Annotated in this window: 65 protein-coding genes and 4 pseudogenes (1 of these 69 cut by a window edge); 31 read left to right on the forward strand and 38 right to left on the reverse strand. The window is 39.0% G+C overall.

Going from position 1 to position 54976, the window contains the following annotated elements:
* Positions 1–114 precede the first annotated feature (114 nt).
* Together ACO1DI_RS00755 and cspD are read right to left on the reverse strand one after the other, a co-directional pair.
* Positions 115–1365, reverse strand: a pseudogene (locus ACO1DI_RS00755) (peptide chain release factor 3); the annotation flags it as partial.
* 242 nt (positions 1366–1607) lie between these two features.
* Positions 1608–1805 carry a cold-shock protein CspD gene (gene cspD / locus ACO1DI_RS00760; RefSeq protein WP_013057877.1) on the reverse strand — a complete coding sequence of 66 codons (198 nt, stop codon included), beginning with the start codon at positions 1803–1805 and terminating at the stop codon, positions 1608–1610.
* A gap of 315 nt (positions 1806–2120) precedes the next feature.
* Between cspD and ACO1DI_RS00765 the strand changes: the two genes are divergently transcribed.
* Positions 2121–2855, forward strand: a complete 735-nt coding sequence (locus tag ACO1DI_RS00765) for a DUF421 domain-containing protein (RefSeq protein ID WP_258873836.1) — start codon at positions 2121–2123, stop codon at positions 2853–2855.
* A 66-nt stretch (positions 2856–2921) separates the two neighbouring features.
* Here the strand turns inward: ACO1DI_RS00765 and ACO1DI_RS00770 are convergent, their stop codons facing one another.
* On the reverse strand, positions 2922–4409 hold the full coding sequence (locus tag ACO1DI_RS00770) for a hypothetical protein (RefSeq protein ID WP_115654338.1): 1488 nt from the start codon (positions 4407–4409) through the stop codon (positions 2922–2924).
* 535 nt (positions 4410–4944) lie between these two features.
* On the opposite strand from ACO1DI_RS00770, the gene ACO1DI_RS00775 reads away from it, so the two are divergent.
* The 3 genes from ACO1DI_RS00775 (at position 4945) to ACO1DI_RS00785 (ending at position 7188) form a co-directional block, all read left to right on the forward strand.
* The gene (locus ACO1DI_RS00775; RefSeq protein ID WP_028414459.1) at positions 4945–5559 is read left to right on the forward strand and encodes an NAD(P)-dependent oxidoreductase; all 615 of its coding nucleotides are present in this window, start codon (positions 4945–4947) and stop codon (positions 5557–5559) included.
* Between the two features lie 22 nt (positions 5560–5581).
* Positions 5582–5830, forward strand: coding sequence for a hypothetical protein (locus tag ACO1DI_RS00780; RefSeq protein WP_014459293.1), 249 nt, complete (start codon positions 5582–5584; stop codon positions 5828–5830).
* 278 nt (positions 5831–6108) lie between these two features.
* The gene (locus ACO1DI_RS00785; protein ID WP_115654341.1) at positions 6109–7188 is read left to right on the forward strand and encodes a PrsW family intramembrane metalloprotease; all 1080 of its coding nucleotides are present in this window, start codon (positions 6109–6111) and stop codon (positions 7186–7188) included.
* A gap of 468 nt (positions 7189–7656) precedes the next feature.
* Here the strand turns inward: ACO1DI_RS00785 and ACO1DI_RS00790 are convergent, their stop codons facing one another.
* The 7 genes and pseudogenes from ACO1DI_RS00790 to ACO1DI_RS00820 all read right to left on the reverse strand — a co-directional run bounded on the left by ACO1DI_RS00790 (position 7657) and on the right by ACO1DI_RS00820 (position 13358).
* Positions 7657–7797, reverse strand: a complete 141-nt coding sequence (locus ACO1DI_RS00790) for a hypothetical protein (protein ID WP_014459290.1) — start codon at positions 7795–7797, stop codon at positions 7657–7659.
* 255 nt (positions 7798–8052) lie between these two features.
* Positions 8053–8325, reverse strand: a pseudogene (locus ACO1DI_RS00795) (manganese catalase family protein); the annotation flags it as partial.
* 36 nt (positions 8326–8361) lie between these two features.
* Complete coding sequence (locus tag ACO1DI_RS00800; protein ID WP_115654342.1) at positions 8362–9318, reverse strand: siderophore ABC transporter substrate-binding protein; 957 nt, start codon at positions 9316–9318, stop codon at positions 8362–8364.
* A gap of 23 nt (positions 9319–9341) precedes the next feature.
* Positions 9342–10100 (reverse strand): ABC transporter ATP-binding protein, encoded by a 759-nt coding sequence (locus ACO1DI_RS00805; RefSeq protein ID WP_115654343.1) that lies wholly within the window; start codon positions 10098–10100, stop codon positions 9342–9344.
* The gene (locus tag ACO1DI_RS00810; protein WP_209367010.1) at positions 10094–11041 is read right to left on the reverse strand and encodes an iron chelate uptake ABC transporter family permease subunit; all 948 of its coding nucleotides are present in this window, start codon (positions 11039–11041) and stop codon (positions 10094–10096) included. The genes ACO1DI_RS00805 and ACO1DI_RS00810 overlap by 7 nt, the downstream gene beginning before the upstream one ends.
* Complete coding sequence (locus tag ACO1DI_RS00815; protein ID WP_423144965.1) at positions 11034–11984, reverse strand: ABC transporter permease; 951 nt, start codon at positions 11982–11984, stop codon at positions 11034–11036. The genes ACO1DI_RS00810 and ACO1DI_RS00815 overlap by 8 nt, the downstream gene beginning before the upstream one ends.
* Positions 11985–12551: 567 nt before the next feature.
* Positions 12552–13358, reverse strand: a complete 807-nt coding sequence (locus tag ACO1DI_RS00820; protein WP_013057892.1) for a cell wall hydrolase — start codon at positions 13356–13358, stop codon at positions 12552–12554.
* Positions 13359–13720: 362 nt separating this feature from the next.
* On the opposite strand from ACO1DI_RS00820, the gene ACO1DI_RS00825 reads away from it, so the two are divergent.
* The gene (locus ACO1DI_RS00825) at positions 13721–13975 is read left to right on the forward strand and encodes a hypothetical protein (RefSeq protein ID WP_013057893.1); all 255 of its coding nucleotides are present in this window, start codon (positions 13721–13723) and stop codon (positions 13973–13975) included.
* 81 nt (positions 13976–14056) lie between these two features.
* On the opposite strand, the gene ACO1DI_RS00830 is transcribed toward ACO1DI_RS00825, so the two are convergent.
* The 6 genes from ACO1DI_RS00830 to ACO1DI_RS00855 all read right to left on the reverse strand — a co-directional run bounded on the left by ACO1DI_RS00830 (position 14057) and on the right by ACO1DI_RS00855 (position 17919).
* On the reverse strand, positions 14057–14221 hold the full coding sequence (locus ACO1DI_RS00830; protein ID WP_013057894.1) for a hypothetical protein: 165 nt from the start codon (positions 14219–14221) through the stop codon (positions 14057–14059).
* Positions 14222–14711: 490 nt separating this feature from the next.
* Positions 14712–14897: a hypothetical protein gene (locus tag ACO1DI_RS00835; protein WP_115654346.1), complete on the reverse strand. Its 186-nt coding sequence runs from the start codon at positions 14895–14897 to the stop codon at positions 14712–14714.
* Between the two features lie 563 nt (positions 14898–15460).
* Positions 15461–16024 (reverse strand): NAD(P)H-dependent oxidoreductase, encoded by a 564-nt coding sequence (locus ACO1DI_RS00840; protein ID WP_423144966.1) that lies wholly within the window; start codon positions 16022–16024, stop codon positions 15461–15463.
* A 235-nt stretch (positions 16025–16259) separates the two neighbouring features.
* Positions 16260–16820 carry a signal peptidase I gene (gene lepB / locus ACO1DI_RS00845; RefSeq protein WP_028414470.1) on the reverse strand — a complete coding sequence of 187 codons (561 nt, stop codon included), beginning with the start codon at positions 16818–16820 and terminating at the stop codon, positions 16260–16262.
* An 86-nt stretch (positions 16821–16906) separates the two neighbouring features.
* Positions 16907–17266, reverse strand: a complete 360-nt coding sequence (locus ACO1DI_RS00850) for a DUF4440 domain-containing protein (RefSeq protein ID WP_115654348.1) — start codon at positions 17264–17266, stop codon at positions 16907–16909.
* 107 nt (positions 17267–17373) lie between these two features.
* Positions 17374–17919 (reverse strand): CBO0543 family protein, encoded by a 546-nt coding sequence (locus tag ACO1DI_RS00855; RefSeq protein WP_115654349.1) that lies wholly within the window; start codon positions 17917–17919, stop codon positions 17374–17376.
* A gap of 265 nt (positions 17920–18184) precedes the next feature.
* Between ACO1DI_RS00855 and ACO1DI_RS00860 the strand changes: the two genes are divergently transcribed.
* Together ACO1DI_RS00860 and ACO1DI_RS00865 are read left to right on the forward strand one after the other, a co-directional pair.
* Positions 18185–18841: a DUF975 family protein gene (locus ACO1DI_RS00860; RefSeq protein ID WP_423144967.1), complete on the forward strand. Its 657-nt coding sequence runs from the start codon at positions 18185–18187 to the stop codon at positions 18839–18841.
* Positions 18842–18954: 113 nt separating this feature from the next.
* Positions 18955–19367: pseudogene (locus tag ACO1DI_RS00865) on the forward strand (DUF1259 domain-containing protein).
* Between the two features lie 107 nt (positions 19368–19474).
* On the opposite strand, the gene ACO1DI_RS00870 reads toward ACO1DI_RS00865, so the two are convergent.
* The 3 genes from ACO1DI_RS00870 to ACO1DI_RS00880 all read right to left on the reverse strand — a co-directional run bounded on the left by ACO1DI_RS00870 (position 19475) and on the right by ACO1DI_RS00880 (position 22877).
* Positions 19475–21373, reverse strand: a complete 1899-nt coding sequence (locus ACO1DI_RS00870) for an endonuclease MutS2 (protein WP_423144968.1) — start codon at positions 21371–21373, stop codon at positions 19475–19477.
* Between the two features lie 452 nt (positions 21374–21825).
* Positions 21826–22155: an AzlD domain-containing protein gene (locus ACO1DI_RS00875; protein ID WP_014459275.1), complete on the reverse strand. Its 330-nt coding sequence runs from the start codon at positions 22153–22155 to the stop codon at positions 21826–21828.
* The gene (locus ACO1DI_RS00880; protein ID WP_014459274.1) at positions 22152–22877 is read right to left on the reverse strand and encodes an AzlC family ABC transporter permease; all 726 of its coding nucleotides are present in this window, start codon (positions 22875–22877) and stop codon (positions 22152–22154) included. Before ACO1DI_RS00880 ends, ACO1DI_RS00875 begins: the two co-directional genes overlap by 4 nt.
* A 95-nt stretch (positions 22878–22972) precedes the next feature.
* Here ACO1DI_RS00880 and ACO1DI_RS00885 point away from each other — a divergent pair.
* Positions 22973–23523, forward strand: a pseudogene (locus ACO1DI_RS00885) (helix-turn-helix domain-containing protein).
* Between the two features lie 35 nt (positions 23524–23558).
* On the opposite strand, the gene ACO1DI_RS00890 reads toward ACO1DI_RS00885, so the two are convergent.
* Entirely contained in the window at positions 23559–24242 is a 684-nt protein-coding gene (locus tag ACO1DI_RS00890; RefSeq protein WP_014459272.1) for a TerC family protein, read from the reverse strand.
* Positions 24243–24514: 272 nt separating this feature from the next.
* The gene (locus tag ACO1DI_RS00895; protein ID WP_042992035.1) at positions 24515–25588 is read right to left on the reverse strand and encodes a LacI family DNA-binding transcriptional regulator; all 1074 of its coding nucleotides are present in this window, start codon (positions 25586–25588) and stop codon (positions 24515–24517) included.
* 70 nt (positions 25589–25658) lie between these two features.
* Here ACO1DI_RS00895 and ACO1DI_RS00900 point away from each other — a divergent pair, with 70 nt between their 5' ends.
* On the forward strand, positions 25659–26138 hold the full coding sequence (locus tag ACO1DI_RS00900; protein ID WP_013057917.1) for an RrF2 family transcriptional regulator: 480 nt from the start codon (positions 25659–25661) through the stop codon (positions 26136–26138).
* Positions 26139–26156: 18 nt separating this feature from the next.
* Positions 26157–26540 (forward strand): nuclear transport factor 2 family protein, encoded by a 384-nt coding sequence (locus tag ACO1DI_RS00905; RefSeq protein ID WP_014459270.1) that lies wholly within the window; start codon positions 26157–26159, stop codon positions 26538–26540.
* Positions 26541–26576: 36 nt separating this feature from the next.
* Here ACO1DI_RS00905 and ACO1DI_RS00910 read toward each other — a convergent pair whose 3' ends face one another.
* Positions 26577–27401 carry an SPL family radical SAM protein gene (locus ACO1DI_RS00910; RefSeq protein ID WP_423144969.1) on the reverse strand — a complete coding sequence of 275 codons (825 nt, stop codon included), beginning with the start codon at positions 27399–27401 and terminating at the stop codon, positions 26577–26579.
* Between the two features lie 436 nt (positions 27402–27837).
* On the opposite strand from ACO1DI_RS00910, the gene gvpJ reads away from it, so the two are divergent.
* The 10 genes from gvpJ (at position 27838) to ACO1DI_RS00960 (ending at position 31971) form a co-directional block, all read left to right on the forward strand.
* A complete protein-coding gene (gene gvpJ, locus ACO1DI_RS00915) occupies positions 27838–28116 on the forward strand; it encodes a gas vesicle protein GvpJ (RefSeq protein WP_014459267.1) in 279 nt (92 codons plus the stop codon).
* 23 nt (positions 28117–28139) lie between these two features.
* Entirely contained in the window at positions 28140–28403 is a 264-nt protein-coding gene (locus ACO1DI_RS00920; protein ID WP_013057922.1) for a gas vesicle protein GvpO, read from the forward strand.
* 23 nt (positions 28404–28426) lie between these two features.
* Positions 28427–29197, forward strand: coding sequence for a GvpL/GvpF family gas vesicle protein (locus ACO1DI_RS00925; RefSeq protein WP_423144970.1), 771 nt, complete (start codon positions 28427–28429; stop codon positions 29195–29197).
* A complete protein-coding gene (locus ACO1DI_RS00930) occupies positions 29194–29451 on the forward strand; it encodes a gas vesicle protein GvpG (protein ID WP_014459264.1) in 258 nt (85 codons plus the stop codon). The genes ACO1DI_RS00925 and ACO1DI_RS00930 overlap by 4 nt, the downstream gene beginning before the upstream one ends.
* A gap of 11 nt (positions 29452–29462) precedes the next feature.
* A complete protein-coding gene (locus ACO1DI_RS00935) occupies positions 29463–30287 on the forward strand; it encodes a GvpL/GvpF family gas vesicle protein (protein WP_423144971.1) in 825 nt (274 codons plus the stop codon).
* Positions 30284–30535 carry a gas vesicle protein gene (locus tag ACO1DI_RS00940; protein WP_116738816.1) on the forward strand — a complete coding sequence of 84 codons (252 nt, stop codon included), beginning with the start codon at positions 30284–30286 and terminating at the stop codon, positions 30533–30535. The genes ACO1DI_RS00935 and ACO1DI_RS00940 overlap by 4 nt, the downstream gene beginning before the upstream one ends.
* Positions 30525–30809, forward strand: a complete 285-nt coding sequence (locus ACO1DI_RS00945) for a gas vesicle protein K (protein WP_013057927.1) — start codon at positions 30525–30527, stop codon at positions 30807–30809. The genes ACO1DI_RS00940 and ACO1DI_RS00945 overlap by 11 nt, the downstream gene beginning before the upstream one ends.
* Before the next feature lie 14 nt (positions 30810–30823).
* Positions 30824–31141: a gas vesicle protein gene (locus tag ACO1DI_RS00950; RefSeq protein ID WP_013057928.1), complete on the forward strand. Its 318-nt coding sequence runs from the start codon at positions 30824–30826 to the stop codon at positions 31139–31141.
* A 32-nt stretch (positions 31142–31173) separates the two neighbouring features.
* Complete coding sequence (locus ACO1DI_RS00955) at positions 31174–31302, forward strand: hypothetical protein (RefSeq protein WP_014459261.1); 129 nt, start codon at positions 31174–31176, stop codon at positions 31300–31302.
* Between the two features lie 144 nt (positions 31303–31446).
* On the forward strand, positions 31447–31971 hold the full coding sequence (locus ACO1DI_RS00960; RefSeq protein WP_423144972.1) for a hypothetical protein: 525 nt from the start codon (positions 31447–31449) through the stop codon (positions 31969–31971).
* Between the two features lie 137 nt (positions 31972–32108).
* Here ACO1DI_RS00960 and ACO1DI_RS00965 read toward each other — a convergent pair whose 3' ends face one another.
* Both ACO1DI_RS00965 and ACO1DI_RS00970 read right to left on the reverse strand, forming a co-directional pair.
* Positions 32109–32510, reverse strand: a complete 402-nt coding sequence (locus ACO1DI_RS00965) for a cell wall hydrolase (RefSeq protein ID WP_423144973.1) — start codon at positions 32508–32510, stop codon at positions 32109–32111.
* A 116-nt stretch (positions 32511–32626) separates the two neighbouring features.
* Positions 32627–33145 carry a dihydrofolate reductase family protein gene (locus ACO1DI_RS00970; protein ID WP_042992034.1) on the reverse strand — a complete coding sequence of 173 codons (519 nt, stop codon included), beginning with the start codon at positions 33143–33145 and terminating at the stop codon, positions 32627–32629.
* Between the two features lie 90 nt (positions 33146–33235).
* On the opposite strand from ACO1DI_RS00970, the gene ACO1DI_RS00975 reads away from it, so the two are divergent.
* Together ACO1DI_RS00975 and ACO1DI_RS00980 are read left to right on the forward strand one after the other, a co-directional pair.
* The gene (locus tag ACO1DI_RS00975; protein ID WP_423144974.1) at positions 33236–34174 is read left to right on the forward strand and encodes a helix-turn-helix transcriptional regulator; all 939 of its coding nucleotides are present in this window, start codon (positions 33236–33238) and stop codon (positions 34172–34174) included.
* A 122-nt stretch (positions 34175–34296) separates the two neighbouring features.
* The gene (locus ACO1DI_RS00980) at positions 34297–34422 is read left to right on the forward strand and encodes a hypothetical protein (protein ID WP_423144975.1); all 126 of its coding nucleotides are present in this window, start codon (positions 34297–34299) and stop codon (positions 34420–34422) included.
* Between the two features lie 81 nt (positions 34423–34503).
* On the opposite strand, the gene ACO1DI_RS00985 is transcribed toward ACO1DI_RS00980, so the two are convergent.
* Together ACO1DI_RS00985 and ACO1DI_RS00990 are read right to left on the reverse strand one after the other, a co-directional pair.
* Positions 34504–37653: a bifunctional cytochrome P450/NADPH--P450 reductase gene (locus tag ACO1DI_RS00985; protein WP_423144976.1), complete on the reverse strand. Its 3150-nt coding sequence runs from the start codon at positions 37651–37653 to the stop codon at positions 34504–34506.
* Between the two features lie 26 nt (positions 37654–37679).
* The gene (locus tag ACO1DI_RS00990; protein ID WP_209367030.1) at positions 37680–38258 is read right to left on the reverse strand and encodes a TetR/AcrR family transcriptional regulator; all 579 of its coding nucleotides are present in this window, start codon (positions 38256–38258) and stop codon (positions 37680–37682) included.
* A gap of 302 nt (positions 38259–38560) precedes the next feature.
* On the opposite strand from ACO1DI_RS00990, the gene ACO1DI_RS00995 reads away from it, so the two are divergent.
* Complete coding sequence (locus tag ACO1DI_RS00995; RefSeq protein ID WP_423144977.1) at positions 38561–38929, forward strand: nuclear transport factor 2 family protein; 369 nt, start codon at positions 38561–38563, stop codon at positions 38927–38929.
* A gap of 63 nt (positions 38930–38992) precedes the next feature.
* Here the strand turns inward: ACO1DI_RS00995 and cotJC are convergent, their stop codons facing one another.
* From cotJC to ACO1DI_RS01010, 3 genes are read right to left on the reverse strand one after another with little or no spacing between them, the layout of a single operon-like run.
* Positions 38993–39562, reverse strand: a complete 570-nt coding sequence (gene cotJC, locus ACO1DI_RS01000) for a spore coat protein CotJC (protein WP_014459252.1) — start codon at positions 39560–39562, stop codon at positions 38993–38995.
* Between the two features lie 36 nt (positions 39563–39598).
* Positions 39599–39844 carry a spore coat protein CotJB gene (locus tag ACO1DI_RS01005; protein WP_014459251.1) on the reverse strand — a complete coding sequence of 82 codons (246 nt, stop codon included), beginning with the start codon at positions 39842–39844 and terminating at the stop codon, positions 39599–39601.
* Entirely contained in the window at positions 39841–40089 is a 249-nt protein-coding gene (locus ACO1DI_RS01010) for a spore coat associated protein CotJA (protein ID WP_423144978.1), read from the reverse strand. Before ACO1DI_RS01010 ends, ACO1DI_RS01005 begins: the two co-directional genes overlap by 4 nt.
* A gap of 198 nt (positions 40090–40287) precedes the next feature.
* Here ACO1DI_RS01010 and ACO1DI_RS01015 point away from each other — a divergent pair, with 198 nt between their 5' ends.
* The gene (locus ACO1DI_RS01015) at positions 40288–40650 is read left to right on the forward strand and encodes a hypothetical protein (RefSeq protein ID WP_014459249.1); all 363 of its coding nucleotides are present in this window, start codon (positions 40288–40290) and stop codon (positions 40648–40650) included.
* A 177-nt stretch (positions 40651–40827) separates the two neighbouring features.
* Here ACO1DI_RS01015 and ACO1DI_RS01020 read toward each other — a convergent pair whose 3' ends face one another.
* Positions 40828–41457, reverse strand: coding sequence for a LysE family translocator (locus ACO1DI_RS01020; protein ID WP_042992032.1), 630 nt, complete (start codon positions 41455–41457; stop codon positions 40828–40830).
* Between the two features lie 27 nt (positions 41458–41484).
* Positions 41485–42318: an AraC family ligand binding domain-containing protein gene (locus ACO1DI_RS01025; protein WP_014459247.1), complete on the reverse strand. Its 834-nt coding sequence runs from the start codon at positions 42316–42318 to the stop codon at positions 41485–41487.
* Between the two features lie 220 nt (positions 42319–42538).
* Here ACO1DI_RS01025 and ACO1DI_RS01030 point away from each other — a divergent pair, with 220 nt between their 5' ends.
* The 6 genes from ACO1DI_RS01030 (at position 42539) to ACO1DI_RS01055 (ending at position 47073) form a co-directional block, all read left to right on the forward strand.
* Positions 42539–43360: a sensor histidine kinase gene (locus ACO1DI_RS01030; RefSeq protein WP_140451350.1), complete on the forward strand. Its 822-nt coding sequence runs from the start codon at positions 42539–42541 to the stop codon at positions 43358–43360.
* Positions 43361–44002, forward strand: coding sequence for a response regulator (locus ACO1DI_RS01035; RefSeq protein WP_140451349.1), 642 nt, complete (start codon positions 43361–43363; stop codon positions 44000–44002).
* A gap of 137 nt (positions 44003–44139) precedes the next feature.
* On the forward strand, positions 44140–45522 hold the full coding sequence (locus ACO1DI_RS01040; protein ID WP_371906005.1) for a PepSY-associated TM helix domain-containing protein: 1383 nt from the start codon (positions 44140–44142) through the stop codon (positions 45520–45522).
* A 29-nt stretch (positions 45523–45551) separates the two neighbouring features.
* On the forward strand, positions 45552–46016 hold the full coding sequence (locus ACO1DI_RS01045) for a FixH family protein (protein WP_371906006.1): 465 nt from the start codon (positions 45552–45554) through the stop codon (positions 46014–46016).
* 140 nt (positions 46017–46156) lie between these two features.
* Positions 46157–46579 carry a NucA/NucB deoxyribonuclease domain-containing protein gene (locus ACO1DI_RS01050; RefSeq protein WP_013057949.1) on the forward strand — a complete coding sequence of 141 codons (423 nt, stop codon included), beginning with the start codon at positions 46157–46159 and terminating at the stop codon, positions 46577–46579.
* 140 nt (positions 46580–46719) lie between these two features.
* On the forward strand, positions 46720–47073 hold the full coding sequence (locus ACO1DI_RS01055) for a DUF1516 family protein (RefSeq protein ID WP_225049451.1): 354 nt from the start codon (positions 46720–46722) through the stop codon (positions 47071–47073).
* 40 nt (positions 47074–47113) lie between these two features.
* On the opposite strand, the gene ACO1DI_RS01060 is transcribed toward ACO1DI_RS01055, so the two are convergent.
* The 3 genes from ACO1DI_RS01060 to ACO1DI_RS01070 all read right to left on the reverse strand — a co-directional run bounded on the left by ACO1DI_RS01060 (position 47114) and on the right by ACO1DI_RS01070 (position 49818).
* Positions 47114–47707, reverse strand: a complete 594-nt coding sequence (locus ACO1DI_RS01060; RefSeq protein WP_115654367.1) for a hypothetical protein — start codon at positions 47705–47707, stop codon at positions 47114–47116.
* Between the two features lie 153 nt (positions 47708–47860).
* Positions 47861–48517, reverse strand: a complete 657-nt coding sequence (locus tag ACO1DI_RS01065) for a TetR/AcrR family transcriptional regulator (RefSeq protein ID WP_014459240.1) — start codon at positions 48515–48517, stop codon at positions 47861–47863.
* Positions 48518–48540: 23 nt separating this feature from the next.
* Positions 48541–49818 carry a glycosyltransferase gene (locus ACO1DI_RS01070; protein ID WP_182420968.1) on the reverse strand — a complete coding sequence of 426 codons (1278 nt, stop codon included), beginning with the start codon at positions 49816–49818 and terminating at the stop codon, positions 48541–48543.
* A 299-nt stretch (positions 49819–50117) separates the two neighbouring features.
* On the opposite strand from ACO1DI_RS01070, the gene ACO1DI_RS01075 reads away from it, so the two are divergent.
* Positions 50118–50663 (forward strand): GNAT family N-acetyltransferase, encoded by a 546-nt coding sequence (locus ACO1DI_RS01075; protein WP_014459238.1) that lies wholly within the window; start codon positions 50118–50120, stop codon positions 50661–50663.
* Positions 50664–50794: 131 nt separating this feature from the next.
* Here the strand turns inward: ACO1DI_RS01075 and ACO1DI_RS01080 are convergent, their stop codons facing one another.
* From ACO1DI_RS01080 to tkt, 4 genes are all read right to left on the reverse strand, one after another.
* Positions 50795–51280 (reverse strand): hypothetical protein, encoded by a 486-nt coding sequence (locus ACO1DI_RS01080; RefSeq protein WP_209367044.1) that lies wholly within the window; start codon positions 51278–51280, stop codon positions 50795–50797.
* A gap of 78 nt (positions 51281–51358) precedes the next feature.
* Positions 51359–52027 (reverse strand): fructose-6-phosphate aldolase, encoded by a 669-nt coding sequence (gene fsa / locus ACO1DI_RS01085; RefSeq protein WP_209367046.1) that lies wholly within the window; start codon positions 52025–52027, stop codon positions 51359–51361.
* Between the two features lie 50 nt (positions 52028–52077).
* A complete protein-coding gene (gnd, locus tag ACO1DI_RS01090) occupies positions 52078–52971 on the reverse strand; it encodes a phosphogluconate dehydrogenase (NAD(+)-dependent, decarboxylating) (protein WP_226701380.1) in 894 nt (297 codons plus the stop codon).
* Positions 52972–53001: 30 nt separating this feature from the next.
* Positions 53002–54976: the 3' portion of a transketolase gene (tkt, locus tag ACO1DI_RS01095; protein ID WP_014459234.1), read on the reverse strand. Its footprint extends 20 nt past the window's final position; 1975 of the gene's 1995 nt are visible here — the last part of the coding sequence; its start codon lies off the right edge, out of view; the stop codon is at positions 53002–53004.

Raw genomic sequence — 54976 nt, forward strand, 5'->3', positions numbered from 1 at the left:
TTGTTGCATGTACTGGTTCAGTTAGCCAGCCGATATTAACCCTACTTACGAAGCTGAGGGACTGCGTTTTCGCATTTATCGTGAAACGCTTTCGCATTTTCGTGCGCCGCTTCACTGATTAATCCCTTTTTCAAAGTGCTTGGATTTCATTGCGTTTTTCGCACGAACTTTTACAAACAGTTCAGGCGGGAACTTTGGAAGAGCATCAAATTCGAATACTTTTCCTTCTCCTACAATTGTGTCCCCGATTTGATACGTGCCTGAATCATATAAACCAATGATATCTCCAGGATACGCTGTGTCTACTGTTTCACGGCTTGACGCCAGGAACTGATGAGACTGCGCTAGCTTCATTTTACGGTTTGTTCTTGCTAACGTCACGTTCATTCCACGCTCGAATTTCCCTGAACATACGCGTACGAATGCAATGCGGTCGCGGTGAGCTGGGTTCATGTTCGCTTGAATTTTAAAGATGAAACCTGAGAAGTTTTCATCCGTAGGCTGAACGGTGCCATTCGTTGATTCACGAGGCTGCGGCGGTGATGTTAATTGTAAAAATGAATTAAAGAAAGACTGTACACCAAAGTTTGCAATCGCACTTCCGAAGAAAACAGGTGTTAATAGACCTTGCTTTACTTTTTCAATTGAAAAATCATTACCTGCTTCGTCTAATAGAGATAAATCATCCACTAAGCCTGGTAAATACATTTCATCGACGTGCTTTTTAATTTCATCGTCGATATTTTCACCGTCAAAGTCTGCAAAATATGACTCTTTGTTTCCTTGGTATACTTCAATTTGTTTTGAAAAACGGTCATACGTTCCTTGGAATCGTTTCCCCATGCCAATTGGCCACGTTACAGGGTATGATTCAATACCGAGTACATCTTCAATTTCTTCAAGCAGCTCAAGCGGCTCTTTTCCTTCACGGTCTAATTTATTGATAAATGTTAGGATGGGAATACCGCGCATACGACAAACTTTAAAAAGTTTAAGCGTTTGTGCTTCAATCCCTTTTGTTCCGTCAATAACCATGACCGCACTGTCTACAGCCGTTAAGGTACGATACGTATCCTCACTGAAGTCTTCGTGTCCTGGTGTATCCAAGATGTTAATAAAGTGATCTTTATACTCAAACTGCATAACACTTGATGTAACCGAAATTCCACGTTGTTTTTCGATTTCCATCCAGTCAGATGTAGCAAACTTGCCTGATTTTTTTCCTTTAACCGTTCCGGCTGAACGAATCATTCCACCCAGTAACAGCATTTTTTCTGTTAACGTTGTTTTCCCGGCATCCGGGTGAGAAATAATGGCGAATGTACGACGCGAATCGACCATTGTTTCTTGAAGTTGGTTGCTCATACGTTTTAAAATCCTTTCTGCTCTACAATTCCTATTTTCATCATTTCATTATACGCTTTTTTTATACTGCGTGACTAGTTTTTTTCATATTTGAATACTTCTACAAAATCAAAGAAATCGTCAACAAGGTGTAAAAAGCGAACAAGAAAAGACCCCTTTTATAAAAGGGGCCTTCTCCCAGTTTAGTTTAACGAACGACCAGAGAAACGTTCTGCTGATCGGCTTAAACTTTATAAAAAAAATTACTTTTGAACGTTAGCAGCTTGTGGTCCACGGTTGCCTTCAACGATTTCAAATGTAACTTCTTGACCTTCTTCTAAAGTTTTGAAACCTTCGCCTTGGATAGCAGAGAAGTGTACGAATACATCGTCTTGTCCTTCTACTTCGATGAAACCGAAACCTTTTTCAGCGTTGAACCATTTTACTTTACCTTGTAACATATCTCTTTTCCTCCTTGTGTGACAATCCACACATTGTGTATTACTCTATTCCTGCTCTTACAATAAGTCAAGACGAACACTTCGAACTATCCTTACCGAACAAAAATAAGCACCTTTATTGTAACAAATCCTCCAAAAAATTTCAAAGGAATTTGCACATTCTTTTTGTTTGCTTCTATCCCTTACCTACAGCCTTTCTACCCCTTTTTAAGCAGCCGAATGTGAACGCATTATCCGCACTTCTTCTTGATGTTTTTTCTTGTATAACGATCCTTTAAATGGATAACGCTATAGAGATAGATACTCTTTCTATTTATGAGAAAGCAGGTGACATCACAAGCGATGGAAGACATTCTTTTGTCCCTTCTTAGAACCTTTGTTTCTTTTATTATCTTAAGCATTACAACTTTCCTGATTGGAAAACAAATTAACACGCATAATAATCATTTTACATTTGCAATGTCCATCATTATTGGATCGTTCATCGCAAATATGGGATTTGATTTAAAATTAAAATTTCTGCCGATGTTCGCTTCTTTTGCTTTTCTTGTGGCCATTCATTTTCTTTTAGCATCAACAGCTCTAAAAAGCAGGCGCTTACGAAAATGGATTACAGGCCGTCCGACGGTTATTATGGAAAAAGGAAAGCTTCTTGAAGCAAATATGAAAAAAGTCAAATATTCTATTGACGACTTGAATCAGCATTTACGAGAACTAGGAACGTTCAACATTGCTGAAGTAGAATTTGCTGTTTTAGAAGTAAGCGGAAAACTGTCAGTATTAAAAAAAGCAGCTTATCAAAACATTGCCAAACAGGACGTTTTGTCTAAGCCGTTTAAAGAAATGAATTTACCGGTAGAACTCATCATGGATGGAGAAATTATTCATAAAAATTTAACATCTCAATATACCGAACAATGGATCAACCTTGAGCTTTCAAATCGTCAGCTTCAGTTGAACCAAGTGCTGTATGCAGTTGTGTCAACAAACGGCATGCTCTATGTAGATGTGTATAAAGATCAGCTGTCCGCTCCTACAGACAGAGAATAAGGTTGAGACATAACTAAACGAGTTTAATTCTCCATCAAGAATCAAACTCGTTCGGATAAAATACGTTTACTGTGCCATCTCTTCAACGGTCCCTTCTTTTAAGCCGTAGTAGTTCCGTTCAAATCGCTTTATTTCTTGATCATAGCGGCGTACTTTTGCATCGGCTAGCTGGCGGCTTTGTTTTGTTTCTTCAAGCAGCTCGACCTGCTGATCAATTTGAAAAATAGTCGTCGTCAACTCGTCTTGATAATCATAAATTTCATTTTGAATATCCACGCATACGGGCAAACGATTTGCTAAAATAAAGTCCGTCATTTGCATAAGCACTTTTTTACGCTCTACTTCTTTCACTTTGCTTTTGACAGCTCGTTCTGCAGAACGGAACGTCAGCCTTACTTTAGAGAAGAAGTCACCTTTAATCGAAAGCTTACGCTGCAGTTCTTCTACATCTTGTTTTAATGATTCATGCTCTTCAATCATTTTTTGAAGCACAAGCCCTCCGTTTAATGATGTGAGCTCCATTTCATCAAGCTGATGGCGAATAGCTGTTTTGAGGGTTTCAATTTGTTTCACCGTCTTTTTCTCCGTAGCTCGGAGCTGCTTAACATACTGCTCTGTTTTATAAATAAAGCTGTCCAACCGTTCACGGTCAAACAGTGACTGCTCTTTCTTTTTTACATAATCTTGATACGCTGTGTGTACAGATGACCATTTAATCAGCAGAGACTGATAATTCAACAGCTCATCCTGATGCTCAAGCTTGTACGTCCACATCAGCTGAACAACTACTAATAACAGCGGTAAAAAAGTTCCAGCTTCTTTGCGTTTTGCAATAATTTCATGACTTTCAAAGCTCGCCATTAAAAACAGCGGCGCATTCATACTAAATAGCAGTGCTGGCGGGTAATTAACGGGAATAAAAATACTCATTACGGTTGCCATAAGGCCTGAAATAGCAGGGTATGCGTGCGGAGGAAGCTGTTTGTATAGCTCGATTGTCCCTTTTTTTTGCAGCAGTTTCACAAGCGATTCCTGCTGATAGTCTCCTAATGCATCAATCATTCTTTCTTGATACATGGGGTTTAGCTGTTCAATCCAATTCATCAACTGCTGCTGAAACACAACTTGCTGACGATTTGTAGCAATCATGTACTGCGAATCAATTAGATGAAAGAACAGTCGGATTTGATGGCGCATTACGTCTTCTAGCGTATGACAGCGTGCAATTGAAAACAGCTCATTGTATTTAGATACAAGCAAATTTCCAATGTTATCACTTAACTCGTACAGCTCGCCATTTGTCGTAGCATGAGAAACAGGAAGTTCAAAAAACTTCGCCATTTCAAGCAAAATATGCAGATGCATGTCTACTTCAGGCTGTTTTTCAAGCAATTTCATTTCTTCTACCAATGATGCTTGAAAATCCGTATGCTCCGTTTGCTGATACTGTGCTGACATTTCCGTATAAATGCGGTGGTCACATAACACATAAGCAGCTCTTAGGATATCGCCTTTAGACGTAAGCAACCCATACAATAACTGTTGTCCGTTCATCTTCACACCGTCCTTCATTAAATTTTCTTACTATAGCTTTCTATCATTTTATACTTTTTCTATAAATTCGATGCAATAGTTCAAATTTCCTGTTATCTTTCTTCTTGCTTTCTTAATACGAAGAGTGCCGTCCAACATGACATCAGTGCAGGCGGGATCATCCAAGTCATATATCGCCACTCACCCGTCACAAGCGCCATAATGAGAAAGATGAGCGGAAAACCTATTAGTACTATGATAACACGTGCTCGGCTTACCGTTTTTTTCATAGTGCATCGCCCCTTCTGTTCGTCCCTTATTCCTATAATACCCTTTCGCTTCTATAGCATTAAACACCTTTATAAACCGTTCGTACATTTCCTTGTTTTCTAGACAGTCTATGACATAAGTTTTAAAAAAGAACAGAGGATACCTCTTACTTTGATGAATCTCGTAAGCAGCTTTTATGTTTTGACAAGCTAAATCGAGAAAAATGTGTTATGGTAAAAGAAAATTTCGTTTTTACTACCTACATTGAAACGAAAGGGTTGATCGTATGAACATTTTTTTGATTGGCGCAAGTGGCAGGACCGGACAGGAATTAATAAAGCAAGCGATTAAAAACGGACATTATGTAAAAGCATTTGTGCGAAATCCATCTAAGCTTAAGATAACGCATGCGAACGTACACATCATACAAGGGGACGTGCTTGATTATTATGAAGTTTGTCAGGCCATGCGGGGGTGTGATGCAGTAATTTCTTGTCTTGGAACCGAAAATCTAGGGCATTCTACCCTTTTAGTAGAAACGACAAATCTGCTGATTCAATGTATGAACGAAAACGGAATTCAGCGTATCGCCTACACGGCTTCAGCGGGAATCGACGGAGAAATTCCTGGGATGACGGGCTGGCTTGCTCAGCGTATTTTAAAAAATGTGCTTCGCGATCATCACGAAGCCGTGAAGCTCTTGAAGGTAAGCGGACTCGACTGGACCGTTGCTCGGCCAATGGGTTTAACGAGCGGTCCATTAACCACGTATTATCGTATAGGAGAAGCTAGCATACCAGAAAACGGACGCAATATCAGCCGTTCTGACGTCGCTCATTTTCTCCTTCAAGCCGTAGAAAACAACAGGCACATAAAAAAATCACTAAGTCTTTCGTATTAAGTGTTCTAAAGGAGTGTTGATAGTGAACCTATCAAAAATTTTTCTAAAAATAAGTCTTGTACTTTTAATGGCATGCGTCTTTATTGAAGGTAATTTTCAGCTGGCGCTTGGCATCTTTGCTGCTGTTTGCATGCTTGTCATTATTTTTGCCAAGCCTCTTGCAAAATCGCTGCTTCCTGCTAATAAAAAAACAGGAAAAAAAGACCGCGAAACGTTAATGATGATTATTGGTGTGATCGTTTTTATTTCAGGAAGCTTTTTTATTGCGTAGTACTGTAAAGAAAACGGACTTAAATCCACATTTTCAATCATATAAAGGGCTGTGCTGTAGGTCGAATATTCGACTTATGACACAGCCCTTTTTTAGTTTTAATAAGGTATCTTTTTAAAATAGCTTCTGTTCTTTTATATAATACATACCATTCCATTATTTAAGCAAATTACCTACCAAACCCTCTTATGCTTTTTTCATCAGCTCACATAATATATGTAGAAGATGTCAGAAGACAAGCGTCAAACGATTTACATCTAGAAAAAGGAGGAAGATAAATGAAATGCCCCCATTGTGCTTATTCTAATTCGGAAGGGGTAAAATTCTGCTTAAATTGCGGCCATGAAATCGTGGACCACAACGAAAACTACAGCATATTCTACTTGTTTGCCCATCGTGTTGATAAAATTCCGAGAAATGAACGTTCCGTTGAACCTAAGTTTCGAAATATATTTTCTCGAGTCTTCCGACAGCACAGTGAAATGGAAGCTGAACGGCTTTTTATTGTAGGGACAGGGCTTACGACTCCTAAAATAGAAGAAGTTGTAAATACATGGCCAAAACCTTGGCTTTTTGCAAGGGTCTTTCTTATTGCGCTTGTCGCATACTTAGGCCTATATCTAGGCGTAAGTTTGTTCGAAAACATCAACTTCATACCAGGTCTTATTGTAGTCGGTGCTTTTGCAGTTCCATTTACTACTCTCATTTTCTTTTGGGAAATGAACGCTCCCCAGAATATTGCTATTTACAAAATTGTTTATGTCGTTTTTATTGGCGGAATCCTTTCACTTTTATTAGCACTTGTGTTTTACGATATTCTTGGAAATAACACAAACGTGATTGTAATTGGAATATGTGAGGAACTGGCTAAAGTTATCGCTGTTATTTATTTTGTGCGCAATCTTAAATATAGATATATCCTTAACGGCCTTCTTTTAGGAGCTGCAATAGGAGCTGGTTTTGCTGCTTTTGAAACCGCTGGCTATGCTCTACGGGCACTTCTTTCCGGCAGCTTTCACATGCTTTATTCCACAATACTCTGGCGCAGTATTTTTGCTCCTGGGGGGCATGTGGCTTGGGCTGCCTTGACAGGAGCTGCCATATGCATCGTACAAGGAGATAAGAAATTTCAGTGGAACATGCTGATAAAACCGAAATTTCTCGGTGTATTTTTGCTTGTCGTTTTTATGCACGCTCTTTGGGACTCACCTATACTAGGTGTTGTCCCAGCAGGACATACGATTTTGACGGTTGTCTTATGGATTTTAGTATTCAGTATGATCCGTATTGGTCTAAAAGAAATCGCGGATAAAAAGTTGGAGTTGACCTACTCTAAAGAAAATCCTACACCCTCTTAGGAGATGTTCAGCTTGCGTTAAGCTGCTCATTTTAACTTTTTATTACCTTTATGTTTCATTTTGAAAATTGGTGTTACAAATTGTAAAAAACAGCATTCAAATTACCTGTACATGATATGATAACCTCAATAACATGAAAGGGTGACTTGGTGAATGAACCTTACTGAAATTAAGCATATGATAACAAATTTAGTAAATTATAAAGATAGTGACATTACTCATACTCTTGCTAATAGGTTTACACTGAGTTATTCAGAACAATTAAACAGTTTTCAAATCTGCGACATTGAGAACGATATCATTTATCGTTATGAAGAACTGGAAACAGCTGCGTTAGCTTTGTTTAATATGATCCATAATCTTCCTAAGACCATTAATAGACATATTAATTCGTTTGAGCAAGTTTAAAACAGACAAAAAAGTTCATTTATTAACTAACATGAGCTTTTTTGTCTGTGTCTATCTATTTTAGTTATTTATAACCTTTTTCAAAAGCAGAATATCCTTTTGAATGGCCCGTCTAATTTCTTCAACTTTACAACGTTTATATTCTTGTACTAAGCGATAGAGCTCTCTTTTAAATAAAAATTCATCTTGTTGACTACTCATAGCAGCATGCCCCTTATTAGCTTTCTATTACAAGCGATTAAAGAAAGTATTCCCTTTTCTTCTTGTAAAAAACAATTAAATTAACAAATAGATGTAGAACAAACATTTCATCCGGAGCTTATGCAAACGACGAGATGTTCTTACCTTTAGAGGAATGACAGTTGAAGAAACATAAAAAAACATTGACTACTAGCTCTCAGTCAATGTTTTTTTATTTACTTTAGCTCTAATTCATTAAAGCTAATTGGCATACTTTTATGCATTCATGTCTCCTGAACCTGGAGCGTGCTCATTTGGCATTTCAGATAAGTGAGGAACGGGAAAAGCTTCCGGTGGAGGCGTTACGCTCAAGTCTCCGCCATTTCTGCTTGGCGTCTGTCCTTGGAATATTTCTCCCATTCGGTGCGGATCTAACCTAAAATCAAATTGCGTGTTGTGATAACCCCTCTCGACAAACTTTCTGCATTCAGGGTATTTGTTAATATCATAATTTGGTACGGGGAATAGTTTGCCCCAGTCGATGCACAAAAAAAGAGCTGATTATAACCAGCTCCTTTTTCTCTATTACTTCTCTATCCCTGCTTTGATTTCTTTAATCATGCCAGCCATTGACTCAAGGCCTCCTCCAGATAAATACCAAAGGCCTGGATCAAGATACACAACGTGATTGTTTTTCACGGCGCTGATTTCTTTTACGTAATCATTTTCAACAATTTGTTTGGCTGATGATTTTTCACCAATCGCTGCGCCGCGGTCAACGACGAATAAGTAGTCTGGATTTTGTTTGACTAAATATTCGTACGAAATGCTTTGGCCGTGCTTAGCCGATGGATCTAGGCTGTCGTCTGCAGCTTTAATACCGAAGACATCGTGAATTAATCCGTATTTAGAACCCGGACCAAACGCTGTCATTTTGCTATCATTTGCCATCATTACAAGCGCTTTTTTATCTAGTTTGGCCGCTTGTTTTTTCAAATCTGCAATTTGCTTATCGATCGCTGCTAGCTCTTTTTTCGCTTGATCTTCTTTATCAAAAATTTGTCCTAGCACTTTTGTGTTTTCTTTAAATGACTTCATATAGTGCTGGTTATCTGTATCGATATAAATCGTCGGCGCAATTTTTGAAAATTCATCAAATGAATCTGCTTGGCGGCCTTGAATAATAATTAAGTCTGGATTTAGCTCTGCAATTTTTTCAAAATCAGGTTCTTTTAATCCACCTACATTTGCGTACTTATCATCTTGATATTTTGATAAATACTCAGGAATCGCTTGTTTTGGTAAGCCCGCTACTTCAACCCCTAGTTTATCTAGCGTATCAAGTGCACCCATGCTGAATACTACAACTTTTTTAGGGTTTTTCTCAATTTTAATTCCGTCTTTATTGAACTGATCGGTTACTGTTACCGTCTCTTTTTGCTTACTTTCTCCACCTGTTGTTTCTTTTGCTCCTTGATTACCGCAAGCAGCTACAACAATCGCGGTTAAGACTGCTACAAACATTACTAACACTTTTTTCACTTTCGTCACCTCATGAATAAATTTTATGAAAAATACACGCAAATACGCTGTCCGCCAACCGTTTCGATTGGAATATCCATATCGTATATATCCTTTAATACAGACGTTTGAATGATGGTTTCTGTTGGGCCTTCACGGATCACTTCACCGTTTTTAAGCGCCACGATGTAATCCGAATAGACAGACGCAAAATTAATATCGTGAATGACAATCACAATGGTTTTGCCTAAGTCTTCTACGAGACGTTTCAACAGCTTCATAATTTCAACAGAATGCTTCATATCTAAGTTATTGAGCGGTTCATCTAAGAAGATATACTCCGTGTCCTGTGCGATGACCATAGCGATAAAAGCTCGCTGACACTGTCCACCGCTCAGTTCATCCAAGTATTTATGTTGAATACTTTCAAGCTTCATATAACTCAGCGCCTGATCAACCGCTTGTTCATCGCTTTTTGTTAACCGGCCTTTTGAATAAGGGAACCGGCCAAAATTCACGAGTTCACGTACGCTAAGCCTGATATTCAGCTGATTGGACTGTTTTAAAATACTCATTTTTTTAGCTAAATCTGAGCTGTCAATATTCTCTATATTTTTTCCTTCTATTGATATTGATCCTGAGTCGGCTTTAATGAGACGGCTCATAATTGAAAGCAGCGTACTTTTCCCCGCTCCGTTTGGGCCGATAAATGACGTGATTTTCCCTTTTGGAATCACAACGGATGTTTTTTCTAAAACGGTTTTTTCTCCGTATGTTTTACTGACATTTGTTACTTCTACCATGATCTATTCTCCTTTAGCAGCAAATAAATAAAGTAAATTCCGCCGGCAAAGTCAATGATGACGCTCAGCGTGGTGCTGAAGGTGAACACTTTTTCAACGATAAACTCTCCTCCGACGAGGGCTATAACACTAAGCAGCAGTGATCCCATCATTAAATAGGTGTGCTTATACGTTTTGAACAGCTCTCTCGCCAGGTTCACAACAAGCAGTCCAAGAAAGGTGATCGGTCCAACTAACGCTGTAGCCACTGAGACAAAAATGGCAATCACAATCAGCATTTTTTTGACGAGCCCGTCATAATCAATCCCTAAATTTACCGCATGTTCTCTTCCTAACGACAGTACATCAAAAATGGATGTAAAGCGCCACACGTAAATGCCAAGCAGGATAAATATGACGGCTGCTATGTATAGCAAATCGGTATTAACATTGTTAAAGCTTGCAAATGATTTATCTTGTACAACTTGAAATTCATTCGGATCAATCAGCATTTCCATAAATGAAGACATGCTTTTAAATAACGTGCCGAACACAATTCCAACCAGTAAAATAAAGAAAATATTCTTACCGGCTTTTTTGAACATCAGTATGTAAAGCAAGACGGAAAAGATAATCATCAGCGAAACGCAAAGAAGAAAATTAAGATTTTTGTTCATGATGACAATATTCGTCGAGCCAAAGATGTACACAATAAACGTTTGCAGAAATAAATACAGTGAATCCAGTCCTAGAATACTAGGAGTTAGAATTCGGTTATTGGTAATCGTTTGAAAGATAACGGATGAAAACGCAATGGCTCCTCCGGTTAAAACAATCGCAGCGACTTTTTCAATTCTTCGCGGCAGCGTGTACTGCCAGTAGCCTAAATCATAGCTGATAAACAGCGCCACTGATAAAACGGCCAGCGCGGCGAGAATGATGATTTTATGTTTGTTATGCATAACGACCTCTCCTTATCAGCATAAAAAGAAAGATCGCACTTCCTATTACACCTACCATTAACCCAATAGAGATTTCATAAGGGAAAATAATGACTCTGCCTAAAATATCGCACGCAAGTACGAACACAGCTCCAAGCAGCGCTGTATGAGGCAGGCTTTTGCGCAAATGATCTCCACGGTAAATCGATACGATATTTGGAATGATTAATCCTAAGAAAGGCAGCATGCCAACGGTCAAAATCGTAATCGACGTAATAAGCGAAACAATGACTAATCCAATGTTTACGATTTGTTTGTATTTCACACCTAAATTGATTGAAAAGCTTTCTCCCATACCAGCAACCGTGAACTTATCTGCGTAAAGATAAGCGACCATTAAGAGCGGTATACTCAGGTATAAAAGTTCATATCTCCCTTTGACTACTAGCGAAAAATCGCCTTGCAGCCATGAAGAAAGGTTTTGAATCAAATCGTATTTGTAGGCAATGAAGGTAGCTAAGGAACTTACGATACTACCGAGCATTAAACCGACTAGTGGAATATAAATCGTATCGTTAAATTTAATTCTGTCTAGTATTCTCATAAACAATAGATTGCCCGCCAGTGAGAAAATGAACGCAATGCTCATTTTTAATAGAGGACTTGCTGAAGCAAATACTAGTAGAGAAATCAACACACCAAGTCTTGCCCAGTCCATTGTTCCTGCCGTTGTTGGAGATACAAACTTATTTCGCGTAATTTGCTGCATAATTAATCCGCAAATACTAAGGCTCATTCCCGCCATAATAATGCTCAAAAGCCTAGGAAAACGACTAAAAAACAGCGTTTGGCTTTCTTCTTTTGTTAAATGAAACAGATCCATCGCTGACAGATCTTGTACTCCTACAAAAAGAGACAAAACCGCTAGTACAGCAAATACAAGAATTAACTGATAAAACTTCAACTTTCTTTACTCCTTTCTTCCCTCTATAAGTCTAGTTACCTCCTCCTTCATCATATGTAAATGATTATCATTATCAATTGACTTTCTTTATCATATCACTATTCTCTAAATAATCAATGGTTTTCTCAAAATTTAAGCAAAAAAATGCCTTAACAGATGGATCTGTTAAGGCATTTTAAGGTTCAATTAGACTTAAAAATAGCTATTGCTCTCTTCATACATAAGAGATTGAAACATACCTACCTCGCCCCCATTTAAGGACGAATAATAGGAATAAATGATCTGGACTGCTTTTTTCACCGCTGTTGCTTTCCGTGCAAGGCTTCGCGCTCCGTGAGGTCTCATCCCTTACGCTTTTTTCGCAGGAGTCTTCGCTTTTCCCTCTAACCACCAGCTAGAAATAACTACATACATGAAATCTACGTTCACCATAACAACAAAAAATCCGAACCATTAATAATTATTAATGGTTCGGATTTAACTTTAAGCAAAATACTTTTGTCGCAGCCTCTTTGTATCGCAATTACATATATATGAAATATATGTTTATATTTGAAAGAAATCTACTTATTTTGCAAATACATGGTTTCCGATAACTGCCGTTACTTGCTGCGTTGCAACCCATTGACTTTCAGCGATTTTCGGATTATAGAAAAACAGCGCATCGTTTTCATGCGGGTTTGATAATGCTTCGCTTACCGCTCGTTTTGATTCTTCTGATGCAGGCTGATTAATTGCTCCGTTTGCTACTGGTGAAAATTGATAGACGCCGTTTCCTAGCTGCTGATAAATAACGTCGTGAATGTTATTTGGGAATTCCGGTGAAGCTACACGGTTTAATACCACAATTGCTACCGCTACTTTTCCTTGGTACGGCTCACCTTTTGCTTCTGCCTCTACTAATCTAGCTAGTAAATCTTGATCTTGTGCAGAAACTGATGTAGACGGAGCAGTTTGTGCCGGCGCCGGTGCTTCTCCTTGAAGTTTTAATGTTTGTCCGATGGTAATGATATCACTTTGTAAACCGTTAACAGCTTTTAACTGATCCACAGTCATGCCGTTTTGTGTTGCAATATGATATAACGTTTCGCCTTGTGCTACTGTATGTACAGATGTTGCCGGACTAGCGGCAGGTTGTGCTTGTCCCTGGTCAGGAATCGTTAATGTTTCTCCAACGTAAATCATGTCGTTTTGGCGGTTATTAGCACCTTTCAGCTCATCTACCGTAACCCCATTTTGTTGGCCAAGCCCCCACAAGGTATCTCCTTTTACGACTTTGTGCGAAGCTGCTGCTGATGCTGTTCCTTGACTTGCTAGAAATGCTACAGACGCTGCAGAAGCAACTGCCCATTTTTTTACACGTTTTTTACTCACAAAAACTACCTCCTAAAATTTGAACCTGTTATTACCTTAGCACATAGATTCGCCTTTTCATTAAAAAAAACAGTAACATTTGTTCTAATTGGATTAAGTTTCTTACAGTGCCATTCATTATGTTACAACTTTTACATGACCCTTAAAGAATATGTAGAAATATGACGATTTCATTGCGAAACGAGCTTTTTATCTGTTTACTTACATTCCTCTTTCTGTAAAAAACTTGATTTAATTATGATTAATCGCAGAGATAAAAAGGAAAACAGCAGTCAAATAGAGAAATAGTGTAACTATTGAGGAATGATTCAGCGCTTCTTTGTCAATTTACGTTTGTTTATTAATAAAGGAGGTCTATTTGGATGTGTGCAAATAAAATGTATGTGACGTATAACACGGAAAAACCGGCTATTACAATTCAAGGAGCTTTTTATCATACGGGAGGAACGCAGGAAGAGTTTTTGCGGGAATTCAAGTACTGGCTTGAATCTCACGGCTGGTCATTTATGGGCGTAACAAATGAAACAACGATGACAACGGCGAACAAAGAGTTAAAAGAAACGATGGAACAGCATAAAATAGAAGGCAAAAAAGTTCAAAGACTAGAAGATTTATAACGATTGCTTCTATGACCCTTCACACATGTCCAAACGCCAATACGTAAAAAAGCCTTTAGATGAGCTAAAGGCTTTTTTACATTAACGAGAAAGTGCGACCACCTTCTGATTTTCTACTCTCTCTTCAACAGGCTTTCTCATTTCTTTTTCCGTCCATACGCCAATGCGTTTTTGTCTTTTCCCAAGAGGCTGTTTTTCACATGCATAGCAAATTTCTGAAATATCATCAAAATGAGCTAACGACATCTTTATCCCTCCTTTTCTAAATATACACAGGCAAGTTAGTATGCTTTTTCCCTTATTTTCCAACGCTAAACTGCTTCATGTTGGATTTAAACAATTTATAAACAAATGGAATAAATAACTTCTACTTCATTATCATTTAGATTGTTTTATTTACATATAGGGGGGTAAACAAAAACTATCCCACCTCACACCCTGAAGTTTGAAACTGTCACGTAAGAAAGCTGCTTTATATAAAGCAGCTTTTTTATGTTTTTACTTTTCCTAGCTCCATACCTGATAAAATTTATATAACATCTAAAAAAGCATTCTCACAATTAAAATTGCTGCTTGATGTGCATATCCTGTAAGTGCTCAGCAAGCTTATTTTCAAAAGATTCCAGTTAAACAAAAAACACCTGTAGCATTAAAAAAAAGATAAATGCTACAGGTGTTTGTGCATGAGTCATAATAACAGGCAGCGCTAACTCACATCTCTTTTACAAACATCGCGCTATGCTTTTGATACATCCCCGGTATTTGTTATAAAGCAAGTATGACAAATATCTTCAATGCCTGTACAACTGGTGATGATGTCTTTCTTTCCTTCTTTTTTAATAGAAGAAAGTTCTAGATTTACGAGCCGATCCGTCACAGGGCAATAGGCAACCCAACGTTTATTTTCTAGTCGTTCATCCATCCCATACCTTCACCTTCTTAGACTTTAAAGTAAAGATACGTGTAAGTACTGCTTCATAATTCATTTCATATCGGAGAACTATTTACTATACCCTTTACTCAAACATCCAAAACATGATTTTTAAGGAAATTATTTATATAATATATAAAAATTTTAAGAGCAGCAGTTCATTTTTTGTATCGGTGAATAGTATGCATGGATTCGTTAAAATCTTTTATGAGACGATAAGGCTTGCTCACTAACCTTATAGGAACTCCAATTAAAAATTTATTTATATCTTTTTTATATTTTTTTGATACTCGGTTAGGTTTCGTAGAGACACGCTTATAAACCTCTTTATAAAACTCTTTCAAAACATCAACTTGAAATACCATTGTGCGATTTCATTCATGACATTCTACGCGCACAATTTTGCCGTTAATATAGGGAAGTTCCTCTTTACAACTGTTGCCACATAAATCGGCTTTGAATCCTCAGCTCCAATAATTAAGAGATACGATTTTTGCATCATAATGAATAAAAAAAACCGACTGTTTAGTCGGTTTTTTTGTAGAGATTGATTTTTAATGTCCCTCACCTATTCCAAATACTTCTGCTACGTGATTTTCTAATTTATGCTTGTAGTGATCAATGTTTGGATGTTTGACTACATCATGAATAGAGTAAGTTGGAAGTGGACTCATACCGACGTACTGATTCATTCTATGCAAATGCATAATGGCTTCGTCCAAACTTTTTCCTTCATAGAAAGCTTCATCATTGTTAAAAATAGCTTCCGGCGCGTTCCACGTGAGAGAAAACATGTATTTTTTCCCCGTTAATAAGCCGCCTCGCCCGTATTGATTGGAGCCTTTAAAAAAAATGTTATCCATATACACGCGATCAATATATTGCTTAAACTTTCCGGGAATGCTGAACCAGTAAATAGGCGTCTGCATAATCACAACATCAGCCCATAGCCACTTTTCAATTTCTTCTTCTGCTTCGTAGCCTTTATCAACCACCGTTGTTTTAATGTCAAATTGATCAGTGAGTAAATGCTGCATTTCGTTAAAAATCGTCTGATTTAACTCTCCTTTTGACTTTTTATAATACTCGTGTCCGTTAATGATTAATACGTTTTTCATATTGACCTGCTCCTTTCCAAAATCCTTGCTTCTTTATCTTCATATATCTGTATACCCATAAAAATCATTTACCTATCAGTACCTACTCTTACTTTGAAGTAACATAAGGTCTAATTTACTAATTCTTTAGAAGATGTTTAACTCTCATAAAGCAAGTCGTTTTTTTAAAAATCAGTTCTTTTCACCCAACAAAAAAAGACTGACGAATTAAATTTCGTCAGTCTTTCTGTCTTTTTTATTTCGGTTCGCCTACTTCATTTAACGGATAGTAGCGAAACTGCACTTTTCCGATCACTGATTTTTGTGAAATAAAGCCAAATGCTCGTCCATCATGGCTTACAGGACGGTTGTCCCCCATGACAAATAGTGAATTTTTCGGTACCTTCACTTTGCCATCAGTTGCAGGCAGCGTTTGAAGCGTAAAATCTTCCGTGAATTTTTCATTAGGTGCAAGAGATTTTTTAGATTCTTTTAAATACGGCTCTTTATAAGCTTTGCCGTTAATATAGAGAACGTCGTTTTTCATTTCTACCGTATCTCCTGGCAGTCCGATTACACGTTTAATATAGTTTTCATCTGCATCCGGTGCATGAAATACAATCATATCAAAGCGATCAACATCACTGATTTTATTTAAAATAACGCGGTTTGAATCTTCAAACGTTGGATACATCGATTCACCGTGAACCGTAGTTGGCGCAAATAAAAAATGGCGGACTCCCACTACTATAACCAATGCAATAACAATGGACTTAATCCATGAAAACACTTCTTTTTTTACGTTATTTTTGCTCATCTCAAAACATCCCTTACGTCAAAATATACTTTCATCATAGCATCAAATAGAGGGAAAGTATAATAATAACCGAATAATCTTATTTATTAATCACCTTTTGTCACTGTGCCTTGATGGAAAAACAAACGCCACTTTTCTTCTCTTTTTCGCCAAATAGAACTGCGAAGCGTCTTTTTTTCTGCCGTATGGTTCATAAGATGATAGGTAGTTAGTACGCAGTCAGGAGACAATACGTCTATATGAAAATGAGAGATTTCGAATACATCTGGCGATAGTGCATGATTGTGATTGTAGTCTTTTCGTTTCCATACCGTGCCCGAGCTGCCAAACTCCACGTAATCATCTGCTAGAATGTTTGAAAGCTCTTTAGCAGAGGTGCGTATCTCTGATTTTAAGTGACTGCATTCTAAATCATAAAATGTTTGAGTGATATTCTTTTTTTCCACTTTCACAGTCTCCTCTCATTCTTTCTTACATTCATTATAAAGGAATACTGCCGTTTTCACTTAAACAAATAATACTCCTATCTCAAATAGACAGGAGTATTATTTGTTTAGCTAACGCTATAGCCTCTCTTCTTACCTGCAATCCAATCGCTAATCATTTTCACGACAATTCCCATGACGAATACTGTAAGAAATGAATAAAACATCGACCAGTTCAGCAATTGGTACAAATACAGCGCTTTGAATATCGGAATGCCTATAAAAGTAATAACGGCAGACGTAATGATATGTGCGATAAAGAAAAATTTCCATTTGCTAAAAAATTGGTAGACAAGTACGATACTTACCGGAATAATAGCAAAGTCAACCGTATTGAAGCGATCTGTAAACGGAAGCATCTGGTGAGGGTAGCACCACAGATTAAAAAATTTGCCGAATTCATCTACCAAACCGACTATGTCAAAGCTGATAAAAAAGACGAGCAGCATAAAAAAAAGACGCTGTCTATCAATGAAGAAGTAAAAAAGCAGCAGGAAAAGAGCATTTATTACCACTATGAGCCACCATTGAAAGCTAAAGAGATCTTGATGAACCCAATAAGAAAATTCCTTTTCGTTTAAGACTTGTTGCATCATTTTTAACATTTCAAACATAGAAATCCCTCCTATCTTAGAAAGTCTTTCCATCAGCGTTTTCCTTCATACTAAAATAAAGCATCGCACACAGTGCTTTTGTACCTCCTCCTTCTTCAAAAGCAGATTGTACCTATTTAGCGATTTCTATCTGTCTAGTAAAAATTTTTCACAGGAGCTTTGCTTTTCATCTCAGAACCTATTGACTATTATTTTCATTTCATACAAAATTAACAATTGTGCATGGTTTACATGTTAATACAAGCAAAAATGAAGGAGGAACAACATGAATATTAGTACAATTAAAAAAGAGGCTAAAGCTTCTTTAAAGAACCGCTGGGGACTGGCGATTCTACTGACGGTAGTGACGTACGGAGTCTACACGCTTCTACCTATTCCATTTGAAATTATGGCAAGCGGCGGCTATGACAATTGGATGAATGATGAATCTGATTCCGCCTCATGGATTTCAACTGCATTTGCTATCGCCTTTTCACCTCTTCTCATGGCGAACTACTGGGCATTTTTAGGTTTAGCACGAGGTGAATCTGTGCAATTGGGGCACTTGTTTAAAACATTCCAAGACTTCGGTCTTTATGTAAAATCACTAGGAATTTATGTACTTATGACTCTTTATGTGATGCTGTGGTCACTACTTTTACTGATTCCTGGAATTATCAAAGCACTGGCATATTCACAAACGTACTATATTTGTAAAGACAATCCTACTTACTCGATGAATCAAGCGATTACAGAAAGCCGCAGGTTGATGAATGGTTACAAAGGACAGTACTTCCTGCTGCTGCTAAGCTTTCTTGGCTGGTTTTTATTAAGTATTATTACACTAGGAATCGGCTTTTTATGGTCTATTCCATACCTTTCTGCTTCACTTGCTCGTTTTTATGAAAATTTGTTAAACGAGCGCTCATCGCATGCTCAATAATAAAAAATCCTCTTCATCGTGAAGGGGATTTTTTTATAAGAACACGGTTTGCATAAGTGAAGCTCTTATGTCATAAAGCTTACTAAGAGTATTGAAGAAAGGCAGGAGCTTATATGTATACTACAAGCGAGATTTGTCAGCAGTTTGGCCAGATTTTAAACGCTAAAAGCAAAGTTAGTCCAACCGGATGCTCCGTATCGCTTAAAAGAAGTTTTCCAGCTTCTGTTCAAGGTCGGAAAAGCAGCTCTGTCGTTCCTGTTGGCGTATCATTTGAGGCGATAGACGCACAGGGAAATGCGCTAACTTGGCTGAGATTGCTATTTTACAAGAAGAAATCCCTCGTTTTACAGAAGCTGCTGCGCGGCAAGGTCTTATCGTAAGCGCTTTGCATAACCATTGGCTTTTTACAGAGCCGGTCCTTATGTATCTTCATATTCAATCTGTAGAGCCTCCTTTACATTTTGCGAAAAAAATGGCTTTTTGTTTTACAACGCTCAAGAGTCTTCCCGTTCCCACAAATGAATAATTTATTGAATGCATCTCTCAAATACACTAGGGCGGTAAAAGATGTTTTTTGAAAAGCTACATAAAAACAAAAGCCCAGCACTTTCCTACAAGTGTTGGGCTTTTGTTTTACCTATTTTTCCGTATATCTTTTTCAATTTTCCGCAATGCTTTTTTTGATCCTCGCTGCAGATCATGCTGCTCTTTTCGATCTTTATAGCTAATAAATAATGAATCGAGATCATAGCCTTCGGGATATAATTCAGCAGCTTTGATTTCAAGAGCTACTCGCTTAACGTTTACTTCAATTAACTCATTCTGATAGAGTACGACTATATTGTTTGTGTTGTCTTTAGACTTATACACAATCGCATGATTTTCATAATCTAACAGCTTGACTCGATCTCCCATTTGGTATTCAATACGGTCTTTTTTCTTTTCCTTCAAAATAGTTGGTTTTTTTATTTTATTTTCTCTGACAACTTCTGTATCATAGGATTTGCTTTCCATATAGAACTTTGCTTTTTGTAAAATCTCTTCTTCTACCTTCATTTTCTTTGAAATCCAAAGCGCATTGCTTTCACCAGATGTGCCAATTAACAGTTGATACAGCGGTTCTAATGTTTTACTGTTGAACTGCATCGCGGCATTCATAAAGTCAGGATGAATTTCTGAGAAACGCTTAATTTCTCCGTAATGCGTAGTCGCGACCGTTATGCAGCCCATATGATAAAACTTCTCTAAAATTGCAATCGCAAGTGCAGCTCCTTCATTCGGTTCGGTGCCGCTGCCAATTTCATCGAATAGGAGCAGCGTATTGTTCGTTGCTTTTTGCAAAATAGCCGATATATTTTTCATGTGTGAGGAAAAGGTGCTCAGCGCATTTTCAATACTTTGGTTGTCGCCGATATCGACAAAAATATGCTCAAACAATGCAATTTCTGTTCCTTCATCAGCTGTAATATGAAACCCTAACATTGTAGCGAGTGTCAGTAGCCCAATCGTTTTTAAGACAACGGTTTTTCCTCCTGCGTTAGGTCCCGTAATAATTAAGCTTCGATAATTCTTGCCAATTTCGAAGTGAAGCGGAACAATTTTACCAGTTAACAGCGGGTGATATGCGCCTTTTAAATGAATATATCCATAATCATTAATTTCAGGTTCAATTCCATCTGCCTGTTTACTGTATTTTGCTTTGGCAAACACCATGTCGTATTGGCTAATTAGCTCTAAATTAATATGAATATCAGCTAGCTTCTCTAACACTAAACCTGTTAAAGACGCTAAAATTTGATATTCTTCTACCTCTTCTTCTGCTTTCAAAATCGCTAGTTCCGCATTCAGCTTTGTAATAGACGCCGGCTCTATGAACACTGTTGACCCTTTAGAAGATGTTTCAACAATCGTTCCTCCAACATGATTTTTATAGGATGCCTTGATCGGAATCGTATAGCGGTCTCCTTTTTTACTGATGAAGAAGTCTTGAATATACTCTTTGTTTTTACCGTTTCGTAAAAATTTCGCAAGCTGTTCTGAAATCTTAGCTTCCGTTCCTTCTATATGTCTTCTGATACGCTTAAGCTCTTTGCTTGCCGCAGCGTCTACTTTTCCGGCTTTGATCGCAAAATTAATTTCCTCTTCTATACCTGTCAGTTCTTTCATCGAATGGGCATAGGAACTTAAGAGCGAAGCAAAAAATTCTTTATCCACCATATATTGTTTTACTTTTCTGCAGCCTTTTAAAAAATCGGATATGCGCATTAGCTCTTCGGGCTCTAAAATCATGCCTTTTTCAAGCTTTTCAATGACTCTTCCTATACCTGAGACACCTGATAGCGGAAGTGATTTCTCAGCATCTAGAAGTCTTCGTGCTTCCGTTGTTTCTTTAAGTCGGTTTTTTACTGTTTTAAGAGATGTGCTCGGCTGAAGTTTATCCATTAATTGTTTTCCCAGCTCACTTACGCAGTGAGATTTTACGATTTCTTTTAATTCCTGATACTGCAATTTTTCAAATGTCATCGTATTCATGGTTTTTCTCCTCACTATGATTTGTCATCACATATGAAGATACCTATTTATTAGAAGGCAATGAAAAAGGTAAATAAAAAAAGCTGTGGTGATCCCACAGCTTTTTGCGTTCATAAGGTGTCTAAACACATATCACAAAAGAAAGCTCTGTAAAAACAGACGCCTCTTTCGGGACAAATGCCGAACCCTTTATAAAGCATTGTAGGTATCTTCATAGGCAGTGAAATAAATTCATAAGCAAACAAAGGGTACCTTATTTTTTTAAAAAATACCCATCTTACTTATTCAATTTATTTCATTTAATTTTTCCTATTTAGATACTACTCCGCTCATAAAAGCACCTCATCTATATTTTAGTTTTCATTGGCTTCTAATTTACACTCTTATCATACTATATGAAAAAGCGTGCGTAAAGGAGACAGTAAAAAAGCTCAAGAGCATAACTTGAGCTTTCATGACCAAAGAAAAAAACGAAGCAGCGCCATCATTCCAACTCCGCTAATAACGGTGATAGATAAGCTTTTGGTTTTCAGGGCAATCAGTAAGGTTGGAATAACTACGATAATGACGGGCCAGTTAATCTTTACGCTGTCATTTGCTTGAATCATAAAGTTTTCTACAACAAGTGCGGTTAAAATACAAATAGGAATATAGGATAGCCATTTTAATACGGGTTCTGGCAGCGCGATGTTACGCACAACTAAAAACGGAACAATGCGAGGAACTACGGTAACAAGGGCACACCCTAAAATAATGATGAGTGTTGGGTAGTGGATACTCATTTATCCGTCACCACCCCAATTGTCGCTACAATAATCGTTGAAATCAATACAGCCACATGTGAAGGTACGAAAAAAGACAGCACAATCATAATAATCGCCATATAAAGAATCAAACGTAAGTAATGATTAAGCTTTGAAGGTAACACGCTTTCGATTTGTAAAACAAGAAGAGCTAAAAACATAGCTGTTAAGGCAAAATCAAACCCAAAGGCTTCTGGATTTGATAGCAAATGACCAAAAATAGCTCCTGCCGTACAGGCAATAATCCAGCTGACGTAAGCCGTTATATTTAATCCGTTCATCCAGCGGTCATTAATTGGCTCACCTTTTGCAATTTTACTTGAAGACACCCCAAATGATTCATCTGTCAGAAGCGCTCCAATTCCAACATTTTTTAATAACGAATATTTTGTAAATTCAGGCGCTACCGTAGCGCTCAAAAGAAAGTGTCGTAAGTTTACAATAAATGTTGTGAGAATAATAGCTGAAATCGAGCTGTTGGCAACCATCAGCGCACAAATGATAAACTGAGCAGCCCCCGCATACACGAGCGCTGATAATAAAGTAACTTCCATAACGGAAAGATGCGAGGATACTCCAACAATTCCAGCCGCAAGCCCTATGCTTATGTAGCCGAGTAGCGTGGGGACACAATCCTTAGCCCCTTGTCTGAACGTTAACTCCCCTTTTTCTCTTTGCTGTACAGCTTTTTCTGCAATCACCGTACTCCCTCCTTTTCTGCTATATTATACATCTATACGTTATATTAAACAACAGTATGTTATACTATCTTTATAATAATTAAAGGAGTACAACAATGGACGCAATTCAAGATATTATTGCTAAAAATCTTGTTAAATTACGAAAAAATCGAAATTTGACGCTTGATCAAGTTTCCGAATTAACGGGTGTTAGTAAAGCAATGCTTGCACAAATCGAAAAAGGTAAATCCAGCCCTACGGTTACCACACTTTGGAAAATCGCCAACGGCCTTCAAGTCTCTTTTTCTGTATTTATGAAAGAAGACGCCCCGGATGTGCAGAAAGTAAGCATAAAACAGCTAGATCCCATCACGGACAACAAAGGTGATTACTTAGTGTATTCTTTTTTCCTTATCATCCGGAAAAAAAGTTTGAAATTTATATCGTCACATTAAAGCCTGGATGTGTGCACGAAGCGAAAACGCATTTAGGAGATGAATACTTACTTATTAAAGAAGGCAAATTAACGGTTCGTTTTGAAAATGAAGAACATGAATTAGTCTCAGGAGACGCTCTGCACTTTTCAGGAAATACCTCTCACAGCTATATCAATTCTTCTGAAAAAGAAGCAAGCTTTTTTCTGCTTATGCACTACCCCGAATCATAAAAAAAGAGCGTACGGATGATCCGTACGCTCTTTTTTTATGCTGCGTGGGCTTGTTCTTTTTTCATTTTTTTGTTTTTCATGTACCCAATGCCTACAACTGCAACGGTTAAGATAATTTGAACAGCAAGATGTAGAGCTGTACTTGGAACAAATCCGCCGATAATTTTATCTTCAACAATCATTTTTCCAGCAGACCATGCAAGCATCGCTGCTCCAGCGTAAATGATAATCGGAAATTTTTCCATTGCTTTCATAATAAAGCTGCTTCCCCAAATAATAATTGGAATTGAAATTAATACACCAATCATAATTGGCACAAATTCGTGTGCTACACCAGCTAGAGCTAATACGTTATCTAATGACATAACCGCATCTGCGATAATGATCGTTTTAACCGCGCTCCATACCGTTGCTCCACCTTGAGGATTGTCGCCGTGATCGTGATTGTCCGCTAATAATTTATATGCAATCCATACTAGCATTAAACCGCCGACCGCTCCGATTAATGGAATTTTCAATAAAGGGACAATAATAGCCGCAAATAATAATCGAAGACCAATCGCGCCGCCTGTTCCAATTAAAATCGCTCTTTTTTGTAAATCTTTTGGTACGTTACGAGCCGCCATTGCAATAACAATTGCGTTATCCCCGCTTAAAATTAAATCAAGAAAAATAATTTGCAGCAAACCCTGCACTGATACGCCAATTAGTTCCTCCATAGTTACCTCCACCTTCTCTTTTTATGTAACGTTTCTCCTTCAAATGTGCGAGTCTTTTCCTCCCTTTTTATAATTGAATACAAAAAAGACCCTTACCAAATAAGCGGTAAAGGTCTTGCTAACAACATAATGTCGCCAACAAAGCCGAGAGATAATCTCTGTAATGACGACTTTGCTGTTAAAGCTACTCCCCTTTAGGAGATACGTTCAATTATTTGTTTGTATTTACACCACTTATACTATAGCATCTCCTACATTCTGTCAATCGTTTTTTATGTAAAACGATTGTCAACGCTTTCTCTTTCAATCAATTCATAGTTCGAAAGTGTAAGCTTTTCGACTTCTTCTCCGTTGACTAGCTTAATAATTCGCTGTGCCCCCATTTGTCCCGCTTCTTTATAGTAATATTTTACGGTTGTTAAGCTCGGATGAATCACACCTGTAATTTCATAGCCTCCAAAGCCGGTAATTGATACGTCTTCAGGAACGCGCAGTCCGTTTAAATAAGCGGCCTTTAACGTGCCAAGCGCAATGTTATCAGTCGCACATACAATCACGGATGGGTTAAATTCTTTCATCACTGCCGTAGCTGCTCCGATTGCATCGCTCATGTTAAAGCTTGTTTGATAACAGCGGATTTCGCAATCGCTGTCTTTAAGACCGTCCTTTACGCCTTCTTTTCGCTTTACACCTACAGCTATGTCTTTTTCGGTTACGCCTAAAAAAGCAATTTTTTTATGCCCTTTTTCCCCTATGTACCTTCCAATGTCGCATGCAGCCTCGTAATCTTGGTGAATTAAGCTGTGGACTTCTTTATGCTCCTGTCCAATTAGCAAAACAGGAATTGAAATCGTACGGAACGCTTCCAAATGAGCTTTCGTGATTTGAACGGCAAGCAAAATAATACCGGCTACCTTCTGCTTAGCCAGCGTATAAATATTTTCAATTTCTCTTTCTAAATCTTGATTAGAATTGGAAACAATCATTTGGTAGTGGTGGTCTCTAAGTTCTTGATCAATACCATCTAATGTGCGGGAAGTCGCAAAAGAACCCATACGCGGAACAATGACACCGATGATATTTGTTTTTTTCGCTTTTAAGCTTTGAGCAAAAGCATTTGGGCTATAGTTTGTTTCTTTAATAATTCCTTCAATTTTTCGTTTCGTTGCATCGCTCACAGACCCTCCGTTAAGGTAGCGGGATACAGTGCTTTTTGCTACTCCTGCAAGCCGAGCGATATCTGCAATAGTTGTCATTCTCTCATCTCCGTATTTTGTTGCTGTTTCTTTCACAGTATACACGAATATCACGTGCATATTAAGTAACTGCTTTACTTTTTGATTCATAAGCGTTATGATGTGTACAACGCGGATAATAATTATCCACGTTGTACACATATAGCGGGAGATGATGTTTTTGCATATGAAAACAGGCGTTGAGCAATCGGTGTATGCCATTTTGCTCCTTACGTTTTTACCTGAGAAAGCGGTGCTTCCAGGAGATGTCATCAGCACTCAGCTTGGGGGTTCGCCTACGTATTTTCAAAAGCTTCTTCGTAAGCTGGTTAGCGCTGATTTACTTGCTTCAGTTCCTGGTAGCAAAGGTGGATTTCGCTTAAAGAAAACGCCGGAAGAAATCCGAATTTATGACGTATACGTAGCCATTGAAGGCAAGCAGTCTCTTTACTCATCAAGCGGTATTTTTCACGATATGCTTAATTTAAAAGACAAAGATATTTGCTTGTTATCCGATTTAATGGAAGAAGCTGAATCTTCATGGCAGTCCATTTTAAAACGGCAAACCATTGCTACGCTCACAAATGAAATTCACAAAAAATGTCCAAAAGAAAACCTGGACATGCTAAAAGCAACAGTAGAAGAAAAAATGGTGCTGTAGCACCCAAAGGAGATCATCATGGAAAACTTAAATAGATATTTTGATTTATTCGATCAATCACGTACAAGCGAACAAGCATTTGAAGAATTGGTGAGCCTTTTTTCAGACGATATCGTATTTGTCTTAAATGGCCACGAAAAGCAAGGCATTGAAAACTGGAAGCTGTTTGTGAAAATGGTTTTTAAAGAAAATGCTGATATTAAGCATATGTTTGAAGGCTGGAAAGCAGTTGAAGGTACGGACATGTTTGAAACGCCTTGGGCAGTATGCGGAAAACGTGCATCTGGTAGCGTATTTACTCAAACGGGAAAAGATATTGCTAAACTAGATGACAGCGGGAAAATCAGCTATTTAGAAAACGTGCCAGACGATACAAACATGTTTGATACGTATAAAAATTAATATAAAAAAAGAAGAGCTTTACTGGCTCTTCTTTTTTTACGGGGCAAATCCCTCTTGAGAAAGATAAATCATCGAAGACGGATAAAATTTTTCAAAATAACGAATGGCTTTGATATGAATGTCTTTGTCATACCAATCTAGGAAACCGTGCTGATCAAATAGTTCCGGCATCCCTAGCCTTTTAGACGTTTTACCTAAGGAACCGTCTCCCAAGTACAACGTATCAATGCAAATCCGGTCCATCGTTCCGTCTATTTTCTCAGGAAATTCAGGCGTGAAAGGAAGCATTGGAGCAATCGTTACCTGCGTTGAAATTCCGCTTTCTTTTACTTCTTTCAACGCATTCATACGAAGTTTCATCCCCGGAGCATAAGGAGAAAAAATTTGTTTTACATCTTCTCGGTCCGTTTCAACAGTCATCGATACGCGAAGATCACACACTTTTTGAAGTTCTAAAAGCAAATCAATATCTCTCGTCACAAGGGGAGACCTGGTTTGAATCAATAAAAAATCAGGTGGATGATTGATCATCGTTTCTAAAAGGGCGCGCGTGATGCCTGCTTTACGCTCAGCCGGCTGATATGGGTCTGTCGCTGAAGACATAAAGATGCGCACCGGCTGCTCTTTTTTTCGCAGTTTTTGTATTTCTTTTTGATAGACTTCAGCTGCGTTGACTTTCAGCTCTAGCCATGTCCCCCACTCCATCTCTTTAAAACGCTGAATTGGCAGTTCTCGCACGTAGCAAAATTTGCAGGAAAATGCACATCCGGCATACGGATTCAAACTATGAGTATAAGCTGAAGCCAAAAAGCCGGTTGCTTTTGTTAAAATGCTTCTCGAAATGACGTCTTTTTCGTTCACCTTTCTCACCTCTTTTTCCAATCAGTATATCAAGCTCACAAATGAAAAAACTACTTTCCCAGTGGAAAGTAGTCCTGTATATTTTCAACTCATCAACTTTGATTTTCTTCCTTTTCACTCGTCGTTTCGAATAAAGAGGTTAAATATGAATTTAACTCAAATTGGTCCTTTTCAATAAAATCAGATAATACCGGCTGCTCTTCTTTTCTCATCTTTCTCCACTCCTTTTGTTTTTTATGTATGTGTTTTCATTCATCAATAGATAAAAGTAATGTACTTAACTCTACCCGTATTAAAACAAAAATAATCATGGTATTTTATACTATTTTTACATTTATGCGCATTTTATTTGTATATTTTTTACAATATCACACACATTAATAGCAAGATTAGCAAACGTATATATTTCACTATGCAATATGAGAGGATTTTCATCATGACGATTAACAAATCAAACGATTGTTCTAGTCTAGCTGAAGTAGTTGACCGCATCTTAGATAAGGGCGTGGTAATTGACGTATTCGCTCGTATTTCCGTTATTGGCATTGAATTAATTACCATCGAAGCTAGAATCGTGATTGCCAGTGTGGACACATGGCTGAGGTACGCCGAAGCAGTTCGGCTGCTTCATAATGAAAGAGAAGATTTTCTTTCTTCGAATAACAGTGGAAAGAAACTTGAGCAGCTGAACCTTTTGCAAGACTTAGATTTATAAACTCATAAAGGTGGATTAGAGAAGTGAAAGTAGCCGAAATCATGGAATCCGTGACTGATTTTTTTAAAGAACACGTCGCTCCTCCTCACCGAATTATTTCGTATGAATCGATTCAAAATGGAGGATGGAAAATAACACTTGAAGCATTCGAAGAACAGGAGTATATGAGGCGCTATGCAAAAGATGAACTGCTCGGTATTTATGAAGTGCTGGTCAATAAGCAGCATAACATCACGTCTTTTTCACGCACCAGCCTACGCTATCGAAGCTCTCCAGCAGAGAAGTAAGCTGATTATTTTAATGGAAAGGAATGAAACAGAAATCGATGAGTGAAGAAATGGGCATTTATATTTTTTGCAGCATTCCCGCCACCGAGGCGCATACGTTTGGCAGCGTCACGATTGATCATCAAGAAAGAGCTACTTTTACCATTCACTACCGAGATGCAGCTATAGTGGCCGCTGCCTTTCCTCTTAAAATTTATCACCCTACAAAAGAGAATGTCACAGCGCATCACCAGGTGATTTCCAAAGTAATGAATGAGCATGATTCCGTTATTCCCATCAGCTTTGGCAACGTGTTTCATAGTCAACAAGATGTTGAAATGCTGTTAGAAAACTTATATCCACAGTTCGCCTCCCTTTTCCCACAGTTAAAAGGAAAAATAGAAGTCGGACTAAAAGTAATTGGGAAAACGGACTGGCTGAAACAAAAAGTGAATCAAGACTCTTCTTTGCATCAAGTACGAAACCCGCTTTCTGCCAGTGCTGATTTTTATAAACAAATTGCGCACGGAGAAACAGCTCAGAAATTCTTTTTAAAGCTTCAGCAGGACTGTAAAAAAGAGCTGTATCAACATTTAGAACCGATGGCTGAAGCGGCGAGACTCAACCCTCCTATTGTCGAAACGATGCTTTTGAACGCTTCTTTTTTAATTGACCGAGAAAAAGAAGCAGCGTTTGATGAACGTGTAAATGATCTGTATGAAAAATGGAAGCACAAAGCGGATTTTAAATATTCCGGACCGTGGGCTGCTTATAACTTTATCAATATTCAATTAAAAGTAGAAGAGAGTGTATGATTCATAAACTGCTGCTGTCTCCTGTCACGCTCATTGTAAAAGTCGGACAGAAAATCAAGGAAGAAGCGGATAAAGAACTTTACGATGTCTCTTTTATTCAGCAAAAAATCGTTCATCTTCAAATGATGTATGAGCTTGGAGAAATACCAGAAGATGCATATATGGAAAAAGAAAAAGAACTGCTGCTGAGGTATGAAGCAGCAAAAGAATATGAATTAAAAAGATGGGAATCAATGACGAAGAAACAAAAGTGAGGTTAAGAGAGATGGAAAAGCTCATTTATTTATATGGTCTAGTTCCAACCGAAGAAGCTAAGGAAATGCCCTTTCCTTCACTTGAAGGCATGGATCAGCACAACCCTATCTATGCTCTTTGCTTTGATGATATTACCGCATTTGTATGCGACTTGCCAAGCGATGAGTATTCGGAAGAAATACTGAAAGAAAAGATCGAGCACGATACGAAATGGCTGCAGGACAAAGCCATGCATCACCATGAGACGCTTCTTTTTTTGCATAGCCGCTACACGCTTCTTCCAATGAAATTTTGTACGGTATACAAAAGCAAGAATAGCTGTCAAAAAAGTATTGTCGATAACAAAGAAAAAACCCTCTCTTCTCTTCAGCTTTTAAAAAGATCTGAAGAATGGAATATAAAAGTGTATGCCCATACGAATTCTTTAAAGAAGTATCTGCTAACCCATAATGAAACGATCCAAAAGAAAAAAGAAGAAATAACTACGTTGTCTCCGGGCAGGCAGTTTTTCGAACGTAAAAAGATAGAAAGGCTGATTGAAGAAGAAACAGAAAAAGAACAGCTTTCGCTTTGTGATCACTTGCACAGTGAGATAAGTCCTTACGCCGCTTATCATAAAATCAAAAATAACTGGAGTCAAAAAATAACCGGCGAGAGCTACAGCATGTGCTGGAACAGCATCTACCTTCTTTCAAAAAACAATGTGGAATCGTTTTTAAAAGCCATCAGCGATAAGCAAACGTTTTACAAAAACATGGGACTGAATATCGAAGTAACAGGACCATGGCCTGCTTATCATATCGACACTCTGCGCTCGGAGAAAGATGCGGGATGACATCGCTGCGAAAACAAACGCTCGAGCAAAAAGACATCGCCCTCATTGATATATTAGATGTGATCCTCGATAAAGGAATTGCCATTAAAGGTGATGTATTGATTTCAATTGCCGGAATTGATTTAGTCTATCTTGATTTGCGGGTATTGATTTCTTCTGTAGAAACGCTGATAGGCTCTCCTGATCGTCAAGTCATTTCTTCTCAGCAGTTTGAACAGGAAACGGAGGCGTTGAGAAATGGAAAATAACCTCAAACGAAATGGTCGCATTGAGCTGAGTGCAGAAAATGCTGAACAAGGCCTAGCGCAGCTTGTTTTAACCGTCATTGAATTACTGCGGCAGCTCATCGAAAAACATGCGATTCGCCGAGTTGACAGCGGAAACCTGACGGACGCTCAAATCGAAGATCTGGGCGTGGCGTTGATGAAGTTAGAGAACAAAATGGAGGAGCTAAAATCAGTGTTTAACTTTACAAATGAAGATTTAAATATTGATCTAGGTCCCCTAGGAAAAGTGTTATAACAAGGAGTGAAAAAATGGCGGCGGAACATAACGGGCAGCTGGGCACTATTGTAGAAGTATTGGAAAAAGTATTAGATAAAGGTCTTGTTATTGCTGGAGATATTAAAGTGCAAATTGCTGATGTTGAACTCTTAACAATAAAAATCCGGCTGCTTGTCGCTTCTATTGATAAAGCAAGAGAAATTGGCATGGACTGGTGGGAAACAGACCCTTACCTATGTTCAAAAGCAAATCAGTCTTATCAAAAATTACAGGCGGAAAATGATAGTTTAACGCAGCAAGTGGCATCTTTAACGCAGCGAATTCAAGATGATTTGCTTTCGCTTGATTAACGGCTCACTTTATATAAGGAGGAATAACAAACATGAATTCTGAACAAAAATCTACGCTGTCTCCTGTTTCACAAGAGCAGCAAAGCCCCGATACTCAGCTAACGGAAAAAGAAGAGCGTATGCCGGAGTATACGCATACTTCGCTTAATCCAGACTCATAGAACGAAAAAAGAAATGCCTCGGCATTTCTTTTTTTATACTTTTACGATTTTCTTCGTTGATTAGGACATTGGAACAAATAGAGGTAAATACAATGAATACGACGAATGAGTACCATTATCTATTAATGACAAAGGAGAACGTGCATGAATAAAAAAGTAGTGGGGTTCGTTTATGCTCTTTTAACGGTGATCATTTTAAGTGCCTGCAGTACCGAAGACGTTGCGACAAACAAGTCGGAGCCGCAAGTTTCTGTTTCTACTACAGTTAAACCGCTGACGAAAAAAGAATTTAATGAAGTTGAAATATCCGAATTAACAAGCCCCTCTAAACAAGATTTTCGCAAAGTGCATGTGGTTCTTACATTACGCGGTACGGATTACCTGTCGAATATTCAAGTTAAGCTGCCTAATTATAAACAAGCTTTTAATAACATGAAAGACGATCAGCAAACAAGATATTGGTTTGGCAGCGGTGCAGATGAAGAGCAAGAAAATAAAAACATCTATACGAGAGAATTTGTCCTTTATACGAAAGGCTTAAACGATAAGCAAATGAAAGAAATTTTAGCAGCAGCTAAGGTAAAGACGTCCTGGATGGTAAAGGATACAAAAGCGAAGGATCAATCCGAATTTGCTGCTGGTAAAAACATAAAATTTGAAGCAAAATGAGAAATGCAGCAATGAGCAAAAGCCCCCTTTATTAAAAGAGGGCTTTTGCTCATTATATGAAGAACGACTACCTTGTCACCTGCAGCTAAAGTTTTTTAAGGTCAAACCTTTAGAATGCAGCATATCTCATAAGCTATCTAACCGTTATAAACGCTAGCACACGTTCCTGGTTTTGGCTCATAGTAACAGTGATTTTTGTATTGACCAGAAGCGGGCTGACCGTACCAGGTTGGAGGGCATGGAGCGGATGGATTAAAGTACCACAAGGCATATTTCCCCGGGTGTTCTCTCCAATAATCCAAATTCTTTTTGGCTAACCTTTTTTCAACACTTCTTGCTCTTTGATAAAATACGTTCCCTTTTTGAACTGCTTCAAATGAATAGTTGCCTCCCTGCACCTGGTAAATAACTTGCGGAACTGATCTTAAATCTTTGAAATCTAAACAGTTTGCTTTAAGGCGATTTACAATGACATTTCCAACATACAGCATGCCTTGTTTTCCTTCGCCTTCAGCTTCTGCTCTCATCATCCTTGCCATTAAAGCAACATCTGAATCTCAATAACTTACTCTTGGCATTTTTTCACCCCAAAAATATACTATGAAAAAAGGACGCTCTTGATGTCACTGTCCCTAAAATAACAGGAGGTGGATGTTTATCCTCTTTTGTAATACAGCTGAGCGATTTGCCCGTACTGCTTCATATCGGTAAGCTTCAAGTCCATTTCTGGAATTCCTTGTTTGAATAGCGGAATACCGCCCCCAAGCAAAACAGGAATGACCGATATGATAAATTCATCCACACTCTCTGCTTTTAAGAAATCAGCAAGGATCTCAGCGCCCCCCACTAGCCATATTTTTTTAGCGTCTTGATCGAGGTTGTTGAGAAATGACGCCACGCTTTCGTTTACAAACTCTACGTACTGATCTTTTCCTTGAGCTGATCGGCTAAACACGTAGCACTTTTTATCGAGATACGGGAACTCAGGTGTGAGCTTCAGCACGTGGTCGTACGTAGCCTTTCCCATAACGACCGCATCACACGTTTGATAAAAATCTTCGTACCCGTTGTCTCCCTCTCCTTCTACGCTTTGTAGCCAGTCAATCTCTCCGTTTTCTCTTGCGATATACCCATCTAAGCTTGCAGCAATATATACAACAATTCTTTTCTTCATTCCCTTTTCTCCTTTCAACTTTACTGTTTCTGTATGATATCATCTTAATACGACACTTTTTGTCATATTAAAAGAAAAAGGTGAAAATAAATGGCTAAATCTAGACGACTTGTAGATATGCTCATGTTTATTAACACAAAAAGAACGTTTACGGCAAAAGAACTAGCAGAGGAATTTGGGCTTTCCGTGCGGACCGTTCAGCGCTATTTACTGGACTTAAGCGAATTAGGACTGCCTCTTTACAGTGAAAAAGGACGGAGCGGTGGTTACAGAGTGTTAAAAAACCGTATTCTCCCTCCTATTTTGTTTACAGAAGAAGAAGCCATTTCGATCTTTTTTGCCTATCAAGCTCTGCAGTATTATCATAACCTTCCATTTGATGCAGAAATTCATGCAGCTCTTCAAAAATTTTATGTATATTTGTCTGAAGAAACGAAGAAAAAAGTAGATAAAATGAGTGCTCATATTGCATTTTGGAATCCTAAAAGAAACCTAAACACTCCTTATTTAAAAACGCTGTTAGAAGCAAGCCTTGAAGGAAAATATATTGAATTTCTTTATGATTCAAAGACGGGTCAAACAAGGAAACAAGCCAAGCCTCTTGGCATTTATGCTCATAACGGTTTATGGTACTGCCCCGCTTATTCCTACGATAAGCAAAAAGTATTATTGTTTCGAGCAGATCGTATTCACTCATTAAAGATTTTAGAAAAAGACGAAAAGATGTGTCTTACGTTAAAGGAATGGCTTGAAACAACTCCTGAAAACACACAACCGATTTCGTTAAAAGTAACCTTGACGCACGAAGGCGTTCGTCAGTGTAAAGGCGTTCCCTGGCTTGAAAATCATGTGAAGGTGACGCGTGATGGCACTGGCTATATTGATACGATAACGGACGGAAATGAACTAAGCTACATAGCTTCTTTTTTCTATACGCTAGGTGCTCATGCCCTTATTGAAGAACCTCAGGAGCTAATTCAAAAGATCTGCTGTCACGCAGAAGAAACGCTAAGCCAATATAAGAAATGAGGTTGGGACAAAAGTATTTTAGTTGAAGGTGAAACAGAAATGTTAAGCGAAATCATCGGTTAATATTTCTATTTTTTTGTCATAGTGGACGCAGGTCTAATGGGTTTAATTGCTTTTAGCTATTGATTGGAGGGCAAGGTGAAGACTCATGCGGGAAAAGCTCACCGGTCGTCCGCGGAGCACGGAAATCAACAGCGGTATCACAAGCAATCCATACAAGTTCATTTCTCAAGTTTGTTCGTCTTTAGATGATATGGATATGGGTTTAGTTATGTCTCAATCTGGCTATAAAAAATAACCTCCGCTAAATAGCGAAGGTTATTTTTTATTTACCCAGCCCACACGTCTTTTGCGTATCGGCCCTTTTCTTCTAGCTGCTGCAGCCATAAGCGAGCGTCTGCTTCACTCACTTCATGAACATCAGCATAGCTTTTAATAAGCGTTGCTTCAACGTCAGGTGCCATTTGGCTTCCGTCTCCGCAAATATAGAAGTGCGCTCCTTGATCAAGAAGTTCAATCAATTTCGTGCCGTCTTGTTCCATCACGTGCTGAACGTATGTTTTCGGCTGATTTGGTACGCGAGAAAAAGCAGTGTGAAGCGTAATGATGCCTTCATTTTGTGCATTTTCAAGTTCTTCTTGATAAAGATAGTCTTCATGAGGTGAACGGCAGCCAAAGTATAAATGCGCTTCTCCAAGCGACTGTCCTTGTTCTTTTAACTGCTTGCGAGCCTGCACAAAGCCTCTAAACGGCGCGACGCCTGTTCCCGGTCCGACCATGATAATCGGTGTTTGAGAGTCTTTTGGCAGCGCAAAGCCTGACTGCGGTGTGGAAACAAAGCACGTAATTGTATCTCCTTCTTGCAGCTCAGCAAGATAGTTCGACGCAATTCCTTTGTACTCTCCATACCCGCTCCACGCTTCTCCAGAGACAACGCTGACCGTGATGCTTGCTTGTTTTTCATCGACGCGAGGTGATGAAGAAATTGAGTAGTAACGCGGACGCATGCTTGGAAGAAGGGCGATAAATTCGCTGAATTCCATTTCACACGCCGGATATTTTTCAAGCAGTTCAAGCATCGTTAAACGTTTTGCCAGAACTTGTTCTTTGTACGTTTGCTTTTCAAGCAAGGCCTCAAGCTCCACTTTATGCGGCGGGCAGACCGTTTTAGCAGCCATTGCGCGAAGCTGCGTGCGCGTAACAGGATCTTGAAGCTCTACATATTGCAGAAGCTCTTCTACTGATACGGTTTTACCGAGTGGTAAATGCGCTAATTTTTCTTCTTCAGCTTCCAGACGGATTTGCTGTGATGCATCTAGACCGAATCTTGTTGCTACACGATTTACTATTCCTTCATAGTTGCGAGGAATAACACCTAAATGATCTCCTTCTTGATAAGAAGCTTCTTTTGGAAGTTCAATTTCAAGATGACGCGTGCTTCGTTCACTGCCTGGCTGTTGAAGCTCTTTGCTTGCTACGACGTTCGCTGAAAACGCACGGTGCATTTTCGCAAGCGGCATGTCCGCAGCGCTGTCGACAAATTGAAATGAAAGCGTAGATTTATTATCTTCACTGTTTTCAATGTCGAGGTTAAAGTAGGCTGCTACGTCACTCCACATATGTTCACGCCATTCTTCGTACGTGCCTTCAAAGTCGTCGCTTGCATCTGCTTCACCGCGTTCAGCTATGTTTTCTGCTCCTTTAGCGGCAAGCGTTTCATCGATAAAAGCAGGCACTTTTTGATACGTAGTCGCCCAGTTTTTATCGCCGCATCCAAATACGGAGTAGCGAACGCCTTTTACTTCATCAGCAGACGCTTTGTCTAACCAGTCGACAAATTTCTTTGCGTTATCAGGTGGGTGTCCGTTATAAGAAGCCGTTACAATTAATACAGCTCCTTCACGCGGAAGATTTCCTGCGTGGGAATCAAGCGTTGCAACCTGCGGCGCGAATCCTTTGCTCATCGCAATATCCGCTAAATCACGCGCCGTTCCTTCAGCTGTTCCCATGTTCGAACCGTATAGCACAAGCAGCGGCGTATTATGAGCGTTTTCTACGGTTTTGCGCTCTTTTTTAGCTGACTGCTCTCGGCTTGGTGAAGGAATGCCACCAAGCGGAATTTGTTTCGATTTTGCTTTTACAACAAAGCCTTCAGGTTTTAATGTTAAGGTTTCTTTAATATCCAGCTCGTAGTTTGTATGGTCTTCAAAATCAAAGTGTTTTAGCATCATACCAAGTACAAGCGTTGCTTCATGAAGAGCGAACTGCTGACCGATACACGCACGCTGACCGTTTCCAAATGGTTTAAACGCATGCTGCGGAATTGCGCTTGGGTTTTCAAAACGCTCTGGGCGGAACTCTTCTACATCGTCTCCCCAAATCGTTTTATCACGGTGAAGCTGAGGAATCAGAACCATCAGTTCATCACCTTTTTCTAAAGGATATTCTCCTCCAAGCACCGTATCTTCTTTAGCATATAGAGAAAATGCAGGAGCCGTTGGCCATAAGCGCAGCGCTTCGTTTAAGACCATGCCCACATATTTAAGCTGCTTGACTTGTTTGTAGCTTGGAACAGGATCGACGAGAACTCGTGCTGCTTCTTCTGCTGCTTTTTGTAATACGTGTGGATTTTTCACTAAGAAATACAGCGCAAATGATAAAAGACCGCTTGTTGTTTCATGTCCTGCAATTAAGAACGTAATAATTTGATAGCGAATATTTTCGTCATCAAGCGGTTCACCTGTTTCTGGATCTTTGCCGTTTAGCATATGTGTTAATAAATCATCGCTTTGTTCACCGCTTGCTTTGCGATCTGCAATAATTTTATCTACTAGATCGTTCATTACCTTAATGTCTTCTTGAAACTGGCGCTTGTTTTCATCATAAGCTGGGTCATCAGGATTTGCTCGCTGCAGCTTGTTCATCGCTTCATCTAGCGCACGTACCATGCTTGTAATAAATGGATGAGGCTGATCGCGGTAAAAGCTGTTAAAGCGGTAGTTAAATCCACAAAGACCGATTGTATCAAGCGTTAAGCGCGTCATATCTTCCGGTACTTCAATATGCTCATCTGCATTTAGACGCTCCCACTTTTGAATAAGCTGCACGGCGATATCAACCATCATCGCATGATAGCCTTTCATTGCCTGCTGACTGAAGCTTGGAAGTAAGATATTATGCGCTTTTTTCCAGTTTTTTTCGTGCGTCCAGCTTGTAAATAATCCGTCTCCTGCAAAATCACGTACAAATTTAAGCGCTTGACTTAAGTTTTTATCAAAGCGTGATTCATCGCATGCTTCTTTAATTAGACGCTGACTTGATAAGTAGCGCGTTACGCGGCCAGGCGCTTCAAATTTAAAAATTTCTCCTAGTTCGTCCGCAATTTTCATCAAAGCTTGAACTGGTTTGTCTGTGTTTAATAACGGTAAGTTTTTAAGCTCTCCAAACGTTTTTGGCTGAGGCATTTCTTTAATTGTCATGTTATCCCTCTTTCACTTGTTAAGTTTCATGGTTGTCTGCTAAGTGCTGCCCAAAGACTTTCTTCTACATCTGTAAGTAATTGATTCGTTAAATTTAAATAGTCATTTTCAATTAGTTCATATAACTCCATAAAGCTTCCAAATAAAATAGCAATTAGCGCATTTTCGGGAAGATTTCTAATCACACCTTGCTTTTGTCCTTCTCTGAAGAACGTGCAAACAAATTCCACCAGCTTTTGATATGCTAAGCGGCTCTCTTCTGTTAAAAAAGCTCCTTGGCTATGAGTTTTAATAAAACCAAGAGCACGAGGATGATTTTTAGTGAATGTCACCATACCTTCAAAGATATGATGAAATCCATCTCGGTATCCTTCTCTTTCGTTAGCCAGTCCGCTTTCAATGCACTGTAAAAACTCGTTTACATGCTGCTGAAACAGTTCATTTACAAGGCTTTCTTTATTTTTAAAGTAGCGATAAATTGTTCCTGCTCCTACTTTGGCATTTTCCGCAATCATTGGCATCGTTGTTGCATCAAATCCTCTTTCTGCAAACAGCAGAAGTGAAGCAGAAAAAATCGCTTTTTGTTTTGTTGGAGTAGTTTCCACTTTATCACCTCTTTTCAAAATCGGAATGAACGTTCATTCCGCTACAATTACAAGTATAAAAAACTGCCTCTTAATAGTAAAAAGATAACTAAGAAAGTGGAAAGAAAAGGTTCTTTCACTCCAAATTTATACCATTTAAAGGTAATTAAACACGTCTTTCAGAATATTTTATGCTTACAGAAAATTAGTCCACTTTTACCCTCTATTAACATAAATTAACACTAACCTCAAAGACAGACGTTTAAGAGAAAAGTAAAGTGGAAATAGAAAAGTGTTACATAAGGCGTAAAGGGGGACAAAAGATGAATCAAGCAAGAGTGATAGAATACGAGGAAATGCTTCGTTCAGCCATGCTTTCTAGTAACGTAGAGCTGTTAGAAGAATTACTTTCAGAGGAGCTTATTTTTGTAAATCATCTGGGGCAATGGCTTTCAAAAGAGGAAGATATAAATACGTATCGTTCTAAAAGTCTTAATATAGCAGGCATTGAAGTGTTGGAACAAGAAATTAAACTGTTTCAAGAGCTTGCGGTTACCGTTACAAAAGTAGCGTTAAATGGGTCGCTGGCAGCCGGTGAATCGATTGGAGGCGAATACAGCTATACGCGAGTTTGGAAAGATGTTGAAGGGAAATTAAAGGTTGTTTCTTGTCACTGCAGTTCTAGGGCATAATCAACGTTGCCAAAATAAAAAACCTCCCTCTTTTACTACTAAGAGGGAGGTTCCTTTTGCTTGTTAAAAAATTTTCTTCCTGTCTCTGTCATCTTTTAAAATCTCAACCGCCTCACGGAACCGCTGTGAGTGAACAATCTCTCTTTCTCGTAAAAATCTTAAGCTGTCGTTTAAATCAGGATCATCTGATATATCAATCAACCATTGATATGTAGCTCTTGCTTTTTCTTCTGCCGCTATGTCTTCATAAAGATCGGCAATCGGATCTCCTTTTGCCTGTATATAAGTAGCTGTAAACGGAACGCCAGCGGCATTATTGTAATAAAGCGCGCTATCGTGGTTTACATAGTGCTCTGTTAATCCAGCTTCCTTTAGCTGCTCCGGCGTTGCATCTTTTGTTAGTTTATAAATCATCGTAGCAATCATTTCAAGATGAGCAAACTCTTCTGTCCCGATATCGTTTAGCAATCCAACAACTTTATCGGGAATCGTGTAGCGCTGATTCAAATAACGCAACGCTGCTGCAAGCTCTCCGTCCGCTCCCCCGTATTGTTCCATTAAATATTTGGCAAGCGTTGGATTACACGTGCTTACTTTCACTGGGTACTGCAATTTCTTTTCATACACCCACATATAGTTCCCGCCTTTATCTGCTTATATTTGCCATGGTCAAGGACTTGTTCCCCAGCTCCACTTTCCGTCTGTATAGCTGTTTCCGTACTGCTGGAGCGGCCCGTACTTTGTCTCAAAGGTTCTTTTTAACTGCATAGCCTGCTGCGCGTATTCGTTAAACTGTTGCATAGCCTGCTGGTCATTTGGATGAGTATCTAAATACAGCGTTAATTCTACTAATGCAAAATCAACGGCCTGTATTTCTTCTAAATCCTGATAGTACTCTGGAGATAGTTTTTTCATTCTTCATCCCTCTTCTTATCTTTGTATGGATTTTCATAGTAGTCCCAAAAAGCCGGCCACAGCGTTCCTTTTTTTAGCGCTTCTTTAGATGAAAACTGCTGCAGGTTTGGCGGCTGAAATCCCATGTATAAATGAGGCGGCGTAGAATAATATTTCGCTCCTATCGGTCGGCAAGGATCATAAATACCATGGAAAGGCCGGTACGTTTTAACCGGTGTAAATGTATTTTTTAGATTGTTATCCATGAAAAGTCCTCCTCTAAAAACACACTCTGCTTTGTCCTATTCGGCTTTTAGCGAGTTCATGAAGGAATTTACTTCCGACTTAGGAACGAACCTTTTCGTCATCAAAAAGGCCTATATAAAAACGTTATATTTGCCCAATCCCTTTAGGCAGCTTTCTCATATCTTATAAAATAGTGATAAAAGAAGAGGTGTTAAAAAATGAACATTAATTACATGGATTTTTATTCTTACCCAGCAAGATTCCCTGGTCCTCAACTCCCTCCAGGCCCTCCTAGGCCACCGGGCGGTTTACCTGCACCTAGCCCGCAGCAAGCTCCAACTTCCCCTCCGCCGGCATTTATTCCGGCTCAACAAACGGCAACTCCATTTGCTGTTGACCCAGGTGCCATTTCTTTTTGTCTATTCCGCAATACGTTTATATGGCTTAGAGACGGCTCTAGCTTCTGGTATTTCCCTGTTTTTGTAGGACCACGATCGGTTGCAGGATTTAGATGGAACGGACGTTTTTGGACCATTTTCGGTGTCGATACACGACAAATTGTTTCGTTTACGTGTTTTTAAACGTTAAGAAAAGAGATTGAGATATAGCTAAAAGTAAATGGATAAATATACGAAGGCTATGTTTACCATACTAATAAAAAGATCCGAATGAGTTTGATTCTCCATCAAGAATCAAACTCATTCGGATCTTCTAACTAACATATTTTTATCCCAGCTTTTTTTGCCTACTAACCACTATTACACTATTGTTCTTATCCCAAAACCGATCAGCAGCACTCCGCTGCATCTCTGAAAAGCTTTTTGAAACATCGGTTTTTTAAGCCATTTTTTCACGTAATCTACTACATACACTAAGATTAAAAACCACCCTACCGCTATGAGGGTAAGAATAAAACCAAGCATAAGCAGCTGTTGATTAATGTCAGCATCCAAGCTGATAAATTGAGGCATAAACGTAATATAAACTAGTACTGTTTTAGGATTAAGAAAATTACTAAGAGCCCCTTGCATATATGATTCTTTATAGCAGCGATTAGATGAAGACTTTACAGTTTTTGTTTCTTCTGAAACGGCCTCCAATGAGAGCGTATTTTTTGTCAGAAATATTCTGATGCCTAAATAAAATAAGTACGCTGCCCCTATGTATTTAATCGTGTTAAACAGATACACCGACTGCGCAATAGCAACAGACAAGCCAAGCACAGCAATTAACGTCCAAAACGTGAGGCCTGTAGCCATGCCGAGTATGGTAAAACGTCCTGCTTTTGCTCCGTGATGAAGCGTATTTTTCATGATAAGAATTGTATCAGCACCAGGTATCATCGACATAACCAGTGCCATCAGCATGTAAGCAGCTAAATGATCCACAGTATTTCTCTCCCTTTTAAGCTATTACTAGCATTCTGTTTTCTTTTCACTTTCAAAGATTTTCATGTATTGTTTTGGTGTTAACCCAACCTGACTTTTAAAAAATTTAGTCAAATGACTTTGATCACTAAATCCAGTTAAAAAAGATACGTCAATCGGCTTTTGTCCCTGCTCTAGCAGCTTTTTAGCCTTATTGATTCGAATCGTTTCTAAGTAGCTGTATGGAGAGATTCCTTTTTGCTTTGTAAAAGAGCGCAGCAGCCGGTATTTGCTCCATCCAATTAGCTGACTTAACTCATCCAGCGTGATCTTGTTTGTATAGTTGTCTTCCAAATAGGTGCAGATTGTTTTGATTTCATCAGACGTGTCAGCAGCTGACGAAAAAAAGGAAAGGTTTGAATGATCGTGCATGAGCTCTTCTAGCAAATATAAAAATAACTCCTCTTTCTTAAACTCACGTTCACCATTTAAAATCTGTAAATGAAGCTCTTTTAAACTAGATACAGCGTCACTTCCTTGCACCACATTGCTGTTAAAACGCGGAAGACTTTCACTGCCGTTAATGTCAAAAACAGCTTTTTTCATCGCGTTTGGCGTCACATTAATACAGCGATAATCAAGTGTTTTGCCGTCTATTTGTTCACAGCTATGGACATCATACGGATTAAACAGCAGCAAATCTCCTGGATTAATGATGTATTCTTTGCCTTGGCAAATTAAATGGCGCTGACCTTCTTCAATAAATCCAATCACATAATACTCGTGAAAATGAGCAGGAAACTTTTGCATAATTCCTTTAAAACGGTAAGCTTCAATATGTAAATCGGCATCAACGTGCGCCGTGCGAATTTCTTTTGTCATCGATGAATCCCTCCTTGTCACATACTAAGCATTTTAACCATACCATTTACTTTAGGGTTTTTCTTGTATGATATTGCAAATAAAGCTTTTTCCCATTAATTTCATTCAATTGAGAGTTACATCCAATCACCCTTAAGAGTGATTTCTCTTCTTTCCTCTAGTAATTTTCCGCTCAAATGATAAAATATAGACACATTTTATGGACGAAAGAAGGGATACCGTGAAATATAGACAAATTAAATGGCTGATTTTGCTTCTTCCAACTCTGACCATCGCGCTTTGGGAGTATGTTCGCCATGCCTTTTTGCTCCCTTATATCTCAATGGACATGGGAAATGTTCTTTCTCCGCTGCTTGTGTTTTTTGTAACGCTTGTCTTTGTCCGCTATTTATTTTCTATTTTAGAAAAAATACAAGAAGAACTAAGGCAAGAAAAAGAAAAGAAAGCTGCGCTTATTGAGCGTGAAAAATTAGCGAGAGAACTGCATGACGGCATTGCACAGTCGCTGTTTCTCCTATCTGTTAAAATGAACAAGTTCGGAAGAAAAAATAAATTAGAGCAGGATCCTGATTTTATCCGAATGAAGCAAACTCTGCAGCATGTTCATGACGATACGCGCCAAGCGATTACAAATTTAAAGCACTCTCCTTCAGACTCTTCAGAAAGCTGGACTGAAAGCATTCATCAATACGTCGATGATTTAACACATACTCATTTACTGGATGTAAATTTAGATTGGAGACTGTCAGAAACAACGCTGTCGAGAAAAGAAAAAAATGAACTGTTTGCCTGTGTGAAAGAAGCGGCTATGAACGTCATTAAACATGCAAAAACAAATAAAATCTGGATTACAGCCAGTGAAACGGCAGGCGGATGGATTTGCGAAATTACAGATTTCGGTATAGGTTTCACCTCTGAATCTCTCAAGGCCGGTCTTGGCCTGCAAATTATGAAAGACCGTGCCAAAGATATGAACTGGGACTTTTCCATTCAGCGAAAACAGAACCAGACCATTGTTAGTATTAAAAAGGAGGTTACGTAAATGCAGCCGTTTCGTATTTTGATTGTAGATGATCACGCTCACGCAAGAGAAGGCATTCGCGATATTTTAGAAGAATATGAAGATTTCATTATTGTTGGCGAAGGAACCAACGGTCAAGAAGCCATTGAACTGACCGAAAAATTAATGCCCGATATTGTGTTAATGGATATTGGAATGCCTGTGATGGACGGGCTAGAAGCGACAAAACAAATTAAGCTTCAGTTTCCGTATGTTAAAATTGTTGTCATCACGGTTTCAGACGATATTACGGATTTGTTTGATGCGCTGAAAAAAGGCGCCCAGGGCTATTTGTTAAAAAACCTGCGGTCTGAAGTGTGGTACGACTATTTGCGTGCGTTCGCTTTAGATGAAGTTCCTATGTCAAAAGAAATTGCGTTTCAAATTTTAAAAGAGTTTCCGCAGGAAACATCGATTACAAAGCCAGACACTCCCCTTTCTGCACGGGAGCTTGAAGTACTTCAATTAGTGGCTAAAGGACTGTCAAACCGCGACATCTCGGCGCAGTTATTTATTTCTGAACACACGGTAAAAAGTCATTTGAAAAATATTTTAAGCAAGCTTCATTTAGAAAACCGCGTGCAGCTGACAAGCTATGCGTTTCAAAATGGCTTAATGAACTAACAGCTTTCACGAGCTGTTTTTTTATTAGCACCTTTCTCTCATAAGCCCCAACAATCACTCTAAGGAGTGATGGCTAATTCTCCCTTTCCTTCTATAATAAAAGCACGTTAGTTAGTAAAAAGGAGGAAAAGAGAAAAATGATGCAGGAAAAGCGAGAAGAATCAGCGAGTACAACTAAACAAAGCACCGGGCGTTCTCAAGGCCTGTACAAAACCATATGGCGCTGGCATTTTTATGCAGGTTTAGTGTTTACTCCGTTTCTTCTTATATTAGCTGTTACTGGCGGGATGTATTTATTCAAGCCTCAAATTGAAGAAAAACTGTATCACGACTTGTATCATGTACAAGCTCAGTCACAGTCCGTATCTCCTTCAGCACAAGTACAGGCTGTAAAAGAAAAGTATCCTGGTGCTACCGTGTTGACTTATCAACCAAGCGATCACTCTACTCGTTCTTCAGAAGTAGGAATTTCATTAAAAGACGATACATATACGATTTTTGTTAATCCTCACAATGGTCACATTGTAGGAAAACTGGATGATTCAAGTCGCTTAATGAATCAAATTGAAGAGTTTCACGGAGAGCTGATGGCAGGCACCACGGGTGATCGTATCGTAGAACTTGCGGCCTGCTGGGCGATTGTCTTAATTGTAACCGGTGCTTTTTTATGGTGGCCGCGCAAAAAAGACAAAATAAAAGGCGTACTGATTCCTCGTTTTTCAAAAGGTAAAAACGTGCTTGCACGAGACCTTCATGCAGTACCGGCCTTTTGGATTTCAGCCGGGATGCTTTTTCTCGTCCTAACAGGCCTTCCGTGGTCAGGACTGTGGGGCAATGCCTTTCAGCAAATCGCCACAAACGCAGGCGTTGGATACCCCCCTTCTATTTGGGTAGGGAGTGCGCCTACTTCAACCGTGCAAACAAAAGATGTAGCGGACGTGCCTTGGGGAGCTGAAACGTTAGAAGTGCCAAGCTCCACATCTTTGCAATATACAAAAGTATCGCTTGATGACATTGTAGGTATTGCAAAAGAACAGCATATGCACGATGGCTACACCATTTCCATTCCGCAAGAGCCTCAAGGTGTGTATACGCTCTCTGTTTTTTCACCAAGAGCACAAGATGAAGCAACGATTCACCTTGATCAATACACCGGCGCCGTTTTAGCAGATTATCGGTACGACAACTATGGATTTATGGGCAAATTGATTGCGCTTGGTATTACGCTTCATAAAGGCACACAGTTTGGATTAATAAATCAGCTTATTGGCCTTATTATTTGTATAGGAATTGCTGGTATCACGATCAGCGGAGCCTTACTGTGGTGGAAGCGAAAACCCGCTAAAAACATGGGGGCTCCTAAAGTTCCTGAAGGAAATGCAATGCGCATCGTGACGTGTATAATCGTGGTATTTGGTATCCTCTTTCCTTTAGTTGGACTATCCTTGATTGTCGTGTGGCTTTTAGATTTCTTTGTCATCAAACGAATTCCAGCATTGAAGCGGTTTTTAAACGCATGATTTATGAAACTATGTGAGGTGCAGTAACAATGAACAAATGGAAAATGTCCGGACTGGTCATACTCAGTACGATTGTACTTTCCGCGTGCTCTGTAGACAGTAACGCAGATCAGCTCTACAAGCAGCCAAAGCCTCTGTCTGCGCATGTGATGCTTCCTGAAAATATAGAGCCACAGAGCACACAGGTGTTAGAAGTGCACGTAATGCAAGAAAATAAAACGGTGGATGATGCCAAAATCGTTCAGTTTAAAGTGTGGAAAAAAGATGCTCCCGGTAAAGTCGAAACAGCAAAGGCACATTATGACGGCAGTATGTATAAAGCAAAAGCAACTTTTAAAGAGGATGGTATTTACTATATTAAAACGGATATTAACGCGCGCGGTGAGCACATCCTTCCTACTCAGCAAGTCGCAGTAGGCAATTTATCTAAAGAAGAGTTACGTTCACTGCAGCCAGCTGAAAACGAAACGCACCATCATCACTCTCATCATTAGACATAAGCTCACGTTCAGCAGCTGTACGTGAGCTTATGTTTTTCTCATGAATTGTAGCTAGTTCCATTATATGTTTTTACATTTTTTTCTTATTACTTTAAAATAAAAGTGATAAATGTTTATTAAAGGAGTTTTACAGATTGAAAAAAATTGTTTCTGGTATTTTAATTTTAGTATTAGCCGTTATTGTTATGATTGAAGGAAATCCGTTAGAGCAGAACTCTTCAACGAATACCTCCTACGATGAAGTAATTACCTTCCCTGCTGATCGTTACCCTGAAACTGCAGCGCACATTCAACATGCAATCGATAAAGGAAAATCGGCTGTTTGTACAATCGACCGAGACGGGGCTGAGGAAAACCGCCGTGAGTCTTTAAAAGGCATTCCGACTAAAAGCGGCTATGACCGAGATGAGTTTCCGATGGCCTTTTGTGAAGAAGGCGGAAGCGGTGCAGATATTGAATATGTAAAGCCTTCAGACAACCGAGGCGCCGGTTCTTGGATTTCACATCAAGTAGATGAGTTTCCAGACGGTACGAAGGTTTTAATTGAAGTGAAGTAAAAAGAATGGTCGTGATGACCTTTCTTTTTTTATATTAAAAGTCTGCAAAAAATGAAAAATTGCTCTTGCCTAAAGATACTCTTCACTTTTAAAATAAAAACGTGTGTGTTACATATATGCATCATTGTTTTATAGGAGGAATGAGTTTCTTGGACAATCTATGGCAGCAGCTACTCCCTGCCTCATGGCAATTAACTTTATTTATTTTCTTTTTTGTCTATATCTTGCGCTACAAACAAGAGAATAAATTCAGCATGCAGCTCCACTTGCTGCTTAAGTTTCTTTATGCCGTTATTTTGATTTTAAATGCGGTGTTGTTTTTAGTGGAAAGTCAGCGCGATTTTCTTTTTTATGCAACGCTTTTCATGAGTATCCTGACGATTATTTTGATGGAGTTCACGCTTTCTGCAAAAAAACAGAACGAGCTTGATTTTATTTCAGCCGTTTCTTGCTGTGTTCTTCCGATTTTTATTTCTTTACTTGAACTTAGTTAATGAACCAAAGGCCTCTGGTGATTCAGAGGCCTTTTTGATGTTATTGATCTTTGTTGTTACGGTCCATCATATCTTTTGGATCTTCTACAATATCTTCTGGATCACGGTTGTTGTCTTTTTCATCATCTCGATACATCTTGTCATTTTTATCTACGCCAGGCACGTTATTGTTGTTGTTCATATTGTCTAAGCCCGTGTTTACAAACGAAACGTATACTTTGTCGATTTTACTATCTGCTTCTCTCACGCGGTCCGCAATTTTTTGTTCAAAATCAGTTGAGACTTCATGGTAAGTATCGCCGTTGTACGTTACGTTGTTGACCTTGCCGTTATCATTGTTGTCCGCTGCGTCATTTCCAGCTAAATCTACCGTTACATAGGCATTATTATTATCGCGAAGCACATATGCATCATCAACTTCCTTCATATCTTCTACATTTTGTGCTGCTTCAACTGACTTAGTCGGCTGATCTGTGTTATCCATTGGGATATTGTTATCAACCCCGTCGTTTGTAGAAGTGTTGCGTAAGTCATTTTGAGTATTGTCCATTGCGTTATTGTCCTTATTTCCTCCGCACGCAGCTAGGCCTGAAAGGAAAAGAACCGAAGAAGCAATGATAAGCCCTTTTTTCATTTTTTCCATCTCCTTAAATATAGTTTGCAGTTGTATTATGCTTAATTTTTGCAAAACTATTCAAAGCGAGACGGAGAAGTGACACACCATTTTTCTAAACATACCTAACACTGCTGGCAATACTAAGAGGAATTTTTAAGGTTGCAGCTGTATTTATTCTCCTAAAAGCTTTCGGACGGCTATTGACAGTGTGTTTATATGACGCTCTACGTTTGTCTCCTCTGCAGCTTGTTTCTGTCCATCTACGTTGTAGACCAGCGCTGGATTTTGCGTAATTCCGTTGATCGCTGTAGCCATAAAAGCTAGCAGTTCAGCTGTTGGTACAGCCGGAGAGAAATTTTTTACTTCGATTTGTTCGGCGATAAAGTCATGAAGCTTCTTTTGAATATATTTAAGGTTAGATACTTCAACTAGCTGATCTTCAATTTTCATAAAACGCTGAGGGTCTTTTGAATACAACGCTACTAGTTCAAAGTAAATTTCTCCTCCTGCTGTCATTGATTCTTGGATATGCTCTCCAATATACATAATAAAATCATGCAGCATTTCAAAGGGATCTTTATTGGTCTGAAGTAGGGCTTCAATTTTATCTTTTACTTTATGGCTGACACTTTCTTGATTAAGAAGTCCGACAAATACTTCATCAAGGTTTGAAAAATATTTGTATACGCCTCCTTGACTCATTCCAGATTCCAGAACGATATCTCGCATGGCTACATCATGCACCGGTTTGCTCTTGCATACTCTTTTGGCGGCTTCTAAAATCTCTTGCTTCTTTTTTTCAGCGTATCCTTCCCTTACTTTTGGCATTTTTTTCACGCTCTCTTACTTTTTTATTTATTCCTGAATGTCTCGAGTGTATTAATAATTACCTGAGCTGCTTTTTCGGCTCCTTTTTCAGCTCGGATTTGTTTTCCGATTTCTTGTGCTTTGGATTGAATTTCATTAACTTGCGTATAGGAAATAGCTGCGGATAATTTTTCAGCCGTCAATTCTTTTCTCGGAATGGCTTTTGCTCCAGCTCCAAGCTCGTGAATTTTTCTTCCCCAAGCGAATTGGTCATTTCCATAAGGAATAATAACACTTGGAACGCCAGCTCGAAGGCCTTCGGCTGTTGTTCCTGCTCCTCCGTGATGAACAACGGCAGACATTTTAGGAAACAGCCACTCATGAGGAATATCTTTTACAAAGAAAATGTCTTCTGCTATCCCCTCCGTGTGATTCATTCCACTTCCTCCTGTATTGATGATACCTCGTTTCCCGGAGAGTTTTAAAGCTTTAATCACTAAAGCAGTCGTTTCGTCTGCGTTTTTTTTATCACCAACACTTCCAAATCCAATATAAACTGGCGGTTCTCCAGCCTTTAAAAATCTTTCCAGCCTCTCTTCCGGCTCATAGCTATGGTCACTGTCCATAAACCAATTTCCGTAGGAATGAACGTGTTGAGGCCAATCTTTAGATACGGAAAATACGGCGGGACTTGATGAAACAATGGTTGGGTTAGCTGCTGTACGCTGCTTTGGGTACGGACATGAAAAATCGTTAGGTCCTTCTCCATGCTGCTGAACCCAATATTTTTTTAAAGGACCACTTACTACCTTCCAAAATCCCCATTCAAAAATACGGTGCGTCAGCTTGTTATATGTTTTTCCAAACCGTGGTCGATCATAAAAGATCAACGCTGGATAATCTTTTGTTGGTGTCATTGGAAAAGGGCTCGCTAGAATGCTTGGTATATTCATCTCTTTAGCAGCAAAATAACCAATTGCTGCACCTGGATGATATACAATTGCATCGGCTCCTTTACAGGCCTTATGCAAATCTTCTTGTATATTAACCATCATACCCATCATCTTTTCATTTTTTAAGCTTGAAAAGAATTTGAGAGGATTGTCTGCATTAATCGCATCGTCTGCTGCTCCGCTCTCTATAATTTTAGAAACATCACCTCGAAGCATGGCATATTCGAATCCATACGACTCTATGAAATTTTGATAAGCTTCTGAAGCCGCAATTCGTACACGGTATCCTTTCTTTTTCAACTCTAATCCTAAAGCCATAAAAGGCTGGGTATCTCCTCGAGTTCCTGTTGTTAACATCGTAATAAGCATGATTTCAGCCCCCTTATATTAAAACGACAATGTTGTCGTTTTAATATAATGTACCTTTCTTGAATTAATTCGTCAATAAAAAAACGACAACAATGTCTTTTTTATTGCTATCCTTTATTTTCCTAAGGCTCTTTTCGTAAAGATTGTTGCTTTTAATTATAACCAGGAAAAATTTACTCTTTATAGTAGTGTATAAAGAGAGGTTCATTCAGCTAAAGGACAGTAATGTTGAATAAGATAGGATTTACTTATCCTTAAATAAAATTTTTTCAAAACATCATAAAAGGAAGTGTGTAATATTGGGTAGTGAAAGTAAACTCACTATTTCTCCATTAAATAATGACTTAATAGAGGATATCAATATGACAAATGATTATTTTAAGCTATATGGTAGAGTTGTCCCCAGTTTACAATCAGGCAAGTGGTCTTATAAAGAAGTTCTTTTTGATGAAGCTAGAGAAACACGTTTTCCAGATGACAAACTTGATTGGAACCAATATATAAACCAAGAGGATAAATCTTTGTTTTTAGCTTATATGAATACTACTTGCATAGGACAGATTAGAATAAGTAAGGATTGGAATCGCTTCTGTTATATTGAAAACATTGCTACTAAAAAAGATTATAGAGGCAGTGGAGTCGGAAAGTTGCTCTTAAATAAAGCAGAAGAGTGGGCAAAACAAAGAAAACTTATAGGAATGTCCTTGGAAGCACAAGATGATAATCTTGGTGCATGCAGATTTTATGTGAAACAAGGGTTTATACTAGGTGGAGTTGACACACTAAAGCAGTCATATAATCCTACTATTGAAACCACTTTATACTGGTATAAGTTATTTAAGTAATAGGGACTTTAGCGGAAAGAACCTTTCCTAAAGATAAACCCGCTCTTTATAAAAAATGAAAAAAGATGCTTCGCGTTTTAAACGAAGCATCTTTTTCTATTGCAGCTATGAATACTTACCTACTTTTTAAGTCAAACTGCTCGTGAGGCAGCTAATTTCTCAATAGGGGCTTGTTCGATGTCTGCTGCTGATATAGTCAGCAACTTTTCTAAAACAGCCGTTATGCCCTTATTTGTTTCATTACTTTTTTTGCAGTCATTAATATGCTGGTTTAATTGTTTTTTATAAGCCTCGGTATGAATGAGCCACTGACTTAAAAGCGCTTTTGTCGCCTTTCTTTCGTCTTCGCTTTTAGCTCCAAATAAGCTCTCCATATCAGGTTCTTGAATAGTTAGCTTACTAAAATCTTCGCTTACTGCAAGCCAAAAATAGTTCTTTTCGTATTCGTAATATCTGTGTTCTTTTAATAAAAAGTAGCCAATTTCAAATTCAATGCGATAGAGCGGCTGATTAACTTTCGGTGCATGAAGGCTTTTAAAGTTAATATGCTCTACATCATCTACATAAACTTCTGAACCGTATTGGGTTTTAATAATTTTAGCGTCTACTGTATTCATGATGTTTACCTCTTTAAGGATATTATGAGAGAACGCGTGCATTCTTTTTCTAGAATGCGCACGTTCTTTATCTTTTACTTAGTTTTGAACAGCGTTTTTCCAATCAGCCGCAAACTTTTCAATTCCTTGTTCGGTTAAAGGATGTTTGACAAGCTGCTCGATTACTGAATATGGAATAGTTGCAATATGAGCTCCGGCAAGGGCTACGCGTGTAACGTGATCCGGATGTCTTACAGAAGCCGCAATGATTTGAGAGTCGATATTTTGAATGCGGAACAGCTCGGCAATTTTAGCCACAAGCTGCACGCCGTCTTCTGAAATATCATCAAGGCGACCCAGGAACGGAGATACATATGTTGCACCTGCACGAGCTGCTAAAAGCGCTTGGTTTACAGTGAAAATAAGCGTTACGTTTGTTTTTACACCTTTTTTAGCAAGGTAGCGAGTTGCTTCTAATCCAGCAATTGTCATTGGAAGCTTAATCGTAATGTTTTGATCCCCGCCGTTAATTTTGATTAGTTCTTCTGCTTGCGCAATCATGTCTTCTGCTGTTTCGGCATCCGGCGTCACTTCTGCTGAAACGGATTCTACTTCTGGAACGGTTTTTAAAATTTCTTCAATACGATCTTCAAACTTTACGCCTTCTTTTGCAACAAGAGAAGGGTTTGTTGTGACGCCAGATAAAACCCCCACTTTGTATGCTTTTTTAATATCCTCAAGGTTTGCAGTATCAATAAAAAATTTCATTTTTTCATTCCTCCATTAGTTTTTTTTTACTATACCCACTATTTCACTTGTTATTTCTTTTCCACAGCATGACCGCCAAACTCGTTTCGAAGCGCGGAAACTACCTTTCCTGTAAAGGTATCATCTTCAAGCGAGCGATAGCGCATCAATAAAGACATCGCGATAACCGGCGTAGCTGTTTGAAGGTCTAGAGCCGTTTCGACCGTCCACTTCCCTTCACCAGAAGAGTTCATAACTCCTTTGATGTCATCTAGCTTAGCATCTTTAGAGAATGCATTTTCCGTTAATTCCATGAGCCATGAACGAATAACAGATCCGTTATTCCATACTCTCGCCACTTTTTCGTAATCATAGTCGAACTGGCTTTTTTCAAGAACTTCAAATCCTTCTCCGATTGCTGCCATCATGCCGTATTCAATGCCGTTATGAACCATTTTTAAAAAGTGGCCGCTCCCTGCTTCTCCAGCATATAGATATCCGTTTTCTACTGCTGTATCGCGGAAGATAGGTTCAACAATTTCCCACGCTTCACGATCTCCGCCAATCATATAGCAAGCTCCGTTACGAGCGCCTTCCATTCCGCCAGATGTTCCAACGTCCATAAAGCGAATTTTGTTTTCTTTTAACTCGTTATAGCGTCGAATAGACTCTTTGTAATGAGAGTTTCCAGCTTCAATTACGATATCTCCTTCAGCTAAAAGAGGAGATATTTCACTAATAACAGAATCAACAACCGTATGAGGAACCATCAGCCATACGACTCTTGGCATTTCTAATGACTGAACAAGCTCCTGTAAGCTTGATACTCCTGACGCACCGTACCCTTTCATTTGTTCCACTGCGTTTGAATTTACGTCAAATGCTACAACGTCATGACGCTGATCCAATAAGTTTTGTCCTAAGTTAATCCCCATTTTCCCTAAACCAACTAATCCTACTTTCATGTGAACAGCTCCTTCTATTTGTCTTATTGTTTAAGCCTTTAGCAATTCTTTTGCTTGTGCCACTACGTTTTCTTCTGTAAATCCAAACAGCTTCATCACATCAGCTCCGGTTCCTGAAGCACCGAATGTGTCAATAGCTAACACTTTTCCTTTTTGTCCTACAAAACGTTCCCAGCCAAGTGAAATTCCCATTTCTAGAGAGATTCGTTTTGAAACAGATTCAGGCAAGATGCGCTCTTGATACTCTTTTGACTGTTTGCCAAACAGCTCCCAGCTAGGCATTGCTACAACTCGAACAGATGTACCTTCACGCTCTAGCTGAGCTTTTGCACTGACCGCTAGTGCTACTTCAGAACCTGTGGCGATGAAAATCAGCTCTGGCTTATCGTCTGTTTCGGTTAATACGTAAGCTCCTTTAGCTAGGTCGTTGATATTTTGTTTTGTTTCTTCAAATACAGGCAAGTTTTGACGGCTAAGCACTAAGGCTACAGGACCTTCCACTTGCTGAAGCGCATAAGCCCAAGCGCTAGCTGTTTCGTTTGCATCAGACGGACGGATTACGGTAAGCCCTGGAATTGCACGAAGAGAAGCTAAATGTTCAACGGGCTCATGAGTTGGTCCATCTTCTCCTACTGCTATGGAATCATGAGTAAACACATATGTGACCGGCAGCTTTTGCAGTGCAGCTAAACGAATCGCTGGACGCAAGTAATCATTAAAAACAAAGAATGTGCTGACAAACGGCTTCACACCACCGTGAAGAGCCATTCCATTACCGGCCGCTCCCATTGCGTGTTCACGTACTCCGAAATAAATATTTCGATTACCGAAATATCCTGGTGCGTAAGGGCCTTCTTCTTTGATGTCCGTCATCGTGGAATGCGATAAATCAGCGCTTCCGCCAAAAATAGATGGCACAGATTTAGTGAAATAATTAATAGCTTCTCCGCTTGCAACACGAGTCGACATCGCTTTTTCTGATGAAAATGTTAAAATATCATTCACTTCAATTAACGCTTCGCCCGTAATGGCACGTTCTAATTCATCAGCCAGCATAGCGTATTCTTTTTGGTAAGAAGCAAACAGCTTATTCCACTCTGCTTCTGCTTTCATCCCTTTTTCTTCTAGCTTTTCAAAATGAGCTTTTACTTCTTCTGGAACATAGAAGTTTTCTTCAGCTTCCCAGCCGTAGGCTTGTTTTGTTGCTTTTGCTTCTTCTTCTCCAAGCGGATTACCGTGTGCTTTATTTGTTCCCGCTACTTTTGGACTTCCGTAGCCAATAATGGTTCTCACTTCGATAAGCGTTGGCTGTTCGGTGTTCTGCTTCGCTTTTTCGATGGCGTTTGTGACTTCTCCTACGTCATTTCCATCTTCTACACGCAAATACTGCCAGTTTGCAGATTCCGCTCTTTTCTGGATATTTTCACTAAACGAAAGATTTAATTCCCCGTCTAACGAAATATCGTTGGAGTCATATAAAGCGATAAGTTTGCCAAGCTTCATATGGCCAGCCATGGACATCGCTTCATAAGAAATTCCTTCCATCAAGTCACCATCACCTACTAAGGTATACGTATAGTGATCAATGACAGGAAAATTGGGTTGATTAAATTTTGCTGCTAAGTGAGCTTCTGCCATTGCCATTCCGACTGCATTAGCAATTCCTTGACCTAAAGGACCTGTTGTTGCTTCCACGCCGTCCGTATGACCAAATTCAGGATGACCCGGTGTTTTACTGTTTAGCTTGCGAAAGCTTTTTAAATCTTCTATTGATACATTGTATCCGCTTAGATGCAGCATGCTATACAGCAAGCTTGAGCCATGACCGGCTGATAAGATAAAGCGATCTCGGTTAAACCAGCTTGAATTTGCCGGATTATGCTGTAAGTGATTCGCCCATAGCGCATAGGTCATCGGAGCAGCTCCCATCGGAAGCCCAGGGTGTCCTGAATTAGCTGCGTTCACCGCATCAATTGACAGGGTGCGAATCGTATTAACTGCAAGT

It is taken from the genome of Priestia sp. 40 (assembly GCF_049368575.1).
Lineage (GTDB): Bacteria > Bacillota > Bacilli > Bacillales > Bacillaceae_H > Priestia > Priestia zanthoxyli.

What these genes read in the sequence shown, in the direction of transcription:
- cspD (WP_013057877.1), bottom strand. Translation starts at nt 1,805, where the DNA reads ATGTTACAAGGTAAAGTAAAATGGTTCAACGCTGAAAAAGGTTTCGGT.
- ACO1DI_RS00765 (WP_258873836.1), top strand. Translation starts at nt 2,121, where the DNA reads ATGAGAAAGCAGGTGACATCACAAGCGATGGAAGACATTCTTTTGTCC.
- ACO1DI_RS00770 (WP_115654338.1), bottom strand. Translation starts at nt 4,409, where the DNA reads ATGAACGGACAACAGTTATTGTATGGGTTGCTTACGTCTAAAGGCGAT.
- ACO1DI_RS00775 (WP_028414459.1), top strand. Translation starts at nt 4,945, where the DNA reads ATGAACATTTTTTTGATTGGCGCAAGTGGCAGGACCGGACAGGAATTA.
- ACO1DI_RS00785 (WP_115654341.1), top strand. Translation starts at nt 6,109, where the DNA reads ATGAAATGCCCCCATTGTGCTTATTCTAATTCGGAAGGGGTAAAATTC.
- ACO1DI_RS00790 (WP_014459290.1), bottom strand. Translation starts at nt 7,797, where the DNA reads ATGAGTAGTCAACAAGATGAATTTTTATTTAAAAGAGAGCTCTATCGC.
- ACO1DI_RS00805 (WP_115654343.1), bottom strand. Translation starts at nt 10,100, where the DNA reads ATGGTAGAAGTAACAAATGTCAGTAAAACATACGGAGAAAAAACCGTT.
- ACO1DI_RS00810 (WP_209367010.1), bottom strand. Translation starts at nt 11,041, where the DNA reads ATGCATAACAAACATAAAATCATCATTCTCGCCGCGCTGGCCGTTTTA.
- ACO1DI_RS00825 (WP_013057893.1), top strand. Translation starts at nt 13,721, where the DNA reads ATGTGTGCAAATAAAATGTATGTGACGTATAACACGGAAAAACCGGCT.
- ACO1DI_RS00830 (WP_013057894.1), bottom strand. Translation starts at nt 14,221, where the DNA reads ATGTCGTTAGCTCATTTTGATGATATTTCAGAAATTTGCTATGCATGT.
- ACO1DI_RS00835 (WP_115654346.1), bottom strand. Translation starts at nt 14,897, where the DNA reads ATGGATGAACGACTAGAAAATAAACGTTGGGTTGCCTATTGCCCTGTG.
- ACO1DI_RS00840 (WP_423144966.1), bottom strand. Translation starts at nt 16,024, where the DNA reads ATGAAAAACGTATTAATCATTAACGGACACGAGTATTATAAAAAGTCA.
- lepB (WP_028414470.1), bottom strand. Translation starts at nt 16,820, where the DNA reads ATGAGCAAAAATAACGTAAAAAAAGAAGTGTTTTCATGGATTAAGTCC.
- ACO1DI_RS00855 (WP_115654349.1), bottom strand. Translation starts at nt 17,919, where the DNA reads ATGTTTGAAATGTTAAAAATGATGCAACAAGTCTTAAACGAAAAGGAA.
- ACO1DI_RS00860 (WP_423144967.1), top strand. Translation starts at nt 18,185, where the DNA reads ATGAATATTAGTACAATTAAAAAAGAGGCTAAAGCTTCTTTAAAGAAC.
- ACO1DI_RS00870 (WP_423144968.1), bottom strand. Translation starts at nt 21,373, where the DNA reads ATGAATACGATGACATTTGAAAAATTGCAGTATCAGGAATTAAAAGAA.
- ACO1DI_RS00875 (WP_014459275.1), bottom strand. Translation starts at nt 22,155, where the DNA reads ATGAGTATCCACTACCCAACACTCATCATTATTTTAGGGTGTGCCCTT.
- ACO1DI_RS00890 (WP_014459272.1), bottom strand. Translation starts at nt 24,242, where the DNA reads ATGGAGGAACTAATTGGCGTATCAGTGCAGGGTTTGCTGCAAATTATT.
- ACO1DI_RS00895 (WP_042992035.1), bottom strand. Translation starts at nt 25,588, where the DNA reads ATGAATCAAAAAGTAAAGCAGTTACTTAATATGCACGTGATATTCGTG.
- ACO1DI_RS00905 (WP_014459270.1), top strand. Translation starts at nt 26,157, where the DNA reads ATGGAAAACTTAAATAGATATTTTGATTTATTCGATCAATCACGTACA.
- gvpJ (WP_014459267.1), top strand. Translation starts at nt 27,838, where the DNA reads ATGACGATTAACAAATCAAACGATTGTTCTAGTCTAGCTGAAGTAGTT.
- ACO1DI_RS00925 (WP_423144970.1), top strand. Translation starts at nt 28,427, where the DNA reads ATGAAACAGAAATCGATGAGTGAAGAAATGGGCATTTATATTTTTTGC.
- ACO1DI_RS00930 (WP_014459264.1), top strand. Translation starts at nt 29,194, where the DNA reads ATGATTCATAAACTGCTGCTGTCTCCTGTCACGCTCATTGTAAAAGTC.
- ACO1DI_RS00935 (WP_423144971.1), top strand. Translation starts at nt 29,463, where the DNA reads ATGGAAAAGCTCATTTATTTATATGGTCTAGTTCCAACCGAAGAAGCT.
- ACO1DI_RS00940 (WP_116738816.1), top strand. Translation starts at nt 30,284, where the DNA reads ATGACATCGCTGCGAAAACAAACGCTCGAGCAAAAAGACATCGCCCTC.
- ACO1DI_RS00945 (WP_013057927.1), top strand. Translation starts at nt 30,525, where the DNA reads ATGGAAAATAACCTCAAACGAAATGGTCGCATTGAGCTGAGTGCAGAA.
- ACO1DI_RS00950 (WP_013057928.1), top strand. Translation starts at nt 30,824, where the DNA reads ATGGCGGCGGAACATAACGGGCAGCTGGGCACTATTGTAGAAGTATTG.
- ACO1DI_RS00955 (WP_014459261.1), top strand. Translation starts at nt 31,174, where the DNA reads ATGAATTCTGAACAAAAATCTACGCTGTCTCCTGTTTCACAAGAGCAG.
- ACO1DI_RS00960 (WP_423144972.1), top strand. Translation starts at nt 31,447, where the DNA reads ATGAATAAAAAAGTAGTGGGGTTCGTTTATGCTCTTTTAACGGTGATC.
- ACO1DI_RS00965 (WP_423144973.1), bottom strand. Translation starts at nt 32,510, where the DNA reads ATGGCAAGGATGATGAGAGCAGAAGCTGAAGGCGAAGGAAAACAAGGC.
- ACO1DI_RS00970 (WP_042992034.1), bottom strand. Translation starts at nt 33,145, where the DNA reads ATGAAGAAAAGAATTGTTGTATATATTGCTGCAAGCTTAGATGGGTAT.
- ACO1DI_RS00975 (WP_423144974.1), top strand. Translation starts at nt 33,236, where the DNA reads ATGGCTAAATCTAGACGACTTGTAGATATGCTCATGTTTATTAACACA.
- ACO1DI_RS00985 (WP_423144976.1), bottom strand. Translation starts at nt 37,653, where the DNA reads ATGACAATTAAAGAAATGCCTCAGCCAAAAACGTTTGGAGAGCTTAAA.
- ACO1DI_RS00995 (WP_423144977.1), top strand. Translation starts at nt 38,561, where the DNA reads ATGAATCAAGCAAGAGTGATAGAATACGAGGAAATGCTTCGTTCAGCC.
- cotJC (WP_014459252.1), bottom strand. Translation starts at nt 39,562, where the DNA reads ATGTGGGTGTATGAAAAGAAATTGCAGTACCCAGTGAAAGTAAGCACG.
- ACO1DI_RS01005 (WP_014459251.1), bottom strand. Translation starts at nt 39,844, where the DNA reads ATGAAAAAACTATCTCCAGAGTACTATCAGGATTTAGAAGAAATACAG.
- ACO1DI_RS01010 (WP_423144978.1), bottom strand. Translation starts at nt 40,089, where the DNA reads ATGGATAACAATCTAAAAAATACATTTACACCGGTTAAAACGTACCGG.
- ACO1DI_RS01015 (WP_014459249.1), top strand. Translation starts at nt 40,288, where the DNA reads ATGAACATTAATTACATGGATTTTTATTCTTACCCAGCAAGATTCCCT.
- ACO1DI_RS01025 (WP_014459247.1), bottom strand. Translation starts at nt 42,318, where the DNA reads ATGACAAAAGAAATTCGCACGGCGCACGTTGATGCCGATTTACATATT.
- ACO1DI_RS01035 (WP_140451349.1), top strand. Translation starts at nt 43,361, where the DNA reads ATGCAGCCGTTTCGTATTTTGATTGTAGATGATCACGCTCACGCAAGA.
- ACO1DI_RS01040 (WP_371906005.1), top strand. Translation starts at nt 44,140, where the DNA reads ATGATGCAGGAAAAGCGAGAAGAATCAGCGAGTACAACTAAACAAAGC.
- ACO1DI_RS01045 (WP_371906006.1), top strand. Translation starts at nt 45,552, where the DNA reads ATGAACAAATGGAAAATGTCCGGACTGGTCATACTCAGTACGATTGTA.
- ACO1DI_RS01055 (WP_225049451.1), top strand. Translation starts at nt 46,720, where the DNA reads ATGAGTTTCTTGGACAATCTATGGCAGCAGCTACTCCCTGCCTCATGG.
- ACO1DI_RS01060 (WP_115654367.1), bottom strand. Translation starts at nt 47,707, where the DNA reads ATGAAAAAAGGGCTTATCATTGCTTCTTCGGTTCTTTTCCTTTCAGGC.
- ACO1DI_RS01065 (WP_014459240.1), bottom strand. Translation starts at nt 48,517, where the DNA reads ATGCCAAAAGTAAGGGAAGGATACGCTGAAAAAAAGAAGCAAGAGATT.
- ACO1DI_RS01070 (WP_182420968.1), bottom strand. Translation starts at nt 49,818, where the DNA reads ATGCTTATTACGATGTTAACAACAGGAACTCGAGGAGATACCCAGCCT.
- ACO1DI_RS01080 (WP_209367044.1), bottom strand. Translation starts at nt 51,280, where the DNA reads ATGAATACAGTAGACGCTAAAATTATTAAAACCCAATACGGTTCAGAA.
- fsa (WP_209367046.1), bottom strand. Translation starts at nt 52,027, where the DNA reads ATGAAATTTTTTATTGATACTGCAAACCTTGAGGATATTAAAAAAGCA.
- gnd (WP_226701380.1), bottom strand. Translation starts at nt 52,971, where the DNA reads ATGAAAGTAGGATTAGTTGGTTTAGGGAAAATGGGGATTAACTTAGGA.